This window comes from Exiguobacterium sp. SH5S13 (assembly GCF_004337085.1).
GTDB lineage: Bacteria > Bacillota > Bacilli > Exiguobacteriales > Exiguobacteriaceae > Exiguobacterium > Exiguobacterium aurantiacum_A.
This window is the reverse complement of sequence record NZ_SJUS01000023.1, coordinates 1-52,178: the sequence shown is the minus strand read 5'-3', so window position 1 is coordinate 52,178 and position 52,178 is coordinate 1. Positions and strand designations below refer to the sequence as shown.

Annotated in this window: 47 protein-coding genes and 1 riboswitch; of the genes, 30 read left to right on the top strand and 17 right to left on the bottom strand. The window is 55.3% G+C overall.

The window, feature by feature from the left end:
• Window positions 1–189 precede the first annotated feature (189 nt).
• Genes EVJ30_RS11850 through EVJ30_RS11840 form a run of 3 tightly spaced genes read right to left on the bottom strand, consistent with a single transcriptional unit; the run spans window position 190 to window position 3,354 of the window.
• Window positions 190–1,290 (bottom strand): ABC transporter permease, encoded by a 1,101-nt coding sequence (locus EVJ30_RS11850; protein WP_131469241.1) that lies wholly within the window; start codon window positions 1,288–1,290, stop codon window positions 190–192.
• A complete protein-coding gene (locus EVJ30_RS11845; protein ID WP_236634068.1) occupies window positions 1,277–2,416 on the bottom strand; it encodes an ABC transporter permease in 1,140 nt (379 codons plus the stop codon). Before EVJ30_RS11845 ends, EVJ30_RS11850 begins: the two co-directional genes overlap by 14 nt.
• 5 nt (window positions 2,417–2,421) lie before the next feature.
• Window positions 2,422–3,354: an ABC transporter ATP-binding protein gene (locus EVJ30_RS11840; protein WP_236636087.1), complete on the bottom strand. Its 933-nt coding sequence runs from the start codon at window positions 3,352–3,354 to the stop codon at window positions 2,422–2,424.
• 149 nt (window positions 3,355–3,503) lie between these two features.
• Here EVJ30_RS11840 and EVJ30_RS11835 point away from each other — a divergent pair, with 149 nt between their 5' ends.
• Window positions 3,504–3,902, top strand: a complete 399-nt coding sequence (locus EVJ30_RS11835; protein ID WP_070328546.1) for a hypothetical protein — start codon at window positions 3,504–3,506, stop codon at window positions 3,900–3,902.
• A gap of 55 nt (window positions 3,903–3,957) precedes the next feature.
• Window positions 3,958–4,155 (top strand): CsbD family protein, encoded by a 198-nt coding sequence (locus EVJ30_RS11830; RefSeq protein WP_131469237.1) that lies wholly within the window; start codon window positions 3,958–3,960, stop codon window positions 4,153–4,155.
• A 38-nt stretch (window positions 4,156–4,193) separates the two neighbouring features.
• Here EVJ30_RS11830 and EVJ30_RS11825 read toward each other — a convergent pair whose 3' ends face one another.
• The 7 genes from EVJ30_RS11825 to EVJ30_RS11795 form a co-directional block, all read right to left on the bottom strand.
• Window positions 4,194–5,117: a CAP domain-containing protein gene (locus EVJ30_RS11825; protein WP_131469235.1), complete on the bottom strand. Its 924-nt coding sequence runs from the start codon at window positions 5,115–5,117 to the stop codon at window positions 4,194–4,196.
• A gap of 247 nt (window positions 5,118–5,364) precedes the next feature.
• Window positions 5,365–6,123: an ABC transporter permease gene (locus EVJ30_RS11820; protein ID WP_131469233.1), complete on the bottom strand. Its 759-nt coding sequence runs from the start codon at window positions 6,121–6,123 to the stop codon at window positions 5,365–5,367.
• Window positions 6,123–6,971 (bottom strand): ABC transporter ATP-binding protein, encoded by an 849-nt coding sequence (locus tag EVJ30_RS11815; protein ID WP_131469231.1) that lies wholly within the window; start codon window positions 6,969–6,971, stop codon window positions 6,123–6,125. The genes EVJ30_RS11820 and EVJ30_RS11815 overlap by 1 nt, the downstream gene beginning before the upstream one ends.
• Window positions 6,968–7,174, bottom strand: coding sequence for a PLD nuclease N-terminal domain-containing protein (locus EVJ30_RS11810; RefSeq protein ID WP_131469229.1), 207 nt, complete (start codon window positions 7,172–7,174; stop codon window positions 6,968–6,970). The genes EVJ30_RS11815 and EVJ30_RS11810 overlap by 4 nt, the downstream gene beginning before the upstream one ends.
• Window positions 7,175–7,285: 111 nt before the next feature.
• Window positions 7,286–7,699 carry a universal stress protein gene (locus tag EVJ30_RS11805; RefSeq protein WP_131438831.1) on the bottom strand — a complete coding sequence of 138 codons (414 nt, stop codon included), beginning with the start codon at window positions 7,697–7,699 and terminating at the stop codon, window positions 7,286–7,288.
• A gap of 130 nt (window positions 7,700–7,829) precedes the next feature.
• A complete protein-coding gene (locus EVJ30_RS11800; RefSeq protein WP_131456510.1) occupies window positions 7,830–8,243 on the bottom strand; it encodes a universal stress protein in 414 nt (137 codons plus the stop codon).
• A 16-nt stretch (window positions 8,244–8,259) separates the two neighbouring features.
• On the bottom strand, window positions 8,260–9,741 hold the full coding sequence (locus EVJ30_RS11795; protein ID WP_131456512.1) for a SulP family inorganic anion transporter: 1,482 nt from the start codon (window positions 9,739–9,741) through the stop codon (window positions 8,260–8,262).
• A gap of 233 nt (window positions 9,742–9,974) precedes the next feature.
• Between EVJ30_RS11795 and EVJ30_RS11790 the strand changes: the two genes are divergently transcribed.
• Genes EVJ30_RS11790 through EVJ30_RS11765 form a run of 6 tightly spaced genes read left to right on the top strand, consistent with a single transcriptional unit; the run spans window position 9,975 to window position 15,702 of the window.
• Entirely contained in the window at window positions 9,975–10,292 is a 318-nt protein-coding gene (locus EVJ30_RS11790; RefSeq protein ID WP_070328555.1) for an ArsR/SmtB family transcription factor, read from the top strand.
• Window positions 10,293–10,305: 13 nt separating this feature from the next.
• Window positions 10,306–10,665, top strand: a complete 360-nt coding sequence (arsD, locus tag EVJ30_RS11785) for an arsenite efflux transporter metallochaperone ArsD (protein ID WP_131456514.1) — start codon at window positions 10,306–10,308, stop codon at window positions 10,663–10,665.
• A gap of 14 nt (window positions 10,666–10,679) precedes the next feature.
• Complete coding sequence (arsA, locus tag EVJ30_RS11780) at window positions 10,680–12,437, top strand: arsenical pump-driving ATPase (RefSeq protein ID WP_236636086.1); 1,758 nt, start codon at window positions 10,680–10,682, stop codon at window positions 12,435–12,437.
• Complete coding sequence (locus EVJ30_RS11775) at window positions 12,434–12,712, top strand: Fe-S cluster assembly protein HesB (protein WP_131456518.1); 279 nt, start codon at window positions 12,434–12,436, stop codon at window positions 12,710–12,712. The genes arsA and EVJ30_RS11775 overlap by 4 nt, the downstream gene beginning before the upstream one ends.
• Window positions 12,713–12,742: 30 nt before the next feature.
• Window positions 12,743–14,029 carry an arsenic transporter gene (locus EVJ30_RS11770; protein ID WP_131456519.1) on the top strand — a complete coding sequence of 429 codons (1,287 nt, stop codon included), beginning with the start codon at window positions 12,743–12,745 and terminating at the stop codon, window positions 14,027–14,029.
• Between the two features lie 14 nt (window positions 14,030–14,043).
• Window positions 14,044–15,702 (top strand): FAD-dependent oxidoreductase, encoded by a 1,659-nt coding sequence (locus EVJ30_RS11765; RefSeq protein ID WP_131469227.1) that lies wholly within the window; start codon window positions 14,044–14,046, stop codon window positions 15,700–15,702.
• 30 nt (window positions 15,703–15,732) lie between these two features.
• Here EVJ30_RS11765 and EVJ30_RS11760 read toward each other — a convergent pair whose 3' ends face one another.
• Window positions 15,733–16,863, bottom strand: coding sequence for a GGDEF domain-containing protein (locus tag EVJ30_RS11760; protein ID WP_131469225.1), 1,131 nt, complete (start codon window positions 16,861–16,863; stop codon window positions 15,733–15,735).
• A 209-nt stretch (window positions 16,864–17,072) separates the two neighbouring features.
• On the opposite strand from EVJ30_RS11760, the gene pulA reads away from it, so the two are divergent.
• From pulA to EVJ30_RS11730, 6 genes are all read left to right on the top strand, one after another.
• The gene (pulA, locus tag EVJ30_RS11755; protein ID WP_236635512.1) at window positions 17,073–19,991 is read left to right on the top strand and encodes a type I pullulanase; all 2,919 of its coding nucleotides are present in this window, start codon (window positions 17,073–17,075) and stop codon (window positions 19,989–19,991) included.
• A 229-nt stretch (window positions 19,992–20,220) separates the two neighbouring features.
• The gene (locus tag EVJ30_RS11750) at window positions 20,221–23,067 is read left to right on the top strand and encodes an EAL domain-containing protein (protein ID WP_131469223.1); all 2,847 of its coding nucleotides are present in this window, start codon (window positions 20,221–20,223) and stop codon (window positions 23,065–23,067) included.
• A 110-nt stretch (window positions 23,068–23,177) separates the two neighbouring features.
• The gene (locus tag EVJ30_RS11745) at window positions 23,178–24,254 is read left to right on the top strand and encodes a nitric oxide synthase oxygenase (protein ID WP_131456527.1); all 1,077 of its coding nucleotides are present in this window, start codon (window positions 23,178–23,180) and stop codon (window positions 24,252–24,254) included.
• 19 nt (window positions 24,255–24,273) lie between these two features.
• Window positions 24,274–24,690 carry an RDD family protein gene (locus tag EVJ30_RS11740; RefSeq protein ID WP_236634065.1) on the top strand — a complete coding sequence of 139 codons (417 nt, stop codon included), beginning with the start codon at window positions 24,274–24,276 and terminating at the stop codon, window positions 24,688–24,690.
• 114 nt (window positions 24,691–24,804) lie between these two features.
• Window positions 24,805–25,656, top strand: coding sequence for a DegV family protein (locus EVJ30_RS11735; protein ID WP_131456531.1), 852 nt, complete (start codon window positions 24,805–24,807; stop codon window positions 25,654–25,656).
• Between the two features lie 19 nt (window positions 25,657–25,675).
• Window positions 25,676–25,999, top strand: a complete 324-nt coding sequence (locus EVJ30_RS11730; RefSeq protein WP_070328566.1) for a thioredoxin family protein — start codon at window positions 25,676–25,678, stop codon at window positions 25,997–25,999.
• Window positions 26,000–26,363: 364 nt separating this feature from the next.
• On the opposite strand, the gene EVJ30_RS11725 is transcribed toward EVJ30_RS11730, so the two are convergent.
• The 3 genes from EVJ30_RS11725 to EVJ30_RS11715 form a co-directional block, all read right to left on the bottom strand.
• Window positions 26,364–27,089 (bottom strand): DUF4261 domain-containing protein, encoded by a 726-nt coding sequence (locus tag EVJ30_RS11725; RefSeq protein WP_233589709.1) that lies wholly within the window; start codon window positions 27,087–27,089, stop codon window positions 26,364–26,366.
• A gap of 85 nt (window positions 27,090–27,174) precedes the next feature.
• A complete protein-coding gene (locus EVJ30_RS11720) occupies window positions 27,175–29,499 on the bottom strand; it encodes an ABC transporter permease (RefSeq protein ID WP_131469221.1) in 2,325 nt (774 codons plus the stop codon).
• A 12-nt stretch (window positions 29,500–29,511) separates the two neighbouring features.
• Window positions 29,512–30,210 (bottom strand): ABC transporter ATP-binding protein, encoded by a 699-nt coding sequence (locus tag EVJ30_RS11715; protein WP_131469219.1) that lies wholly within the window; start codon window positions 30,208–30,210, stop codon window positions 29,512–29,514.
• Between the two features lie 177 nt (window positions 30,211–30,387).
• Here EVJ30_RS11715 and EVJ30_RS11710 point away from each other — a divergent pair, with 177 nt between their 5' ends.
• Together EVJ30_RS11710 and EVJ30_RS11705 are read left to right on the top strand one after the other, a co-directional pair.
• Entirely contained in the window at window positions 30,388–31,218 is an 831-nt protein-coding gene (locus tag EVJ30_RS11710; protein WP_131456537.1) for a DegV family protein, read from the top strand.
• Between the two features lie 121 nt (window positions 31,219–31,339).
• On the top strand, window positions 31,340–33,022 hold the full coding sequence (locus EVJ30_RS11705) for a GGDEF domain-containing protein (protein WP_131469217.1): 1,683 nt from the start codon (window positions 31,340–31,342) through the stop codon (window positions 33,020–33,022).
• Between the two features lie 43 nt (window positions 33,023–33,065).
• On the opposite strand, the gene EVJ30_RS11700 is transcribed toward EVJ30_RS11705, so the two are convergent.
• Window positions 33,066–33,707, bottom strand: coding sequence for a homing endonuclease associated repeat-containing protein (locus EVJ30_RS11700; protein ID WP_236634064.1), 642 nt, complete (start codon window positions 33,705–33,707; stop codon window positions 33,066–33,068).
• Window positions 33,708–34,158: 451 nt separating this feature from the next.
• Between EVJ30_RS11700 and EVJ30_RS11695 the strand changes: the two genes are divergently transcribed.
• From EVJ30_RS11695 to EVJ30_RS11670, 6 genes are all read left to right on the top strand, one after another.
• Window positions 34,159–34,971 (top strand): undecaprenyl-diphosphate phosphatase, encoded by an 813-nt coding sequence (locus EVJ30_RS11695; protein ID WP_131469215.1) that lies wholly within the window; start codon window positions 34,159–34,161, stop codon window positions 34,969–34,971.
• Between the two features lie 92 nt (window positions 34,972–35,063).
• Window positions 35,064–35,206: riboswitch (FMN riboswitch) on the top strand.
• Window positions 35,207–35,355: 149 nt separating this feature from the next.
• Window positions 35,356–36,438 (top strand): bifunctional diaminohydroxyphosphoribosylaminopyrimidine deaminase/5-amino-6-(5-phosphoribosylamino)uracil reductase RibD, encoded by a 1,083-nt coding sequence (gene ribD, locus EVJ30_RS11690; protein WP_131469213.1) that lies wholly within the window; start codon window positions 35,356–35,358, stop codon window positions 36,436–36,438.
• Window positions 36,419–37,060 carry a riboflavin synthase gene (ribE, locus tag EVJ30_RS11685; protein WP_070328588.1) on the top strand — a complete coding sequence of 214 codons (642 nt, stop codon included), beginning with the start codon at window positions 36,419–36,421 and terminating at the stop codon, window positions 37,058–37,060. Before ribD ends, ribE begins: the two co-directional genes overlap by 20 nt.
• Window positions 37,060–38,241, top strand: coding sequence for a bifunctional 3,4-dihydroxy-2-butanone-4-phosphate synthase/GTP cyclohydrolase II (locus EVJ30_RS11680; RefSeq protein ID WP_070328589.1), 1,182 nt, complete (start codon window positions 37,060–37,062; stop codon window positions 38,239–38,241). Before ribE ends, EVJ30_RS11680 begins: the two co-directional genes overlap by 1 nt.
• A complete protein-coding gene (gene ribH, locus EVJ30_RS11675) occupies window positions 38,241–38,705 on the top strand; it encodes a 6,7-dimethyl-8-ribityllumazine synthase (RefSeq protein WP_070328590.1) in 465 nt (154 codons plus the stop codon). Before EVJ30_RS11680 ends, ribH begins: the two co-directional genes overlap by 1 nt.
• A gap of 128 nt (window positions 38,706–38,833) precedes the next feature.
• Window positions 38,834–39,649: a ZIP family metal transporter gene (locus EVJ30_RS11670; RefSeq protein WP_131456547.1), complete on the top strand. Its 816-nt coding sequence runs from the start codon at window positions 38,834–38,836 to the stop codon at window positions 39,647–39,649.
• A gap of 51 nt (window positions 39,650–39,700) precedes the next feature.
• Here the strand turns inward: EVJ30_RS11670 and pruA are convergent, their stop codons facing one another.
• Window positions 39,701–41,245 carry an L-glutamate gamma-semialdehyde dehydrogenase gene (gene pruA, locus EVJ30_RS11665; RefSeq protein ID WP_131469211.1) on the bottom strand — a complete coding sequence of 515 codons (1,545 nt, stop codon included), beginning with the start codon at window positions 41,243–41,245 and terminating at the stop codon, window positions 39,701–39,703.
• 170 nt (window positions 41,246–41,415) lie between these two features.
• On the opposite strand from pruA, the gene EVJ30_RS11660 reads away from it, so the two are divergent.
• The 3 genes from EVJ30_RS11660 (at window position 41,416) to EVJ30_RS11650 (ending at window position 44,285) form a co-directional block, all read left to right on the top strand.
• Window positions 41,416–42,219: a hypothetical protein gene (locus EVJ30_RS11660; protein WP_131469209.1), complete on the top strand. Its 804-nt coding sequence runs from the start codon at window positions 41,416–41,418 to the stop codon at window positions 42,217–42,219.
• Window positions 42,220–42,231: 12 nt separating this feature from the next.
• On the top strand, window positions 42,232–42,669 hold the full coding sequence (gene bcp, locus EVJ30_RS11655) for a thioredoxin-dependent thiol peroxidase (RefSeq protein ID WP_071398073.1): 438 nt from the start codon (window positions 42,232–42,234) through the stop codon (window positions 42,667–42,669).
• A 239-nt stretch (window positions 42,670–42,908) separates the two neighbouring features.
• A complete protein-coding gene (locus tag EVJ30_RS11650; protein WP_131469207.1) occupies window positions 42,909–44,285 on the top strand; it encodes an alanine/glycine:cation symporter family protein in 1,377 nt (458 codons plus the stop codon).
• A 37-nt stretch (window positions 44,286–44,322) separates the two neighbouring features.
• Here EVJ30_RS11650 and EVJ30_RS11645 read toward each other — a convergent pair whose 3' ends face one another.
• A complete protein-coding gene (locus tag EVJ30_RS11645; RefSeq protein ID WP_131469205.1) occupies window positions 44,323–46,026 on the bottom strand; it encodes a methyl-accepting chemotaxis protein in 1,704 nt (567 codons plus the stop codon).
• Between the two features lie 215 nt (window positions 46,027–46,241).
• On the opposite strand from EVJ30_RS11645, the gene gatC reads away from it, so the two are divergent.
• From gatC to rlmD, 5 genes are all read left to right on the top strand, one after another.
• Window positions 46,242–46,532, top strand: a complete 291-nt coding sequence (gatC, locus tag EVJ30_RS11640; protein ID WP_016509877.1) for an Asp-tRNA(Asn)/Glu-tRNA(Gln) amidotransferase subunit GatC — start codon at window positions 46,242–46,244, stop codon at window positions 46,530–46,532.
• Window positions 46,533–46,543: 11 nt separating this feature from the next.
• Window positions 46,544–47,986 carry an Asp-tRNA(Asn)/Glu-tRNA(Gln) amidotransferase subunit GatA gene (gatA, locus tag EVJ30_RS11635; protein WP_131469203.1) on the top strand — a complete coding sequence of 481 codons (1,443 nt, stop codon included), beginning with the start codon at window positions 46,544–46,546 and terminating at the stop codon, window positions 47,984–47,986.
• 12 nt (window positions 47,987–47,998) lie between these two features.
• Entirely contained in the window at window positions 47,999–49,429 is a 1,431-nt protein-coding gene (gene gatB / locus EVJ30_RS11630) for an Asp-tRNA(Asn)/Glu-tRNA(Gln) amidotransferase subunit GatB (RefSeq protein WP_131456559.1), read from the top strand.
• A 62-nt stretch (window positions 49,430–49,491) separates the two neighbouring features.
• Entirely contained in the window at window positions 49,492–50,493 is a 1,002-nt protein-coding gene (locus EVJ30_RS11625; protein ID WP_070328599.1) for a diacylglycerol kinase, read from the top strand.
• A 95-nt stretch (window positions 50,494–50,588) separates the two neighbouring features.
• Complete coding sequence (gene rlmD / locus EVJ30_RS11620; protein ID WP_131469201.1) at window positions 50,589–51,953, top strand: 23S rRNA (uracil(1939)-C(5))-methyltransferase RlmD; 1,365 nt, start codon at window positions 50,589–50,591, stop codon at window positions 51,951–51,953.
• Window positions 51,954–52,178: the final 225 nt, after the last annotated feature.

Here is a 52,178-nt window from a genome sequence, read left to right as displayed (position 1 = left end):
AGGGGAAAACAGCGCGTGAAACGCGAGCTCGGCTTCGCCCTCATGGCGGTGAACCTACGGAAGTTCATCGCCGTGGGCATCGGGGGAAGTGCAAAGAAGGGGTCCGGCCACCGAAAATCGGTGACCGAACCCCTCTTTTTATTGAAAAGCTTTAAAACAGGCTAGTTATGTCCCAGCCTCTTTTTTGTGTCATGTGAGCGGTCGTTTTTTCAACGCGAAGACGGTCGCCGCGAACACGGCGAGCGCCATACCGACCATGACGAGGACAGACAGCGTCGGGAACCGATCGTCATACATGTCGGCGACCCCGCTGTTGAACCAATAGGTCGGCAAGAAGCGTCCGACGAGCTGGAGCGATTCCGGGAGCCACGTCAGGCTGATAAAAGCGCCCCCGGTGATGGCGGCGGCCATCGTGACCGACGTCTGCCAAATGTTCGCCTTGTCCCGATTCGTCGCGAGGACCGCGATGAGTGAACCGATCGCGAGACAGACGAACAAGTAGACGGTGAACAATAGCGTGAGCACGGGGAGATGAGCGATGATGTCCTGCCGATAGAGGACGGCGCTAAAGGCGATCAGCATGAGCACGTAGATGAGTCCGACGGCACAAAATGATAAAAACAGCGACCCGACGTAGCGGCGCGGCGTGACCGGTGCCGCGAACAAGCGCGAGTAGATCAATTCATCCCGGTCGTCGGCGACAAAAAGCGGAATGAATTGGAGGAACGCCGACATCATGACGAACGACAACAGCCCGAGGAACGCCTGTGTCCGCGCGGTCGTGCCGACGCTCTCTTGGAACGGCTCGCTCGAGAGCGTGTAACCGTTCATTGTCTCCGCTTCCGCCAACTCGAGGAATCGCCCTTCGTCAAACTCACTCGCGACGAGCAGTTGCCGCTCGCGGGAAAGATGGGAGTTGAGCGCCTGTTCGATCAAGGCGGCGTCACTCCCTTCGGTCGCGCTGAACGAGAGCCGCGGGATGTCGCCGGCGAACAAGTCTTCCGTAAAACCGTCCGGGATCGTTAAGACGATATCTTGTCCTTCGAGTAGCGCCTCGTCGGCCTCGTCCGTCTCAAGCGGTGTCACCGAACCGAACCGGCCCGCCTCTTCGATGACCCGGCCCGACAACGAGCCGCCGTCACGGTCGAGAATACCGATCGAGACGTTCAAAGCAGACGTCGAATTGAGGAACGACAGGACGAGGGCGAATCCGAAGACGGAAACGAACGTGAACACCCATAACCCTTTTCTTCGGAGCATCCGTTTGGCGACGTGCCTAAACAAGACCACGGCGGCTCACTCCTTTCCATAACAGCAGGCTGATCACGGTGAAGACGGCGACGTGCAGGGCGAGCCAACCGAGACCTTGCCAAAACAAGGTGACGTCCCCGCCCCGGAGCAGCACTTGGAGGATGCCATCGCGCATAAAGATCGGCATGAACACGTATTTCGCCCACGGTGCGACGCTCAGCGTCACTTGGTCGAATCCAGGCACGTAGCCCCCGGAGAGGATCATGATGATAGCGACGCTACCGTTGACGATCGCGTCTTTCGTGCCGCGCGTGACGCGGGGCAGACTGGCGATTATAAATCCGAACGTGGTGCCGTAAAGGGCGAGTGCGACCCAGGCGAGAAACAACAGTCCGAAGTGGACGTAGTCGAGCGAGAAGCTTCGGTAGACGAAGTGACTGAACCAAAAGACGAGCACGAGCTGTAGAAAGATGAGCACGTAACGGCTGACCGTGCGGGCGAGCCGGTAGTCGATTGTCTTGACCGGAGCGGCCTGGATCCGGAGATAGCTGCCTTTCATCGGCTGTTCCTCACTGAGCATGCCCGTGATATAGAAGGCGCCGAACAAGGCGGTCATGATCGAAATCGTGACCGTGAAGTATTCGAGCGAGGTCGGGGTGCGGCCCGACAAGTCGACGCTCTCGCTGTCGATGAACGTCTCCGGCTCGAACGGGACGGCGACGCCTGACTCGGCGAGCATGATCTGTTGATTGGCGACGTCGGTATATTGCCGGATGACCGCCTCGAGCACATCGAACTCGATCGTCGTCGGTTCTTCATACAAGAGACGTACGTTTGACCCGTCGAGGTGCAAGATGACGTCGGCATCGCCGTCGTTGACGCCACGTTCGGCAGCGGCGACGCTGTCGTACGGGACGAGGTTGACGAACGCCTTGATGTCATCGTCGGCGAGGAACGTCTCGAGCGGGACGCGATAGTCGTCGGTCGACTGCTCGACATAAGCGACGTCTGTGACCGGGAGTGAGAAGTCGTTACTGAAAATGGCAGACAGCATCGTGCCGAGACCGAAAATGAGGATGATCGGGAACAGCAACATCCAAAACAAGGTCGAGCGGTCGCGCAGTTGTTGTTTGACATCGTATTTGATAAACGTCCACGTCTTCATGACCGTCACTCCCTTAGCGTCTTGCCGGTCAAGGCCAGGAAGACGGTATTCAAGGACGGGCGGTCGACAGTGATCGACGTGAACCGGACCTTCGCGTCGTGGAGCACGTCGAGGAGCGGGGCGAGCGGCGTGTCTTTCTCGAGCGACACCTCGATGTACGGCTCATGATACTCGACTTTCTTTACTTGACTGAGTGCGCCGAGCCGTTCGATGAGCCCTGGCGTCAAGGAATCAACTTTGATGCGGGCCGTCTCGAGCGTCATGACTTGGTCTTTCAACTCGTCTTGCGTCCCTTCGGCGATGATCTTCCCTTCGTCGACGATGGCGACGCGGTCGCACAGCATCTCGACTTCCTCCATGTAGTGGGACGTATAGATGATCGTCGCCCCGCGCCGGTTCAACTCACGGATGTTCTCGAGGATCGTGTTCCGCGACTGCGGGTCGATGGCGACGGTCGGTTCGTCCATAAAGATGAGCTCCGGTTCATGGACGATGCCGCAGGCGATATTTAAACGACGCAGCAGCCCTCCGGACAGTTCCGGCGGACGTTTCTTTTGGTGAGCGGTCAGCTCGACGAAGTCGAGGGCGGCCTCGGTCTTTTGTTTCGCCTCGGCCGGCTTGAAGCCATAAAGTTCGGCAAAAAATTGGATGTTCTCGAACACGGTCAGCTGGTCATAGACGGAAACGTGCTGCGGGACGATGCCGACGCGTTGCTTGATCGCCTGTTCGTCTTTCGGCATGACGCGGTCAAAGATACGGATCGTACCACTGTCGGCAGGATATAGGTTGAGCATGACGGAGATGGCGGTCGTCTTGCCGGCCCCGTTCGGACCGAGCAGACCGAACAGTTCGCCTGCTTCGACGTGGAGCGAGAAGTCGTTCAAGGCGATTGTCTCCCCGAAACGCTTCGTGACATGGTCGAGTGCGATGATGGACACGTGGACGCAACCCCTTTCAGATGGACGGACAGAAAAAGAGCATACAGAGATTTGTTCCCGTTTGCAGGGATTTTGAACGTGTTGGCGAATCAATTTGTTATAGTCCGATTATTCAGACAATTATAAAAAGAGGGAAGTAGGGATTGAGTATGAAAGGGTGGCAGTTCAACAAAGGAGAAGCGGGTGAAAAATTTCCTGACGAGATGGCGTGGGCGTTATTTTGCACGGTCGAGCCGAAGCGGATGGATGCGACGCTCCCGTTTTATTATGACGAGTCGGTGTTCCGCTTCACGAATGGGAAAGAGTCGTTCTATTTTAAAGTCTCCCCGAGCTACCACGAGTTCGAGGTGAACGTCAAAGGCGAGACGGGCGAACTGCTCTACTATCAACTGCTCCGCACCGTCAGCAAAGTCGAAGTGCTCGAAGACCGGCGCGACCATGGGGAGCTTTTAATCGTCATGACCGAGGACCGGACCCGGACCGTGACGACGATCGAGCTGACCGTCCGGCCGCGGTTTCGTGTGCTCGTCAAAGAGCACTATGTTTGAGTTTTCTTCAGAGTGGTACATTGTTTAGACACGATACCACGAGGAGGAGATTCATATGAAAGACGGACTAAACAAAAAAGTCGACGGATTCATCGATAAAGCGGCCGGAAAAGTGAAAGAAGCAGTCGGCAAATCGTCGGACAACCAGTCGCTCAAACGTGAAGGTCAAAAGGATCAAGTCAAAGGTACGGCAAAAGAGAAGACGGGCCAAGCCCAGCAAGATCTCGAAAGCTTGAAAGACGAGCGCCGCTAATCAAAATGGAGGACCGCCATGGGGCGATCCTCCATTTTTCATTTCGTCAAAAACACTTGGACATGAATCGTCGAGCCTTGTGCGTTTTTCGCTGTGCCGACCCCGAGATGCGTGAAGCGGCCGTTCAAGATGTTGGCGCGGTGCCCGCTCGAGTTCATCCAAGCGTCGACCGCTTGGCCAGGGTCGCTCGACCCCATATAAATATTCTCGCCCCAGCCACGATAGCTGACGTTGTAGGCGTCGAGCGTGTCACCCGGGCTGCCGTTCTCACGGAGTTGGTGCGAGAATTGACCGGTCCGTGCCATCTCATCGGCCCGGACTTGGGCGACGCGGTTCGCTTCGCTCGAGGCGGCGAGCGTTGTCAGGCCAGCCGCTTGGCGCTCTTTGTTCGTCTCGCTCAAGACGCCGCTCGCGGGAGCGGTGAACGTGACGTGTTTCGCCATAATGTAACCGGTCTTCGTCCCACTCGTCACCTTGTACCAACGTGTCGAGCCAGTATAACGGTACGAGCTCGTCTCGAGCTTTACACCTTGGCGGAGGAAAGCGACGTTCGAAGACGTCGTGAGCGGCCGTGATTTCAAATAGACGCTCGACGGGGCGACGTAAGCCGTTTTCTTGAACGCGACTTCCGCCGTCGATAGTTTGACGTAAGCGGCCGGGACGTAGGCGACCCCAGCCCCCCATTTAATCTTGTACCACTTTGATCCGCCGACGGTGAACGACGTCCGAACGGTCATCGTGCCGTAACGCTTGATCGAGCCGAGTCGTGCTGCTGAAAGCGACGGGGTTTTGCGGACCGGGAGCTGGCTGATGCCCGTGACCGAACCTTTCGTGTTGATTGCTGTTTCTGTATACGCCGCTTGGACGGTGGCCTGTTCGAGCGGGAGTGAAGCCGTCGACGGGGTGAACGTGAGCGCCGCGGCGAGTGCGCTTGATACGAGGATGGTAGTTGGTTTTTTCAAGAGGGAAGTCTCCTTTTCCGATAATATAACCATATAATATATTGAATAGGGCAATAGTGGGTATTACCATTCGATTACAAATAAGGGCAGACTCAAAAGAGCCTGCCTTCGTTTCATTCATACAGAAGATAATCTTTGCGGATCGGCAAGATCGCGTCGGTTTTGTCCATGATCGATTCGAGCGAGACACCGTCGGAAATCAAAGACACACGCATCGATGAAAGACCTATCCATCAAAATTGAATAATCAGGACGTTCGACTCAAAAATAATAAACGCTTGGATGCCATAACCAACGCCAGTCCGATCAAGACAATGCTAGTGACGAGCGGCCACGTGACACTGACGTCTTCGATTAACGCTTGACCCGACAATCCGCCAAGGTTCCAAGGCAACCAGTCCCAATCGACCCAACTGAGCAGGAGCGATAAGACGAAGTGGACACCGAGTGTGATGACGAGGGCGACGAGCCCGCTCTCGAGCAGCGCGGCGAATAAGAAGAAGAGCGACAGCTGCACGACGAAATGGACGATCAATAGACCCGTGGAAATGACAAAGTCCGTCACATCGAACGAGTCGAACAAGATGACCGTATAATAGGCGGCTGTGCCTTGGGCGAGCAAGATGGAGACGGCGGAAAGTAACGTGTAGTGTGCCCATTTACTCATGACGATGCGAGAAGCCGGAATGTTGAGCGACTTGAGCCAAGCGAGCGTACCGAGTGTACGTTCTTGGCTGAACGTATGCATCGCCGACAGCAAGACGATGAGCAGGCCGATCTGCCGCAGCTGCTCACTGACCGATAAGAGTACTTCGGCCGGTGTCGGCGTCGGGATCTCGATGACGGTCCCGTCCGGCAAGTTACCGCCTGACGCTAAAATGTCTGGTAAGAAGTAGAGCGTGAGCGGCTGCATCGCCGCGAGCAGCATCAGGGCGACCGGGACCCAGACGAGCCGTTTATTGCGCCACGATTCTTTCCATTCTTGTTTAAAGATGGCTGTCCGCATTAAGCGTTCACCTCCAAAAACAGTGATTCGAGCGACGGATGACCGACGTGGAACGATTGGATCATCAGTCCTTGGGCGAGGACGCGTTGCAGAATCGCCCGCTCGGACATCGTTTTATCGGACGTCTCGAACGTCCATGTCGTCCCCGTCCGCGAGACACGGACGACACCCGCGAGCGCGTTCCAATCGTCTTCTGTCGTCGTGTCATCGAACAGGCGAAGTTGGATGGATGATTTGGCCCCGAGCAAATCGGTGACGGTGCCTTCCATGAGCAGGCGTCCTTGCCGAAGCAGGAGCACCCAGTCGCTCGCCTCCTCGGCGTCAGGGAGCACGTGCGTCGAATAGAGAATCATCCGCTCACGCTTCAAGTCACTCAAGAGATCGAGCACTTCCCGGCGGCCGCGCGGGTCGAGCGCCGACACCGGTTCATCGAGCAACAATAGTTCCGGGTCGTGGACGAGCGCTTGGGCGATGCCGAGCCGTTGCCGCATCCCGCCTGACAAGTGCGCCGCCGGGCGGTCGACCGGTTCTAAGCCGACGCGTTTTAAGAGGTTCAAGGCGTCGACGCCGGTCGTGCCCGTCAAGTCGGCCGCATATTTAATCGTCTCGACCGGTGTGAGGGAAGGGTAAAGCGCCGGACGTTGTGGTAAATAACCGACCCGGATCGTGTCGTGACCCTCGATCTGTCCGGACGTCGTCGTCGTCACACGGGCGATCATGTTGAGGAGCGTCGTCTTGCCGGCCCCGTTCTCGCCGAGGAGCGACGTGCAGCCCGGGCGCAGCGAGAAGCTGACGTCATCGAGCGCGGTGAACGTGCCGAATCGTTTTGTGAGATGGCTCGCGTTCACTGTTTTGTCCGTCCCCAGAGGAAATAGACGATCGGACCGAGGATGTTGATAAAGACGATGACGAGGAGCCACACCCATTTCGGTCCGTTCGTTTCAGACCGCTTGAATAAATCGATCATGGCGACGACGAGAAGAATCAGCTGAAGTAATAATAAAGGCAGTAAAATTAATAGTAACGTACCCGGGTCGTTCATAATTTCCATAAAATTTCCCTCCTTAGTTAGCTGTGCATACACTAGTTGATTCCACACATAGGACGTTGTTCCTGTATAAGACACAAAAAATCCCTTTCTCGAGTCGAGAAAGGGGATGGCTTATTTGACGATGATGACCGGTGCTTGCGCCCGTTTGGCGAGTTTATGGCTGACGCTGCCGAGGACGAACTCTTGGAACGTATTGAGGCCGCGCGAGCCGACGACGACGTATTCGAACGGATCGCGATTGGCGTATTTGACGAGCTCGACGTCCGGTTCGCCGCGGAGTTCGACATATTCATAGGCGATGCCTTCCGCTTCGATCGTATCGAACAACGGTTGCATCATGCGTTTTCGTTTCGTCTCGAGATCGATCTTGCCGGTCGAGTTGAGCGCGGCCTCTTTCGATTCTTTCGCACTGACGACGTGAACGATATCAATCGATGCGTCTGACGCTTTTGCGAGTTGGATTGCCTTTGTTAAAGCCCGTCTCGAGTGGTCCGAGCCATCTGCCGCTAAAAAGATTTTACCCATTCTTTCAACGCCTCCTCTTATACGCTTGCTACTACAAGTATATGCGATTTTTTATGAAAGCGCATTCGCAATTGTGTCGATTCGAGATACAGAAAAAGGAAGTGAACGCTGAGGTTCACTTCCTGTCTGATTATCGGACGATGACGACCGGCGCGAGCGCGCGTTTGGCGAGCTTATGGCTGACGCTGCCGAGCACGAACTCTTGGAACGTGTTCAAGCCGCGCGAGCCGACGACGACGTATTCGAACGGTTCATGGTTCGCATACTTGACGAGCTCGACGTCCGGTTCACCACGGAGCTCGATATATTCGTACTCGAGTCCGGCTGCTTCGATCGCTGTGAAGAAACGTTGCATCCGCTGCATCCGTTTCGCCTCAAGGTCGATCTTGCCTGTTGATTGCAGGGCACTTTCTTTCGACTCTTTCGAGCTGACGACGTGAACGACATCAATTTTGGCGCTCGAGACTTTCGCGAGCTCGATCGCTTTCGCGGTCGCACGCATCGAATGGTCCGATCCGTCAACGGCTAAGAAGATTTTTGTCATGTGAATCCCTCCCGAATTAATGTCCGATGCCCGCATCTTGTTGTTTCAAGTGAAGCGCGAGCGTATTGAGCAGCTTCTCTGAATCTTTGTTCAAGTTCAACAGTTCTGGCTCGATACCGTGCACACGGTATTTGAAGACGACTTTGTCGATGGCGCCGATGGCCGAATCGTCCCAAAGGTGTGTGTTCGAGAAGTTGATCGTCACATGTTTGATGTCTGCTTCGATATCTTCTTCGACATCGAATTGGTTGACGAACTCAGACGTTGATGCGAAGAACAATTGACCGTTCACGACGTAGTGGGCGTGGTCGGCTTCGACGTTGCGGTCGAGTTCGACTTTCGAGATTTTCGCGGCGAACAAAATCGCAGCTGTTAAAATCCCGGCGAACACACCGATTGACAAGTCGTGCGTGAGCACAGTGACGAACACGGTGACGAGCATGACGACCGTATCCGATTTTTGAGCCGTCCGGAGCGTCTTGAGCGAGCCCCAGTCAAACGTCGCATAGGCGACGAAGAACATGACACCGACGAGGGCGCCGACCGGAATGAGCATCAAGATGTCGCTCATCGTCATGATCATGATGAACAACGCGAGTCCAGCGACGAACGTCGATAGACGACCACGTGCTCCTGACGAGACGTTGATGACCGATTGGCCGATCATCGCACAACCTGGCATCGCGCCGAAGAAACCGGCGATGATGTTGGCGATCCCCTGACCTTTTGACTCACGATTCTTGTTCGAATCCGTTCCTGTCATGTCATCGACGATTTGAGCCGTGAGCAACGACTCGATCAAGCCGACGAAAGCGAGCGAGGCGGCATACGGCAAGATGATCATGAACGTCTCGAGCGTGAATGGAACGTCAGGGAATAAGAATTCCGGCAACGTTGCTGAGATCGTTCCCATGTCGCCGATGTTTTTCGTATCGAGCCCCATAAAGACAGCAGCGAGTGTCATCGCGACGATGGCGACGAGCGGTGCCGGGATCGCGCCCGTGATGCGTGGGAACAAGAAGATGATGACGAGTGATGCGGCGACAATCGCCCACATGATCCAGCTCTCGCCCTCAAATTGTGGAAGCTGGGCTTGGAAGATCAAAATAGCGAGGGCGTTAACGAAGCCGACCATGACCGCACGCGGGATGAACTTCATAAGACGCGCTATACCAAAGAACCCGAGCACGATTTGAATAATACCGGCTAAAATACCGGCCGCTAATAAATATTGGAGACCGTAATCTCGAACTAAATCGACAACGAGGAGCACCATGGCTCCGGTTGCAGCTGAAATCATTGCTGGTCGTCCACCCGCAATCGAGATGACCATTGCGATAATGAATGAAGCATATAGACCGACCATCGGGTTCAGTCCAGCGATGAGTGAGAATGCGATCGCCTCAGGGATGAGAGCGAGCGCGACGACGATCCCCGCAAGGACGTCAGCCCGGACGTTACCGAGCCATTCTTGTTTGACAGTATTCAATTTTTCCAAAAAGAACACACCTCTCTTTTATAGTAGTTTTAATTTTGACCTCCGAGTCTCACGAAGATCAAATGCGTCATTATATGAAGGAATAAGTTGAAACGATACATATTTGCACAACGTGTTTTATCATAGCGAACTTTTTCAGAAAAGACAATTGCAACTTGCAAAAAACTGTGGTAATTTCATAACGTAAAGGTTATATAACGGTTTTGTTATACATGGGGTAAAGGAGAATGACGATGCATACCGCAGAAGAACTGAGTAAAGTGCTCAAAGTGCTCGCCGACCCGACGCGGTTGACGATGTTAAAGCAAATGCAGGACGGGGAACAGTGTGCCTGTAGCTTCGTCGACTGCTTTGACATCTCGCAGCCGGCGATCAGCCGGCATTTGAAGATGATGCGGCAAGCGGGACTGCTGCTCGAGCGCCGGGACAAGCAATGGATCCATTATCGGTTGAACGAGGCGAGCCCGTTCTATTCGATCGTCGTCGATCTGCTCGGACAAGTCGAGATGATCGATGCGAGCTGTGACTGTGACGCCGAGTGTGCCATTTAAGGAGGAATAAACGATGAAACTTGAAGTATTCGAACCGGCCATGTGCTGTCCGACCGGACTATGCGGGCCGTCGATCGACCCGGAACTGACGCGGATCGCGACGATCCATTACGTGTTGAAACAACGCGGTTTCGACGTTGAGCGTTATAACCTCGCCTCGGAGCCGAACCGTTTCGTTGAAAACGCAAACGTGCAAGCCGAGATCACGAAAGGGCTCGACACGCTCCCGCTCACCGTCATCGATGGTGAGATCGTCAAACGCGGCGCCTACATGACGAATGAAGAGATTGCTGAACTGACCGGTCTCCCGGTCGCGGCGTTCGCGAAACAAGACGGCGAGAAACCGAAAGTCCGCATCACGCTTAAAAAATAAGGAGGCGCGTCATGATGAATCGCTTTGATTTTAATACGATTGAGCCGACCCGTTACATGTTTTTGACCGGGAAAGGCGGCGTCGGGAAGACGTCGACCGCCTCGAGCCTCGCCTTGACGCTCGCTGACCGTGGCAAGCGCGTCTTGCTCGTCTCGACCGACCCGGCAAGTAATTTGCAAGACGTGTTCGAGATGGAACTTGACGAGACACCGCGAGCAGTCCCGGGGACGGAGCTATTGATTGCGAACTTCGACCCGGAAGAAGCGGCAAAAGCGTATATGGAACGCATGGTCGGCCCGTATCGCGGAGTGCTCCCGGACGTCGCCATCCAGTCGATGGAAGAGCAACTGTCCGGTGCCTGTACGGTCGAGATCGCGGCGTTCGATCAGTTCACCGAGCTGTTGACGTCAGAGACGGCCCGTGACACGTACGACCATGTCATCTTCGACACGGCACCGACCGGGCATACGCTCCGGTTGCTCACGCTCCCGAGCGCATGGGACGAATTTTTAGAGACGAACACGACCGGCGTCTCGTGCCTCGGTCCGCTCGCTGGATTATCAGACAAGCAACATCAATATAAACGGGCGGTCGAGACGCTCTCGAACGGAGACGAGACGACACTGTTGCTCGTCGCCCGTCCTGAGACGTCGACGCTCGTCGAGGCGAGTCGTGCCGCGATGGAACTCCACGCCATCGGGATCGAGCGGATGCAGCTCGTCATCAACGGTGTCGTCGATCCGGCGGAAGGCACGGACCGTTATACGAGACGGTTCATCGAGCGCCAACAAGACGCGCTCGCCAACTTGCCACAAGGCGTCGACACGCTCGAGACGTTCACGCTCCCATACGCTTATGAGAACTTGGTCGGCGTCCCGGCGCTGCGCCGTTGGGTGAACGGGGAGGCGGTCGACGTACCGGATATGACATATGATGCGAGCCGTTACGGTTCGATCGATACGCTCGTCGATGAGATCGAAGCGGACGGTCCGAGCGTCATCATGACGATGGGCAAAGGTGGGGTCGGCAAGACGACGCTCGCCTCACTCCTCGCCGTCGCTTTAAGCGAACGAGGTCACGCCGTCCATTTGACGACGACCGACCCGGCGGCACACGTCGCTTTCACAATCGGTGAGGACGTGCCCGCCACGTTCACGGTCGACGCGATCGACCCGAAAGTCGAAATCGAAAACTATCGGGCCGACGTGTTCCATGAAGCAGGGGACATGACCGATGAACAGCGCGCGATGCTTGAAGAAGACTTGCGTTCGCCGTGTACGGAAGAGATCGCGGTGTTCCGCGCTTTCGCCGGTCAAGTCGCCAAAGCGAAAGACCGGTTCGTCGTCATCGACACGGCACCGACCGGACATACACTGCTCTTGCTCGACGCGACCGAGAGCTATCACCGTGAGCTCGAACGCTCGACCGGTGTCGTCCCGGAAGCGGTCCGCGAACTGTTGCCGAAGCTTCGTGACCCGAAACAGACGCACGTCGTCATCACGACGCTCCCTGAAGCGACACCGGTGTATGAAGCCGAGCGGCTCGTCACCGACTTGGAACGTGCCGGTATCAGTCCGTTCGCCTGGGTCGTCAACCAATCGTTCACACCGCTCGACGTCGAAAGCAAACTGCTCACGGCGAAAGTCGCGAGTGAGGCGATCTGGCTCGAACGGGTGAACGCGTATCCGCGCCCGACGCTATTGTCTTGGCAACAACACTTGCCGGTCGGCTATCCGGCGTTATCTCAACTATTGAAGGAGGAAGTCAAATGAACATCACGAATGAAGCAATCGATTTTATGAAAACAGCACTCGAGGATGAAGAAGTGAAATCAGTCCGGATTTGTACGGAAGCAGGGTGCTGCGGACCGACGCTCGGTCTCCACATCGCCGCCCCGGAAGCGACGGACGACGTGAAAGACTATGACGGCCTCACGTTCGCTGTCTCGAAAGACGCAGAAGCGATGGCCGAGAACGTCACGCTCGACGTCGAAATGACAGAAGACAGCGCAAGCCTGTTCTTACGCGGTCTTCAACAAACGTGCTAACAAAAATAGAGATTATTGGAGGAACTCATTGTGCAATGGATTGCTAGTATCATTTTCTTAGTGACGCTCTTCCTCATCATCAAGCAACCGAAAGGCCTCGGCATCGGTTACTCGGCGATGGGGATGGCGGCCATTGCCCTCATCACCGGGGTCGTCAATTTTGATGACGTCGGAACGGTGTGGGACATCATTTGGAACGCGACGTTTACGTTTATCGCCATCATTCTCATCTCGCTCATTTTGGATGAGATCGGATTCTTTGAGTGGGCCGCTTTACATATGGCTCGGATCGCCGGAGGCGGCGGTGTCAAACTGTTCGTCTACATCACGCTACTCGGTGCGCTTGTCGCCGCATTATTCGCGAACGACGGGGCGGCGCTCATCTTGACGCCGATCGTACTCGCGATGGTACGGGCGCTTAAATTACCGGACGCCGTCGTCTTGGCGTACGTCATCGCCTCGGGCTTCATCGCCGATACGGCAAGTTTGCCGTTCGTCGTCTCGAACCTCGTCAACATCGTCTCGGCCGACTTCTTCGGCATCGGTTTTGCTGAGTATGCAGCGCGGATGGTGTTCGTCAACGTGTTTGCCGTCGCCGGCAGTCTGCTCGTCTTGTACTTGTACTTTAAGAAAGACATCCCGAAGCAGTACGACTTGTCAAAACTCGTCGAGCCGAGCACGGTCATTAAAGACCATAAGATGTTCCGCTTGTCGTGGGTCGTCCTCGCGTTGCTCGTCATCGGCTACTTCACGAGCGACATCATCGGCATCCCGGTCTCGCTCGTCGCCGGTGTCATCGCCCTGTTCTTCCTGATCATGGCGAACCGTTCGCCTGCTGTGAAGACGGAGCAAGTCGTCAAAGGCGCGCCGTGGGCGATCGTCTTCTTCTCGCTCGGGATGTACATCGTCGTCTACGGTCTACAAAACGCGGGGCTGACACAAGTGCTCGCCAACTTCATCGATTGGTTCTCTGTCGATGTGTTCACGGCTACGTTCGGGATGGGCTTCTTGGCCGCGATCTTATCGTCGGTCATGAACAACATGCCGACCGTCATGATCGACGCGCTCGCCATCGATTTGACGAATACGTCGGGTCAGATTCGCGAAGCGCTCATCTATGCGAACGTCATCGGTTCCGACCTCGGACCGAAGATCACACCGATCGGGTCGCTCGCGACGCTGCTGTGGCTTCACGTGCTCCGGACGAAAGGACTTAAGATCGGTTGGGGGCAATACTTTAAAATCGGGATCGTCTTGACGATCCCAACGCTTGCCATCACGTTGCTCGGCCTGTATATCAGCTTACTACTATATTGAGGAGTGGATTTTCTATGAAGTTAGTCATCATCGGTTCAGTCGCTGCCGGCACATCAGTCGCGGCGAAAGCACGTCGTAACAACGAAGACGCACAAATTACGATTTACGACCGCGATTACGATATCTCCTACTCAGGTTGCGGGATCCCATATTACGTCGGAGGCGAAGTCGAGTCACGCGATGACTTGACGCCACGCGACGCCGCTTTCTTCAAAAAGCGTTACAACATCGATGTCATGACGCGTCATAACGTGACGGCAATCGACAAGGACGCGAAGACGGTCACGGTCGAAAACCTGGAGACGGGTGAGGCGTTCACGGACAGCTATGACGTCCTCGTCCTCGCGACCGGTGCCTCGAGCATCGTCCCGCCGATCCCGGGCGTGAAGTCAGATAACGTCTTCCCGATCCGCAACATCCAGAACGCGGAAGCGACACGCAACTTCGTCGACGCGACGAACCCGAAACATGCGACGGTCATCGGGGCCGGCTTCATCGGTCTTGAGATGGCCGAGCAGCTCAAACTTCGTGGCATCGACGTCACGATCATCGAGCGCATCCCGCAAGTGATGCCGCCGCTCGACAAAGACATGGCGTGCCGCGTCGAGGACCACCTCGAGAAGAACGGCATCGAGCTGTTGCTCGGTGAGACCGTGACAGAGCTCGTCGGCGACGGTCATGTCGAACGCGTCGTCACGGAAAGCGGGAAGACGATTGACACAGACCTCGTCATCCTATCGGTCGGTGTCCGTCCGAACACGGAACTCGCCAAGTCGATCGGTGTCACGATCGGTGAGACGGGTGCGATCGCCATCAACGAACGGATGGAGACGAACGTGGACAGCGTCTATGCTGCCGGCGACGTCGCTGAAAGCGTCTCGCTCGTCACGGGTAAACCGATTTGGCGCCCACTCGGCTCGACAGCGAACAAGATGGGACGTTCACTTGGTGATCTCCTCACGGGCGGGGAACTCGAACACCGCGGCATCCTCGGGACGGGCATCTTCAAAGTGTTCGGCCTCGCAGTCGCGCAGACGGGTCTCTCGGAGCGTGAAGCGCGTGACCTCGGCTACGACGTCGAAGTGCTCCACAACACGAAACCGGACAAGCCGGCCTACATGGGCGGGAAAGACATGACGATCAAAGCGGTCGGCGACCGGGCGACACGTCAACTGCTCGGCGTCCAAATCGTCGGCTTCGAAGGCGTCGACAAGCGTATCGACGTGTTCGTCACGGCGATCACGTTCAAAGCGAAAGTTGATGATTTGTTCCACCTCGACCTCGCGTACGCACCGCCGTTTTCGACGACGAAAGACCCGGTCATGTACACGGGGATGGCACTGGCGAACAGCATGAACAAGTCGGCCCGTCTCATCACGCCGGCTGAGCTACAGCAGCGAATCGACGCGAACGAGGACATCCAGGTCATCGATACACGGAAAGCGGCGCAGTTTGAGAAGGCGTGCGTCGACTGTGCGGTCAACATCCCGCTCGGCAAGCTCCGCGAGGCGTCAAAAGACCTCGCGAAAGACAAGCCGACGGTCGTCTACTGCAACGGCGGCGTCACGGGGAACGCGGCGCAAAACGTGCTCCGTAACCTCGGTTTCACCGACGTCTACAACTTGTCAGGTGGCAACAAGAATTATCAGTTGTTTAAAAAATACGGTAACTAATCAATTAGACCCGACTCACATGAGTCGGGTCTAATTTGCATGTTGCTGATTCCATTTACTGACCCGGTTGCGACCGCTACGTTTGGCGACGTACAGACCGAGGTCGGACTTTTTGATGAGTTGTTCGGACGTGACGATCTTTGGTTCGGACGTACTTGTGACGCCGATCGAGACGGTGATGTTGAGCTGTTTGCCGTCCGGCAGCAAAAATGGACTTTCCGCGATTTGACGCAAGTAGCGGTTGGCGATGACGAACCCTTGCGACAAGTTGCAGTCCGACAACAGCACCGAGAACTCTTCGCCACCGTGGCGACACACCATGTCATCGGTACGGGCCGTCTCTGTGAGCCGTTTGCCAAGCTCGATCAAGATGGCGTCGCCGGCATCATGGCCATACGTATCGTTCACCGATTTAAAATGATCGATATCGAGTAAGAGCAGCGTGATGTCGTAAGGACTCGAGAACACTTCCTCGTCGACGCGCTTCATCTCTTCCTCGAAGCGACGACGGTTGCCAAGACCCGTCAAGGCGTCGGTGTAGGCGGCTTCTCGATATTTTGTGATCTGCCGTTCCGAGCGCTGCATTTTGCGGATGCCCCCATAGACGATATGAAGGACGAACCCGGTTGAATATCCAATTATGATGAAAGCGACCAACGTATAGACGTACATCCTTGGAGCGGCATAGTTACTAAAATTTAAGAGCGAGAATAAAATGATAAATCCGAGGGTGATGGCGTTGACGATGCGGATGTCCCGTGTCGGTTTGATCCGCTCCCGGAGTTTCATATAGACGACTGCGGTTGTGGCCGCGACCGTATAGTCGAGAAAAACGATTAACAGCAACGTATCCGATATGATGAACGGGAGCAGCAGTATGCTCGAGACGTACGTGATCCGGACGCCTTGGAGGCCAAAGTAAAGGCCGGCAATGATGATGGGGACAAACCCGTACTGAAAGTCGGCTTGGGCGTTCCAGAGCACACCATGCAACGTAATCACGATCGTCAGGCCGGCGAGGAGTAGTGAAATCGTGATTTGCCGTCTTAACGGGAGCTTGCTCGTGAACCCGAGCTTCGTGAGGCGCGAGATCATATAAAGGCCGATCAGCAGTAAGCTGGCGTTGGCAATCAAGTTATTGATTAAATTGGTCATCGACATTTTAAAAATCCCTCCCCTATTTTCTATATTCGGCAGATGAGGATAAAAAAGCAATCATTTTGTGATGGGAAAATGAGTTCGAACCAACAAGTGGCTTGATATGGGAAACGTTAGTCGTTTATTTAGAAAAGAATTGAAATTAAGGAAGCAAACGTTTACAATTTTTGTGTAAGCGTTTTCCTAAATTCATGCTACAAGGAGGGACCCACATGGTCAACAAACAATGGAAACCAGTATGGGCAGTTGTGCTAACGTTTGCACTGATTCTGTCGATGTTTCCGATGTCAGCGTCTGCCCTTGATAAAGAGTCGACACTAGTCGTCGTCCACTATCAAGAGGCGCCAGACAATCAAATGGATTGGAACTTATGGCTTTGGGCGAATGGCCCAGATTACTTCCCGAACAAAGGCTTCGCCTTTAACGGCGAGGACGATTACGGCAAGGTGGCGGCCTACGAATTCCCGGTCGACTCACCTGAACAGATCGGTCTCATCGTCCGAACGGACAATTGGGACAAGGATAAAGGGTCGGAAAACGACCGCCTGATCACGAAAGACATGATCAAGGACGGTGTCGCCGAAGTGTGGATCAAGTCGGGCGACTCGAAAATCTACACGTCGAACCCGGACGGGGAGACGGCGAAGACGGAAGTCGACATGAAAGTCCACTACTTCCGCTATGACAATACATACACCGACTGGGGTGTTTGGACGTGGCCGGACGGTGGCGACGGTCAAAGCATCAACTTTGATGAGACGGACGCCTACGGCGGTGTCGCGAACGTGAAGTTTGCGAATCCGGATGCGAAACAACTCATCGGTCTGATCACGAAAAAAGGCGAATGGTCCGACAAGGACGGCGAAGACCGCTTCGCGCTCAGCACGGCGAAAGAGATTTGGCTCGTCGAAGGTGATTCGACGATTTACTATTCAGAGCCAGAAATCGACCGCTCACCAAAAATCGTCTCGTTCGAGGCAAACACGTTCCGTCAGGCGGAACTAACGCTCAACCGCGCGATCGATGAGCAGTTCCTTAGTGAATTGAAGGTCGATGGCGCGGCAGTCGAGTCGGTCGAGAAGACTGGCGACAAATCGGTCACGGTAAACTTCAGCGCTGACCTCGACTTGGCGCAAGTCATCACGGCGTCGCACCCGACGTTCGGTGACAAAGTGCTGCAAGCGGGCGACGTACTTCGGTCACCAGAATTCGATGCGAAGTATGCGTATAACGGCAAGCTCGGCATCACGTATCAAAAGTCGAAAACAAATTTCGTCTTGTGGGCACCGACGGCTCAAGACGTTTCACTCGAACTGTGGAACATGCCGAAAGACCGTCCGGCGAACGACAAGGATATCAAGAAAACGATTGCGATGAAACGCGGCGAGCGCGGCACGTGGACTGCTGAAGTCCGTGGCGACCTCGACGGCATCGGCTACACGTACAACGTCAAGCATGCGTCAGGCAGCGTCCGTGCGGTCGATCCGTATGCGACGGCGGTCGGCGTCAACGGGGACCAAGGGGTCATCGTCGACTTGAACGAGACGAAACCGAAACGTTGGAACTCGATGAAACCGAAGCTTCAAAACGCGACGGACGCGATCATCTACGAGACACACGTCCGTGACTTCTCAATCTTTGACGTCACATCGAACACGTACGATTCAGGAATTCGCTATAAAGGCAAATACCTTGGTGTCGTTCAACCGGGTACTCGTTTGATTGAAAACGGGAAGAAGACGGCGACGAAGACAGGCCTTGACCACGTCAAAGACCTCGGCGTGACGCACGTCCAGTTCATCCCGGTGTATGACTACAACACGGCCTCGGTCGACGAGACGAAACCGAACGCGACATACAACTGGGGCTATGACCCGAAAAACTATAACGCGCCGGAAGGCTCATACTCGACGAACCCTTATGACGCAAAAGTTCGAATCATGCAAATGAAAGAAATGATTCAAGGTCTCCACGACCACAACTTGCGTGCTGTCATGGACGTCGTCTACAACCACATGTTCGATGCGCAAGCCTCGAACCTTCATAAGATCGTACCAGGCTACTACTACCGTTACACGGCAGGCGGCGACTTCGCGAACGGGACGGGCGTCGGCAACGACACCGCGTCTGAGCGCAAGATGATGCAAAAACTCATCGTCGATTCAGTCGTCTACTGGGCGCAAGAATATCATTGGGACGGGTTCCGCTTCGACCTCATGGGCATCCACGACGTCGAGACGATGAACCAAGTCCGTCAAGCGCTCGACAAAGTCGATAAATCGATCCTCGTCTTCGGCGAAGGTTGGGACCTCAACACACCACTCGACCCGGCACTGAAAGCGAACCAAAAGAACGCCTACAAGATGCCCCGCGTCGCTCACTTTAACGACAACATCCGTGACGGCTTGAAAGGCAGCGTCTTTATCGACACGGACAACGGCTTCATCAACGGCAAAGACGGTCTTGAGAACCGCATCAAGACGGGAATCGTCGGTGAGATCGACTACAATGCCGAGATCAAAGGCTTCACGAAAGAGCCGACGCAAGCAATCACGTACGTCGAAGCGCACGACAACCACACGCTTTGGGACAAGCTCGAACTCACGAATAAAGAGACGGCGGAAGCGGACCGGACGAAGATGCATCGTCTCGCGTCAAGCATCCTCTTGACGAGCCAGGGGACGACATTCCTCCACGCCGGGCAAGAGTTCATGCGGACGAAAGAAGGCGACCACAACTCGTACAAATCACCAGACCGCATCAACCAAATGGATTGGAAACGCGCCGCTGACCGTAAGGCGGACGTCCAGTACATGAAAGGCTTGATCGAGATGCGTAAACAAAACCCAGGGCTTCGCATGACGAAAGCGACTGACGTCAAGAAGAACGTCAAGTTCTATCGTTCTGCGCCAAACGTCATCACGTATTTGATCGATGACAAAGCGCCTGGCCAGAAGAAAGACTTGTTCATCACACATAACGCCAACGCAGAAACGGTCAAAGTGAAACTTCCGACAGGACAGTGGAACGTGATTGTCGACGGCAGTCAGGCAGGAACGAAGACGATCAAACGCGTCTCGGGCTATGTCGACGTGCCATCGTATGCGACGGTCGTCGTAAAACAACCATAATGCGCGAGACCACGGAGCCAACATCCGTGGTCTTTTTTACGTCGTCATCGTGTGGGAGAGGAGTAGGTTAACAGCACATTAAGGCATGACATTTTTTTGAATATATGTGTGTAAATCGGTACATTTCCCTTATTTGCAAAATGCAGAAGCGTTTTCAACTAATCAATCTTGTATAATCAAGTTAACACGTATCGAAACGTGACATTTGTCACACGAAGGAGTGGTACACATGGGCTTCTTTCGTAATTGGAAGCATGTATTGGAATCAAACGTTGAGCAGGCCGAGCATGAGGGGCAAATCAATATCGATCCGTTATTGCTCGATCAATATCCGGACGCGGTGTACGTCCTTGATCGAGATTTGAACTTCATCGACTCGAACGAAAAGTTGTCGCTTCTCTTCAACAGGGAAGAGGAACGTTTCGTCGATCCTGCCTCCTGGCTTCCAAAACTAGAAAGCGAACGTGTTCACGCCTTTCATCAGCGGGCGCTCCATGGGGAGACGGTCCATTATGAACTGAAAGCGCTGAATGCGGACAAGCGACGCATTCATCTGTCGGTCACGAATACGCCGCTCTATACCGGCCGGGTCATCACCGGCCTGTACGGCGTCGTCAAAGACTTGACGACCCAGACGGAACTGCGCGAACGATACAATCGGATGAAAGTGGGACGGACGCTGTTCGAGCGCATCCCGGGTCTCATCCTGATCGAACTTGACCTCGAGTCTGGCGAATTTTATCATTCACCGCAGACGGGTGAACTGCTCGGGCTGTCTAAACGTCAGTTAGGGGGAATGGAGCGCGAGCATTTCCGTAATATGATTCATGAGAATGAACGTGAAGCGTTTGCGGCGGCCGTCGAGTCGCTTATCAATGACCCCGAACAGCACGATTATGAGACTCAAGTCAAAGCGTTCAATCCGAAGCAACAAAAATATTTGGACTTGATTGTCCACGTCGGGATATCGAAAGATCGGAAATCGGTGACGTGGGCGATGTTTGACCTCACGAACTTGGTCGATGCCGAATCGGCGCTCACGAAAGAACGGTTAAAAGTGAAACAACTGTGCGAAATCGTCGACTCGGTCATTTTTGAACGTTACTTCGAGACGAAACAGTTCAAATTTTTGACACCGGGCTTCTCGCTCATCTTCGGTTATACGGAAGACCAATTCAATACGCACCCGGACTATTGGCAGCGTATCGTCGTGCCGGATGACCTTCCGAAAATCAAACAGGCACGCGAAATGACGCTCAGCGGAAAACCGGTGACGTTTTCCTACAGAATCTTCGCCAAAGGGAACGTCAAGTGGGTCGAAGAGAACCGGGAACCGATTTTCTCTGAAGGTGGAATCGTCATCGGTTTTCGGACGCTCGTCAAAGACATCACCCAACTGAAAGAACAGCAACAAGAGATCTGGCGCCTCGCCTCGCTCGACCCGATCACGAACATGCCGAACCGTGAATCGATCACAGGATCGGTCTATCAACTCACGCGCAAACGCGACCCGTTCACGTTGTTCTCGCTTTCGTTCAACCGCATCACTGAAATCAACAATACGTTCGGCTACGAGCTCGGTGACGAGTGGCGTGTCGCGACGGTGAACCAATTGATTCGTCTGTTGCCACAAGACGCCTTGCTAGGTCATCTCGATGCGGATAACGTCTTGATCGTGTTGCCACGCCGGATGGAAGACCCGGAAGTGCTCGCGCTCGGGAAAGAGTTTGGGACGCTGTCGAAGCACCGGTTCCGTATTGACGCGTATGACTTGTTCGCGCGCATCTCGATCGGCGTCAGCCGTTATCCTGAAGACGGGGCACAGGCGAGCGAACTGATCAAGCACGCGTGCGTCGCCATGAACCGGGCCGATAAAAAGTTCGGGACGAAACTCGAACTGTATTCGTCGCAAATGGACATCGAGTCACTTAAACGCTACGAGCTGTTGCGCGATATGCGAGGTGCGCTGCAAAACAACGAGTTCTATTTGATGTATCAACCGAAAGTGAACGCCTGGACCGGTCAAATCGTCGGAGCCGAGGCGCTCATGCGCTGGACGCACCCGACGTGGGGCTCGATCTCGCCGACTGAATTTATTCCGCTCGCCGAGGAGAGCAACCTCCATCTCGACTTGACGAACTGGTTGATCGAGGAGGTGTGCCGCTATATCACGTCGCTCAAACATCGAGTCCCGATCTCGATCAATGTCTCGGCCAAATACTTGTATCAAGAACGGTTTGAACGCGTGTTTGAAGAGATGTTAGACCGCTTCCACGTCCCGGCGTCGTATCTCGAAGTCGAGATCTCGGAGACGTCACTGTTAGACGACGCCCAGCAGATCACACAGGCGTTCGAGCGGTTGAACAACCTCGGTATCCCGATCGCGTTTGACGACTTCGGGAAAGGGTATTCGTCGCTTGCTTACTTGCAGGCGTACAGTGCCCAGACGATCAAGATCGACCGCATCTTCGCCCATAACGTCAATCAAAGCCGAAAAGCCCAAGGCATCATCCGGAGTCTGCTCCTCATCGCCGAAGAGTTCGGGATGAACGTCGTCGTCGAGGGTGTCGAGATGATGGATGACCTGCTTCGGCTCCGTGAGTTCGGTTGTCACGTCATTCAAGGTTTCATTTTCAGCCGACCGTTGCGAGAATCCGATTTTGAACAAGCGCTTGAAGCGGGAACGCTCATCCCGATCGAAGAGTACGTCGAGACGATCCAACCGTCGAACCGGTTGATCCACGCCGGCATCACGATCACACGCCTGCGCAATCAAGCGGTCGCGGTCGGGACATCGCCGATCGTCATTATGAAGCGCGGTTTTAAAGCGATCGCCTTTTATAGCTCGATTCGGTTACCGGTCGACAGTGATATCAATCTCGTCATCTTGCTTGACGACGGGCAGCCGTCACTGCCGATTCAAGTGACGCGATTGACCGAGCTCGCGAACGGATTGTATCAATATGAAGCGACGTACGAACAGACCGTCGAACTCGAGAAACGGTTGACCGCGCTTGAGAGTGACAAACCGCGCGGCTTCACGATTCAACAAGCGAAAGATTTAGTCGAAGAATGAGACACAGCGAGCCGGATTTGCCGGCTCGCTTTTTGTGCGCCCTAAAACTAGAAACGGGACGTGATTTTCTCTAAGATGGAAGGGACAGATTAGAAGAGGAGACAGAAACGATGGATCGACTACAGGCAGCCCGCCACTTTTTCTCACAACTTGATGGGGAGCATACCGAACGGTTACGGGAGATCGAAGCCGAAATCGAGCGGACCGGGACGTACACGCTCACGACGGACGAATTGGCGTCCGGGGCACAACTCGCATGGCGCAACTCGAACCGCTGCATCGGCCGCTTGTTTTGGCAGACGCTCACCGTCCATGACGCGCGTGACGCGGAAACGTTCGATGACGTGTTTGAAGCAATCGTCGCCCATCTTCGCTACGCGACGAACGGCGGAAAGATCCGCTCGACGATGACCGTCCTCCCGAACCATTTTCGGATTTTGAACACGCAACTCATCCGTTATGCGGCGTACGAGACGACAGACGGCATCGTCGGTGACCCGCTATCGCTGTCGATGACGAGACAAGCGATGCGTTTTGGGTGGGTCGGGGCCGGTACTGCTTTCGATCTGTTACCGCTCTTGCTTACAGACGGGAACGAGATCCGCATGTATGAACTGCCGGCCGACGCCGTGCTCGAGGTCGACATTCGCCATGACGACGTCGATTTGTTCGGGGGACGTGACGTCAAGTGGCACGCCGTCCCGGCCATCGCTGACATGGAGCTTGAGATCGGTGGACACCGCTTCACATCGGTCCCGTTCAACGGATGGTACATGGAGACAGAGATCGGGGCGCGCAACCTCGCCGACGTCGAGCGCTATAACCTGCTCCCGCTCGTCGGGGTATCACTCGGTCTCGATACGTCAAAAGAGCGGACGCTCTGGCGTGACCGCGCCCTCGTCGAGCTGAACGTCGCCGTCTTGCAATCGTTCGAGCGCGCCGGCGTGACGATTGTCGACCATCATACAGCGGCGAAACAATTTAAACGGTTCGAGAAAAATGAGACGGACGCCGGTCGTGACGTGACCGGACAGTGGAGTTGGCTCATCCCGCCGCTGTCACCGGCCTCGACCCACGTCTTTCATCGCCACTATGATGACAAGATTGTGACGCCGAACTTGTTCGCGCGGTCAGGTTGTCCGTTTTCAGCGTTTCAAGCCAAGCCAAAAGAGGAATCTAAAGGCTAGGAAACGAAACGAAAGGATGATGAACGTGGCAGTCCCAATCTGGAAACGCGCTGTAGCTAGTCGAATCGATAAAATCCTATTAGAAGCACCCGCGAAACTCGTCGAGAAGACGATCCGTAAAAGAATTTGGCCGGATAAAGAAGTGAAGCATTATTACTTACCGACAATCGTCTCCATCGCAGGAGAAGCCTACTTCTTGCTCAACCGGGACGGGCAGACGATCGGCGACAAAATCGTCGGGATTAAAGTCGTGAGCCAAGACGGCCGGCCGCTAACGCTCGAACAAGTCATGAAACGGACGCTCTACAAGGACGTCGTCTATCCGGCGACGCTCGGTCTACCACTTCTTCGTGCACTTCAACAGATGAAGTCGAATAAAGACCTCGAACTGCCGCACGATGAGTTCGCCCATACAAAGCTGATTTCGACAAAATGAACGGGAGCAGGGCGATTCCGCAATCGTTCTGCTTTTTTCTTCGGGGAAGTGGCGGGGAAAATGGGTTATAATAAAAGAGGAAAAAATTGAACGACTACTGGAGGACTATTTGTTATGACAAAAATTGCATGGATTACCGATAGTATGGCTAACTTCTCGAAAGAGGAGGCCGCCCAGCTCGGCGTTGAGATCGTCCCGATCCAATTGATCGTCGATGGGAGCGGCTACAGTGAAGTCGACCTCTCGATTGAGGACTTGCACCGCTACATGATTGACCAAAAGAAAGAAGCGAAGACGTCGCAACCGATTTTTGGTGACTTCATCTCGCGTTATGAGCGCTTAAAAGAAGAAGGGTACGATTGCGCCATCGCCGTCCACTGTTCGAACGGATTGAGCAGCACCGTCAAAAACTCGAGTGCTGCGGCCGAAGCGGCTGGATTTGAAGTGCATACGGTCGACTCGCACGCGGCGCTCGAGGCGCAGCAAGAGCTCGTCCGTCTCGGTCTCGCTGCCGAGAAGGAAGGCAAGTCGGTCGAGGAGATCGTTGCTCTTCTCGAAGCATGGCGTGACAAGAAAAACTTCTTCATGATCATCGGGAACATGGAGACGATGCGCCGAGGCGGACGTGTGTCATCAGGTGAGATGTTCCTCGCGAACATCTTGAACATCAAACCGATCATCACGCTCGACGAATCCGGGAAAGTCATCCCGTTCAAGAAAGTGCGTTCGATCAAAAAAGCGTACGCTGAGATGGTCACCGAACTCGAACGTCTTCATGCGGCGAACGGGATCTATAACAACCGCGTCTTCGTCCAGACGGCGCTCGCGCCAGAGATGCAAGACAACCTCGTCGCCCTCATCCAAGCGAAATTGCCGGAGGTTGAGGTCGTGAAGACACGTTTCTGTCCGTCGATTGCGGTCCATGCCGGCTTTGAGACGGTCGGTGTGCTTTGGCTCGACGCTTAAGTTGAAAGGGGGAGACAGCATGGAGGCAGTGAAGGCACTGACGACATTGAAAGAGCGGGTCGCGGATGCCGAGCAGTTGCTCGTCTATGTCTCGCACCCGGGATGCAGCGTCTGTCACTCGCTCAAGCCGCAAGTCGAGGAGATGCTCGTTGATTTTCCCGACATCGAGGCGGTCGCGGTCGATTCGGACGAAGTGCCGGATATCGCTGGCGCCTATTCGATTTTCACCGTACCGGTCGTCTTGTTCTTCATCGACGGCAAAGAGATGCTCCGCCGGGCCCGGTTCGTGCCAATCGGTGAGTTGACCCACCAACTCGAACGGCTCCAAGAGATGAGAAAGTAAATCCACAGACGTGTGTCTGTGGATTTTTTTGATTGTCGTGATGATTTAGGTAAAATTAGTGAGGTTAGGAAGGGTGCGACCATTACTTTTTGCCGCTCGACATGCCGAAACAACAAGAGCTCACAGACGAATGATCTGTGAGCTCTTGTTTACTTTAGGGGCTGGTAGCGAGTGGATGGACCGTTTCCGACACGGATGATTTTCCGTTCGGCTATTAGCTGTTCGATTAGTTTTCGAACAGTACCTTTTTGTTGCTCGTCCGATGGCGCCCCGACTCCTGCAGGAAAGCGTGGGCGCCGGAAGGACGAGCGATATCAAAAAATCGATCAATCTGGATGTGGGTCCAAATTAATCGATTGACATGTTATTCTGCAATTTGTGGTACGAGATAGATCAAGCCGAACGGGTTATGGAGCAAGTTGTCGATTGATGTGCGCTCGTCTTCGCCCATCTCGACCGTGAACGTCTTGCCGTCCTCGAACGTGAAGCTATCGCCATCACCGAACATCGATCCGCCTGCGATCAAATGGAAGTTGAACGAATGGATGACGTGGATCGCGTCTTCGATCTCGAGCGTTTCTGGTACGGCGACGTCGGCATGGCCGAACGCTTTCATGCCCCACGATACGTACGCCGTCTCTTCTTCCGTGATGGCGGTGAGGAGCGAGTAGTCGAGGGCGAGGTCTTCTTCTTTCGACGCTTGCCATTCGTCTTTCGAATAAGCGACGCCTGCCGTCTCGACCATGACACCGAGTCCGCCGGCGTTCAACAGGGCGTTCGCCCCGCGACGGGCCGCGGCGATGTCTGTCACATCATTGACGTCGCCGATCAAATAGACGATATGCGTGTGGCGCGTGAGTCCTTTGGCGATTTTCGGTGTGAAGCCGCTCGTGCTGGCGTGAATCATCGCCTCGGCGAGCGCCGGGTCGCGTTCGACGACTTCGACGGTGAACGCTTTTCCGGTCTCGTCTTCTAACAGCAACAGACCGGCCATCGTATAGCCTTCGCTATGTAAACTGATTTTTTCGCTCACGGCCTCGGCCGATGGCCAGTTTCCTGGGATGGCGAGCAATACTTGTGTACGGTTCATTAGAATCATCCTCTTCTGCAAATAGTTAGGCCCCTCAAGCGAGAGGCCTAGTCTCTTCTCTTATTATGCCCTATTTCGAGCAAAATTATTCTTGATACGTCTTCAACACTTCTTGGAGCGGGATTTGATCGATCTTGCGCCGGCTGATGAACGTGCTGACGAAGAACAAGAGCGTGACGGCCCCGACCGTATAGAGCACGTATATCCATTCAAACTCGAGCGGCAAGACGAGCCCGTAGTCCTCGGCGAAGACGACGATGATTATCCGGAGGACGACGAGGGCGATCGGGATGCTCAGGAGTGCCGAGATGAGTGCGTAGACGAAGTAGCTGTCAAGAATCATCGAGCGGACCTCACGTCGATTATACCCCATCACTTTGAGGAGCGAGATGACGTAATAGTTCTTCTCGACCGTGAGCGCGGTCAAGACGAACAAGATGCTGAAGGCGATCAAGGCGGAGCCGCCGATCATGACGTTCATCATCAAATTCATATATTCGTTGATCGACTCGGACTGTTCGATCAAACCGTCGCGCGACAGAATCGTCGGATACACCGACTCGTCCGGCCGTTCACTGGCGTAGACGCCGTTGAACAAGTCGCTCGAGGCGCCGTCTGTCAGCTCGTTGCTGAGCATTTCAATTGGTAAATAGACGACGTCACCCGTGAAGTCGTCGGCGATGCCGAGGATCGGGTACGATAACGTCTCCCCGTCGAGCTCGACATCGATCGTGTCGCCGACGTCAAAACTCTGTTTTAAGGCGAGCGGTTCGGTGACGATGACGCCATCGGTTGCAGGGGTCAATTCGTTCCCGTCCCGGTCTTGCAACCGGTAGAGCGTGTTGTCGTCGCTCAAGCCTTTAAGGGTGACGAGTTGATCATCGACGAACGCGAACGGATAGGCGAGGAACGGTTCCTGACCGTCGGCGAGCATTGGCGGCGATTCCGTGTTCGCGTACGCCTCATACGCATAGTCGACGTCGTTCAATCCGCCGACCGTCATCCGGTCGACGGCCCCGTTCATCATGAGTGCGAACACGATCAACAATGTCGAGAACAAGATACCGAGGAAGAAGATGATGAAGCTGCCCGTGCTTTTGACGGCGTATAAATATTTGAACTTCGTTTTCCCGCTGGCCTGGCTTAGCATTCGGCTGACGAGCCGGCTGAGCCGATTGAGCGATATGTTGTCGCGCGGTGATAACAGTGCGAGCGCGCTCTCGCCCATGAGCTTGTAGATGACGGCACCGGCGACGATGCCGAAGAAGACGAGCGGGACGAAGACGGCGGTCAAAAAGACGAGCGGGTTTTGAGCGATCGTGATCGATGGCAACAGATAGAAGTCGAGATACAGGTTTTTGAGCGGGTCGGCGAAGTAGAGGCCGAGGAAGTACCCGATGACGAGCATGAGCGTCGCGAACACCAAGATGAGCACCAAGTAGGGGGCTGAAATCTGGCGCCGGTTGTAGCCGATCGCTTTCAACAGCCCGATCTGACCACGTTCGGTCTCGAGCATGTTCGAGATGAGAATGGCGACGATGATGACGGCGATCGAGACGATGAATAGGCTAAGTCCGAGCGCCATCGCTTTCCCGGACGAGATCTCACTATAGATGGCCCCGCTGCGCATAATATTCTCCGTCTCCATGACCGAGACGACGAACGGGAGCTCGACGGTGTTGATCGCGCCGTCCGTGACGCCTGCGAGCCGGAACGATTCCGTGCCGACGACCGCTTCATACGCCTCGTCCGTCATGAGCAGGAGCGTCTGCGTCCCGGCGTCGAGATTGAAGAAGTTCTCATCGAACAGCGGGAGCGTATAGTCCGGGAACAAGACGAAACCGCTCACCGTGAACGGCGTGCCGAGGTCGATCATGTCACCGACCTCGATCCCGTTCTTCTCGGCGTATTTGGCGTTGAGCGCGACCTCGTCGTCCGTCGTCGGACGCGAGCCCGCTTCGAGGTAAGACTGATTGATCGTCATTGTTTCTTTTAAGACGAGCCCCCGATGTTCACTGCCCGCGAATGGATAAGTGATCAGTTTGGATTCGCGAAGTTCGATTGTCGCCTCGGGCATGACGGATTCGACCGCGTCGATCCGGGCGCCGATCAAGTCGTCGAAGCGTTTCGGGTCGACCTGTTTCAAGTCGGCGAGCGTATATGTGCCCGAGGCGACGTGGGAGGCGATTTCGGGGTCGTTCGCTTCGTCCTCGGTGACGCGGTTGAGCATCTCGACGGCGAAATCCTCTTGGTTCGACGACGCCAAATAGTCCTCGGTCGGGACCTCGATCCCGCTGATGCCGTAGAACATCATCGTATAGGTGAGCGAACTCATGACGATGATGATGGCGATGGCGACGAGCTGCATCCATTTGCCGACGAGCGTCTTCAAGACGTTTTTATACAGCATGGTCGAAACCTCCTAACCCCAAGCGATGTCTTGCGCGGCTTGTCGGACCGGGTTGTGCGTCAGTTCGACGATGCGTCCCGAGTTCATCTTGATGACGTCGTCGGCCATGGCGCTGATGCCGGTGTTGTGGGTGATGACGACGACGGTCTTGCCGTACGTCGTGTTCAATCGTTCGAGCAGCTCGAGCACTTTCTTCGAGTTGTCCTCGTCGAGCGAGCCGGTCGGTTCATCGCAAAAGATGATCGACGGGTTTTTGGCGAGACTCCGGGCGACCGAGACGCGCTGCTGCTCACCGCCGGACAGTTGGTACGGGTACTTGTCGCGCGAAGGCGACAGCCCGACCTGCTCTAACAGCTCGTCGATACCGAGCGGTTGCGTCGACAGGTCGGCCCCGATCTGGATATTTTCGTAGACGGTCAAGTTTTGGAGCAAATTGTATTGTTGGAAGATGAAGCCGAGATGGTCGCGCCGAAACGCCGTCATCTGTTCCGGGGACAGGTCGGTCAAGACGGTGTCATCGAACGTGATGTTCCCGGACGTGACCGTATCGAGCCCGCTGATGACGTTCAAGAGTGTACTCTTGCCGCTGCCGCTCGGTCCGAGGATGACGACGAACGCCCCATCGCTGATCGTCAAGTCGACGTCTTTCAAGGCGGCCGTCTCGATGTCACCGGTCTTATAAATCTTATTGACGTTCTCGATTCGAATCATAAAAAAACGCCTCCTTTGTCCATGTTATCTTTTACCCGTTTCGGGTGGATTGTGGACCTGGGAGGTTTGAACGTTTGACGAAGACGGGTACATTTTTTGAAAAATTAGTGAAACCGTTTCACCTGTGATAAAATCATACTACCAGGTACTAATCACGATTTTAAAGGAGAGGCTCACATGAAAATTGCCTACATCACGGACAGCACGGTCGTCTTGCCAGATTCGATCAAACACCACCCAGACATCCATATCGTCCCGCTTTACGTCGTCAAGGGCGATCAACCTTATAAAGACGGCATCGAAGTCGACGCCGAGACGGTGTACGACTGGATCGATGCCGGCGAGCGCGTCTCGACGAGCCAACCGGCAATCGGGGATTTCGCCACGCTGTATGAAGAGTTGAAGCCGAAGTATGACATGGGCATCGCCGTCCACCTGTCGTCTGACTTGAGCGGCACGTACTCGGCGTCGATCCAAGGGGCCGAGATCGCCGAGTTCAAGCTGCTCGCCATCGATTCACGGTCGGGTATTTATACGATGGGTCTGTTGCTCGAAGAACTGATCGAGCGCGTCGAGCGCGGAGACGCCCTTGATGACGTCGAGGCGTACATGAAACAGCGCGTCGAGGACGTCCGGATCGAACTGACGATTCAAAATTTGACGCAAATGCAAAAAGGTGGGCGCATCTCGAAATCAAAAGCGCTCATCGGCAACATGCTGCAGCTGAAGCCGGTACTCCGCTTCGAGGACGGGCTCATCGTCCCGTATCAGACCGTAAGGACGTATAAAAAGGCGCAAGCCCACTTGTTCGAGGTCATCCGGGCGGCGATCGAGTCGGGCGAATGCACGGACGTCTCGATTTTCCACGGGAACGTGCCGGAGCTTGCGGAGTCGTGGAAACAGGAGCTCGGCGACAAGGTGCCGATCCGCGTCGACACGCTCGCGCCGCTACTCGGGGCCCACACCGGGTCCGGCTCGATCGGCATTTCTTATTTGAAAGCGAAATAACGGACAGACCGTGGCGTGCGCCACGGTTTTTTTCATTGTCACAACTTTCAAACAACGACTGGAATGTTTCCCCGAAACCCTTCATACTGTTAAGGAATGTTACAAGAAAAGGGGGGAGACGATGCGGTTTCGGAAGTATCTCATAAGGAGCTGGCTTTCGTGGTCGCTCGTCTTCATCGGGATCGTCTATTACACGTGGACCGATATGGAAACGTTCGATTGGACGTTCTTCTGGTTCATCTACACGCTCGGTGCCTTGTTCGTCATGAACCCGTTAAAGCGGCGGCATCTGCACTTCACATTCCACGAGCTGTTCGTCTTCATGACGTTCTTCTTGTACGGGCTCGTCCCGGCACTTTTAATGGGGCAATTGCTGTTGTTGACGTTCCAGGCACGGGCGTTCAACAGGAAAGTCGGCCGCCGGCGTTTCTTACACTTTTATCCGCTCAACACGCTGATCGAGGCGATGATTCTCGTCATCCCGGGTCTCGTCTACTTTTCGCTCGGCGGTGAGATCGGGTCGACCGTCCACTTGCTTGAGCAGGGAGCGGCACTGATTGGTTTCTTCGGAGTGCTTTATCTCGTCCTCGGCTTTAGCTTCGTCATGTCCCGGTTCTTGATCGGGGAGCGGATCCCGCTACCGATTATGTGGCGTCTGTTACGGTTCGATTGGCTCGTTATCTCGCTCGAGCTGTTGTTCACGATGGTCGCGCTCGAGGCGTTCCAACTGTTCGGTTATGTCGGGTTGATGGCGACGTTCCTGCTCTTGTCGATCTTGAAGATGGGGTTGTCGAAAGCGACACAGACAGAAGAGACGCAATCGAAGATCGATCAAGTCGAGCGGTTGAAAGAACAGCTCTATCGCGTCGACAGCGAAGTGTTGTTAATTGAAAAGTTTTGGAACGGCTTACGGGAAGTCGTCGAGGTCGAGCGTGGTTGGCTTCAAATCAATCGAGACGGGGACCAGACGTTTTATGATGTACGGGGGCGGAAAACGGAAGCGGTCGCTGATGCGTATACGCTCGAACGGCACCGTGACGCGAGTGAGCCGTACTTTCTGTACGATTCGCTCCACGAGTGGCATCCCGAGCTTCAGGCGAACCAAAGCGAACTGCATCATTCCGCGCTCGTCATTCAACCGGTGACGAGTACGACGAACGCGGTCAGCTGTATGATTTCGACGACGGCGAACGGGGCTTATGATGAGGCGCTCGCGGTCGAGATTCACCGCTTGCTCAAGACGCTATCGTGGTCACTCGAGCGGATCGATGAACGGGATCGGCTCCAGCACGAGAGTCTGACCGATCCGTTGACCGGGTTGCCGAACCAACGGGCGTTGAAACGTTGGACGAAAGAGCGATTGAACGACGTCGCGTCGTATCCGTTGTCGGTCTTCTTGGTTGACCTCGACCATTTTAAATCGATTAACGATACGTACGGCCATGCGTTCGGTGACGAAGTGTTGATTGAAGCGGGGGTCCTGTTCAACCGGCTCGTCCGGAGCAGTGACCTCGTCACGCGTTACGGCGGCGAAGAGTTCGTCTTCGTGTTCCCGAGGACGAACGAGGCGGCGGGGATTGTGACCGGTGAGAAGATTCGGCAAGCGCTCCGGTCACACCCGTTCGGGACGGAAGGAATCCGGGTCCAAGTGACGGCGAGCATCGGCATCGAGACGATTCATGAATACGAAGAGCTCGATACGGTGTTGCGGCATGCCGACCGGGCGATGTACGTCGGGGCGAAGTTTAACGGGCGCGACCGTGTCGCCCATTACCGGGACACATCGACCGAACGAATTCAATGAAAAAAGGAGGACCGTTAAACGGTTCTCCTTTTTGAATGAATGATTATGATTTCTGGCTGAATATATCGGACTCGACCGCATGGATGGCAGCGGACCAAGACCCGTAACGATGCAAGATCGCTTTCGTAGATGGCTTGTTGTTGCGTTTTGCCCATTCTCGGTACGCCTCGAATGAAAGAGAGAAGCCCATCTCATGAATCGCTTCTCGAAGAGCGTTCGACAACTCTGACTTCGAGTAAGTCACGCTCGCCTCAAGACCGGCTTCGGCGCAGGCATCATGCCACGAACCGAACGTCTTGACGATGTGGTAATGGCTCGGTGCTTTCGGGTGTAGTTTCCGCCATTCTTGATACTTCTTCAGCGTGATGATCGAACCCATGTCCCGTGAATAGAGGGCAAGCGTCTCGACGATATCGTCGCGTGTATATTTTGGCATTTTATCGGGTAAATCAACGGCGATTTCCCCATGCCATTCATAGCCGGCGATGGCAAGTGCCTCGGCCCATGATCCGAACTGTCGAATGATCGATTCGGGAGACGGCCAGTTTTGCTCCATCGCGAAGCGACGATAGACAGAGCGACGAGGACGTTCCTTTAATAAATCCCCGAGCAAACGAATACAGTGAATCATGCGTTGCTGTTCGGTTGATAAATGATGAGTATTAGTGGATAGCGTTTGACTCAATGATGGTTCCTCCTTCCATGGACTCATATCTGAACCGACAATGATGACGAAAGTGCTTCTACAATCATACTATCGGATAGTTTTTACGATTTATAAGCGCTTTTGTAAGTTTTTTATGTTAAAAATGGGACTCGGTAGGTATAAAGTTGGATAAAAGATTTAAAAAAAAGGTAACAGGCATATTACAAATTTAATATTATATGGATTCATTTGTAAACAAAAAGTTTTATTTTTGGTAAATTATATGAGTTCCATACGAAAATGTACCCAACTGGACAATGGGGTCATCGCCGTTGTCCAGTTGAGTACCCTTCTATAATAAATTTAATTTTCAGACTAATCAATAAAAGTTTTCAAAATATACGAAAAAATTTTAAATGGTGGTCAATGAAACCGTGGTTCTGCTAAAATATCCGCATTGAGCGAATTTGAGAAAAGAGGATATTATGATATGACAATATGGTTATTTTACTTGCTGCTTGGTCTCGTCCAAGGGTTCACGGAACCGATCCCGATCTCGTCGAGCGGTCATTTGGTCATCTTCCAAGAGTTATTCAATATCGAATTACCGGGGCTGTCGTTCGAGATTTTCGTCAACTTTGCGTCGCTCCTCGCCGTCTTGACGATTTATCGCCAAGACGTCGTCCGGCTCGTCGTCAGTCTGTGGACGTTCTTATTTAAGAAAGACCGCAGCGAGGATACGATGATCGACGTCAAGTTCATCGGTCTCTTGCTCGTCGCGACCTTACCGGCCGGCGTGCTCGGCGTGTTATTCGGCGATTGGATCGGTGAGACGCTCAGCGGCGTCGCGACGGTCGGCTATACGTTGATCTTGACCGGGGTCGCACTTTGGTTCATCCGCAACATGCGCGGGAGTAAAGGTGACGGCGGTATCACGTTACGTGACGCCATCTTGATCGGTCTCGCCCAAGCGGTCGCGCTTATCCCAGGGATCAGCCGCTCGGGTGCCACGATCGTCATGGCGATGTTGCTCGGCATTAAACAAGAGTCGGCGCTCCGATTCTCGTTCTTCTTGTTCATCCCGGTCAGTCTCGGGACGATGATCTTGGACGGGCCGGTATTGTTCACCGATCCGACGACGCGCGATCTGTTCGGTCCGCTCGTCTTGGCGTTCATCGCCTCGTACGCGCTGACGGCCATCTCGCTCAAATGGTTCCAGCACATCATGGCGAAGGGTGAGCTCAAGTACTTCTCGTTCTATTGTTGGATCGTCGGTTTGCTCGTCGTCTTATTCTTGGCTTGATTGGAAGCGCTGCTCATCGGAGTGGCGCTTTTTTTGCGCTTTTATTTTTGCCTTCGATTCTTTTTTGCGCTAAAGTAAAGGAGTACAAACAAATATTCCTTCGGGGTCGGGTGCAATTCCCAACCGGCGGTGATGGGCGCAAGCCTTAAGTCCGTGACCCGGGCGCACGTGTGCGAACGGTGGATCTAGTGCGATTCTAGAGCCGACAGTATAGTCTGGATGGGAGAAGGAAAAAGACAGGTCCTCGTGACCTGCGCTTCGTCGTACGTTTTTCTGTAAAGAAAACGTTTATTTGGCTCGACCAATGACGACTGAGACCTCCCGCCGAGACCCTAAGGACATCCTTAGGGTCTTTTTGTCTGTACGAAACAAGGAGGGAGAACGATGCAACAGTACATGCAACAAGCAATCCAATTGGCCAAGTCCGCTGCCGGACAGACCGGTGTGAACCCGCTCGTCGGGGCCGTCGTCGTCAAAGATGGTCGCGTCGTCGGATTCGGTGCCCATTTGAAGGCCGGTGAACCGCACGCCGAAGTGCACGCCATTCGCATGGCCGGTGCGTCCGCATACGGTGCGACGATTTACGTCACGCTCGAGCCGTGCTCGCACTACGGGAAAACGCCGCCGTGTGCCGACTTGATCGTCGAGTCGGGCATCAAGCGCGCCGTCATCGCGATGAACGATCCGAACCCGCTCGTCGCAGGGAAAGGTGTCGCCCGTTTGAAGGCGGCCGGGATCGACGTCGAAGTCGGTCTGCTCGAAGCCGAGGCCCGTGCGCTCAATCCGGCGTTCCTACGTTCGCTTGAGACGAAACGGCCGTACGTCGTATTGAAGACGGCGACGAGCCTAGACGGGAAAGTCGCACTCGACACGGGTGAGAGCCAGTGGGTGACCGGGACTGAAGCGAGGCGTGACGTCCACGAACTACGGGCGACGGTCGATGCCGTCTTGACTGGAATCGGGACCGTGCTCGCCGACGACCCGGCCTTGACCGTCCGGCTCGACACGCCGACACGTCAGCCGCTTCGGGTCGTCCTCGACCGCGAGCTCCGCTTACCGCTCTCGAGTCAGCTCGTTCGGAGCGCGAAAGACGTGCCGGTGCTCGTCTATACGCTGTCTGGAGATGAAGTGAAACGGACCGAGCTCGCTCAAAACGGTGTCGAGCTTGCCGACTATTCGACACTCGACAACGTCCTTCGTGACTTGCATGGTCGCGGCGTCGGCCGTTTGCTCATCGAGGCGGGACCGACGCTCGTGACGTCACTCTTTGACGGACGATACGTCGACGAATGGGTCATGTATCAGTCACCGCGCGTGTTCGGTGGGAACCGAGGCATCTATCGCTCGAGCCAAGCCGGACCGTTAGATGCGATCGAGCGCTTCGCGATCGGCTCGGTCGAGACGGTCGGTACCGACATCAAGCTCGTCATGAGAAAGGGGGAGTCCGATGTTCACGGGAATCGTTGAAGAAATCGGCAGTGTGAAAGCCGTGAAGCGGAACGGGCCGTCGCTACGGCTCACGCTCGCGGGCAAGATCGTGTTAGAAGACGTGAAGCTCGGCGACAGCATCTCGGTGAACGGGATTTGCCTGACCGTGACGGCGTTTGATCAAACGAGTTTTGCCGTCGACGTCATGCCGGAGACGCTCAAAGCGTCCAGTCTAGATGGGGTCCGCCCTGGAACGGACGTCAACCTCGAGCGGGCGATGCCGGCGAACGGTCGCTTCGGCGGTCACTTCGTCTCGGGACACGTCGACGGGGTCGGTCGCATCGTCAAGAAACGTCCGCTCGCGAACGCGGTCTATATCGATATTAGTTGCGAGCCGTCGTTGCTCCGTTTCATCGTCCCTAAAGGTTCGATCTCGGTCGACGGGACGAGCTTGACGGTGTATGAGGTCACTGAACGCGGCTTCACGCTGTCGCTCATCCCGCACACGTACAGTGAGACGGTGCTCGGGATGAAGCAGGCTGGGGATAAGGTCAATTTGGAATGCGATATGTTGGCTAAATATATGGAAAAGCTAGTGAATCAAAAAGACATGACGCTCGAATCACTTGCGTCGATGGGATACGGAAAGGCGGGATGGTGATGTTTCACACAATCGAACAAGCAATCGAAGATTTGAAAATGGGGCGTCCGATCATCGTCGTCGATGACGAGGACCGGGAGAACGAAGGTGACTTCGTCGTCCTCGCCGATAAGATGACGGCCGAGACGATGAACTTCCTCATCACGGAAGGGAAAGGGCTCGTCTGTGCCGCCCTGGCGGAAGAAGTCGCCGTCCGGCTCGACTTGTCGCCGATGGTCGACAACAGCACCGATCCACACGGGACGGCGTTCACCGTCAGTGTCGACCATGTCGACTCGACGACGGGCATCTCGGCGAGCGAACGGGCCCACACGGTCCGCGAGCTGGCCAATGCGAACGCGCGTCCGGCCGATTTTCAACGGCCGGGACACATCTTCCCGCTCATCGCGAAAAAAGGCGGCGTCTCGGTGCGGCGCGGCCACACCGAAGCGTCGGTCGATTTGGCCCGACTGTCAGGGAGTGAGCCGGTCGCCGTCATTTGCGAAATCATCCGTGAAGACGGCGAGATGGCTCGAGTACCGGACCTGGTCCACGTCGCGGAACGGCACGATTTGAAATTCATCACGATCGAGGAGCTCGTCCGCTATATGGAGACGGACCTCGTCGAACGAGAGGCGGACGTCAATCTCCCCTCGGCAAAAGGGACGTTTCGCCTGATCGGTTATCGAAACGTCCTTGACCGCGAAGAGCACGTCGCGCTCATCAAAGGCGAACTTGAACATGCGCCGCTCGTCCGCATCCATTCGGAATGTCTGACCGGTGACGTGTTCGGCTCTTACCGCTGCGACTGCGGTCCGCAACTTGATGCGTCACTCGCTAAAATTGAAGAAGAGGGCGGCGTCGTGCTCTACATGCGCCAAGAAGGGCGCGGCATCGGCTTACTGAATAAATTGAAGGCGTATGAACTGCAGGAGCAAGGGCTCGACACGGTCGAGGCGAACGTCGCGCTCGGGTTGCATACCGACTTGCGTGACTACCGGGTGAGCGCGGGCATGCTGCGTGACCTCGGCGTCACGAACGTGCGGCTCATGACGAACAACCCAGAGAAAGTCGATGCCTTGGAGGCGTGCGGCATCACCGTCGTCGAACGCGTCCCGATCATCGTCGGGGAGCACGCCGAGAATGAACGCTATCGCTTGACGAAACAACAAAAAATGAATCATTTTGGAGGAGAAGAATAATGTTGCATACATTTGAAGGTAACTTGGTTGGTAAAGGCTTGAAAATCGGGATCGTCGTCGGACGGTTCAACGATTTGATCACGATGCGCTTGCTCGACGGGGCGAAGGATGCGTTGAAGCGCCACGGCATCGAGCAAGACGACGTCGAGATCGCGTTCGTCCCGGGCGCGTTCGAACTCCCACTCGTCGCTAAAAAAATGGCGATGAGCAAGAAGTATGACGCCGTCATCACGCTCGGCGCAGTCATCCGTGGGGCGACGCCGCACTTCGACTACGTCTGCAGCGAAGCGGCAAAAGGTGTCGCCCAAGCGAGCTACCAGTCGGAAGTGCCGGTCATCTTCGGTGTCTTGACGACCGAGACGATCGAACAAGCGATCGAGCGGGCCGGCACGAAAGCCGGGAACAAAGGCTGGGAAGCAGCGACGGCGGCGATCGAGATGGCGAACTTGATGCGCACATTTTAAGTAGGACTATAACGGAGGAGAGCGACGTCGCTCTCCTCTTTTTTGATTGTGCAAATTGAGATTAGCGACGCGGGGACGACGGGAAAAGAATAGGGTGCGCATACAAAGCTTAAGGGGAGGCGATGGCGATGTGGGACGGGGTGGCTCAACTGAGTCCGGCCATGCAAGCCTTGCTCGGGACGTTGTTCACATGGGGCATGACGGCGCTCGGGGCGGCTGTCGTGTTCACGACGAAATCGATCAATCAACGGCTGATGGACGGGATGCTCGGATTTGCCGGCGGGGTGATGATTGCCGCCAGTTTTTGGTCGTTGCTCGCGCCGGCGATCGAGATGGCAGGACAGGACGCTTGGCCGGCCTGGTTGCCGGCCACAGTCGGCTTTTTATTGGGCGGATTCTTTTTATGGGGCATCGATCAACTGATTCCGCACTTGCACCCGACTTCCCCGCTCAGTGAGGCGGAAGGAATCGGCCCGTTCAAACGAAAGCGCAGCACGTTGCTCGTCTTAGCGATCACGTTGCACAACATACCGGAAGGGCTAGCGATCGGGGTCGCGTTCGGGGCGGTCGCGGCTGACTTTCCATCGGCCTCGTTGACGGGTGCCATCGCCCTCGCGATCGGGATCGGGATTCAAAACTTTCCAGAAGGCGTGGCGGTGGCGCTGCCGTTAAGGCGGGACGGGATGTCACGACGAAAGAGTTTTTTCTACGGACAGCTGTCGGCCGTCGTCGAGCCGGTCGCCGCCTTATTCGGCGTTTGGGCGGTGTTTGTCATGGAGCCGCTACTGCCGTTCGCATTGAGCTTTGCCGCCGGGGCCATGATTTTTGTCGTCGTCGAAGAAGTCATCCCGGGGTCGCAAGAGAATGGCCATAAGGACTTGGCATCGATCGCCTTGATGCTTGGATTTACCGTCATGATGATTTTAGACGTGGCGTTAGGGTGAGGCCGACACAGAAAAAAGGCACGACGGGCTGTCCCGTCGTGCCTCCCTGGATTAAAACGTCTCTGACGTCGTTTTCGCTTGCATGTGGAGCTGGATGTAATCCGGCCCGCCTGCTTTTGAATCGGTCCCTGACATGTTGAAGCCGCCGAACGGCTGATAGCCGACGATGGCGCCTGTGCAACCACGGTTGAAGTACAAGTTGCCGACATGGAAGTTTTGGCGTGCGTATTCTTGGTTCGAGCGGTCACGCGTCAGCACCGCGCCCGTCAAGCCGTACTCGGTGTTGTTGGCGATGTCGATCGCTTCTTTGAAGTCTTTCGCTTTCGTGAAGGCGACGATCGGCCCGAAGATCTCTTCTTGCATGAGACGTGCTTTCGGTGCCACGTCGGCGACGACCGTCGGCTCGATGAAGTAGCCGGTCGAGTCGTCCGCTTTACCGCCCGTGACGATGCGTCCTTCTTCTTTCGCGACGTCGAAGTACGACGTGATCTTCTTGAACGCGGCCGCATCGATGACCGGTCCCATGAAGTGTTCGTTCTGCTCGGTGTTTCCGACTGACAGTTCGTTCGTCAATTCGACGACGCGGTCGAGCACCGTGTCATACACGCTGTCGACGATGACGGCGCGTGAACAAGCTGAACATTTTTGTCCCGAGAAGCCGAACGACGATTTGACGATCGACTGGGCCGCGAGTTCGAGGTCCGCTGATTCGTCGACGACGATCGTGTCTTTTCCGCCCATCTCGGCGATGACACGTTTGAGCCAGATTTGGCCGTCGTTCAACTTCGAGGCGCGCTCGTTGATGCGCAGACCCACGTCGCGTGAACCAGTGAAGCTGATGAAGCGCGTCTTCGGATGGTCGACGAGGTAGTCGCCGACTTCAGCGCCCGGTCCCGGGATGAAGTTGAGGACGCCTTTCGGGAGACCCGCTTCTTCCATGACCTCAACGAATTTCGCCGCGACGATCGGTGTCGTCGAAGCTGGCTTCAAGAGGATCGTGTTACCGGCGACGATGGCCGCGACGGCCGTCCCTGCCATGATCGCGAACGGGAAGTTCCATGGGCTGATAATGATCCCGACCCCGAGTGGGATGTAGTCATAGCGGTTGTACTCGCCCGGGCGACTCTCGACTTTCTTACCAGGTTTGAGTTCGAGCATTTGACGCGCATAGTACTCCATGAAGTCGATCGCTTCCGCCGTGTCCGCGTCCGCTTCGTTCCAAGGCTTGCCCGCTTCTTTGACGAGGTAGGCCGAGAACTCGTGCTTCCGTTTACGGACGATGTTCGCCGCTTTGAACAAGACGTCGGCACGGACAGACGGGTCGACGTGACGCCACGTGTCGAACGCTTTGAGCGCTTCTTGCATCGCACGTTCCGCGAGTTCTTGGTTCGCTTTCGAGACGTGTCCGATGACTTCGTCTTTATTGGCCGGGTTGTAAGACGTGATCTTACCTTCCGTCGTCACTTTTTCCCCACCGATCACGAGCGGATAGTCCTGACCAAGCTCCCCGTTCACTTTCTCGATCGCCGCTTGAATCAAGGCAGCGTTCTCTTTGTTTGTAAAGTCTGTGAATGGTTCATGTTTGTATGGAATCATTCTCGTTCCCCCTTAAAGTGATTATGCAGTTAAGCGCTTACGTCTGTATTGTATCGGAATTCTTCATGAAATCCTAGTGAAACAATTTTCCGGAAAAGCGTGTCGTTTCCGCTCTAAATTCAGTCGTGGTAGGATGGTGAAAAGAGATCGATCGAGGAAGGAATGATTGGATGAGAAAATGGATGTTGCCGCTGGCGCTCACACTCATGCTCGGCGCTTGCGGGAATGAAGAGGCAGCACCGGTCGAAGAGACGAAACGACCGCTCCCGGACGAGGTCGAGACAGTGTATGAATCGTATCAACAAGCGCTCCGTGACGGAGACGCCGAGGCGCTCGCGGACATCGACTACGCTGCTGCCCGGACCGACATCCCGGCGACAGGTGCCGTGACGCGTGACCTGACGCCAGGTGACATCGTCGAGAGTTGGGTGAACGAGGACGAGGACGTCGCCTATATCGTCCATGAGATGGAGGATGGTGACGGGAACGAACTGCCGAACCGGCTCGCCAAAGTCGCGATCAAGGAAGGCGACGATTGGTCGCTCGTCGTCACACCAGCCTTGGTCCCGGCTGACGTGATCGGTGAGGTCGGGGAGTTGTTGACGGGGATTGAAGCGAGCGAGTACGGGGTGAACGCTGAAGCGAACGCCCGTCTCGCCGACGTGCCGGAAGATGAGGCCGGACCGATTTACGACCGGGTCAACGCCCAGACGGACTATGTCGCGCTCGAGGCGGACAATAACGTTTTCCTGCTCATGTCAGAGACGCTCACCGTCCCGGAAAACCAAGCGATCATGACCGATTACTTTAAAGCGTACCAGACGTGGTATATCGATAACGAGGCCGCGCTCCGCGATGCGGCCGCGACGGAAGACCCGGTCGACTATCTCGAAGTGCTCGACCCGCTCAAACAAAAACTAGAACAAGCGATCGACGGATATGACGAACAGCTCGTCGACCCGTCGTTCGGATAAGGAGGAAATCAGATGCTAGCACCAACATTTACACTACCGAACCAAAACGGGGACATGGTCGCACTCGAAGACTATCGCGGCCAGAAAGTCGTCCTCTATTTTTACCCGAGAGACGCGACGCCGGGCTGTACGACCGAGGCGTGCGATTTCCGTGACGCCGCACCGAAGATGAGCGGGGCCGTCGTCATCGGCATCTCGGCCGACAGCCAGAAGAAGCATCAAAACTTTATCGAGAAGAACGATTTGCCGTTCGACTTGCTCGTCGACGACACGCATGAAGTGTCAGAGCTATACGGCGTCTGGCAGCTGAAGAAGAATTACGGCAAGGAGTATTACGGCATCGTCCGCTCGACGTTCCTCATCAACGAGGACGGCTATATCGAAGAGGAGTGGCGCAGTGTCAAAGTGAACGGTCACGTCGACGAAGTCGTCGCGGCGCTCGCCAAATAAGCAAGACCCAGCCGATTTCCTGATAGAGGAAGTCGGTTTTTTGCTGAATTGAATCGTTACATTTTTATTTCAAATACTAAAGTCGGAAACAGGATAAAACCGAGTGTTGAACAGATATATTACAAAAACATTACGCGGAATCGGTATGATTTCACCCCGCGTCAACTTGACGAAGTTGAGAATGTTCTGAAAAATATAAACCAGTAGTCAAGCGAATACATACATAGGGGGAACATCACGTGAAGCAGTTTGAAAGTTGGGTGACGAGTCTATCGAACCTCGTCTGGGGACCACACTTGCTCATACTATTGATCGGGACGGGCATCTTCTTGACGTTCCGGCTCGGATTCATCCAAGTGACACGGCTCGGGTTCGGCTTGAAAGAAGCGTTCATCCCGAAAAAGCAGAGTGGGGCGGAAGCCGAAAAACGAAAACGGCAACGTGGGGACATCTCCCACTTCCAAGCGCTCATGACGGCGCTCGCGGCGACGGTCGGTACCGGCAACATGGTCGGGGTCGCGACCGCGATCGTCCTCGGAGGACCGGGTGCGATCGTCTGGATGTGGCTGAGTGGCTTCATCGGCATGGCGACAAAATACGCCGAGGCGATCCTTGCCGTCAAGTATCGTACCGTCGATGAACGGGGCGAGGTTGCCGGCGGCCCGATGTACTATTTAGAACACGGGCTTAAAAAACGTTGGCTCGGCATGACGTTCGCCTTGTTCGCCTCGATCGCCGCGTTCGGCATCGGCAATGGCGTCCAGACGAACTCGATCAGTTTAGCGCTGAACACGTCGTTCGGTGTCCCGATGGTCGCGACCGGTATCATCATGATGGTCCTGACGGGGTTCGTCATCCTCGGTGGCGTCAAATCGATCGGGAAAGTCGTCGGGATTTTCGTCCCGGTCATGATTTTCGCTTACGTCGGGGCCGGGCTCGCCATTTTAGTCATAAACTTCGACTTGATCCCGTCCGCACTCGCGACGATCTTCTCGAGTACGTTCAGTGCCGAAGCAATCGGCGGCGGGGCGCTCGGTGCCGCGATCCGTTACGGGGTCGCGCGCGGCGTATTCTCGAACGAGGCTGGTCTCGGCTCAGCACCAATTGCGGCCGCGGCCGCGAAGACAGATTTCCCGGGACGGCAAGCGCTCATCTCGATGACACAAGTGTTGATCGACACGCTCATCGTCTGTTCGATCACCGGGCTGACGATCGTCATGGGCGGTCAGTATACGGAAGGGCTGCAAGGCATCGAGCTGACGCAAGCGTCGTTTGCTTACTTCCTCGGCCCGATCGGTGAACTCATCGTCACGATCTCGCTCGTCTTCTTCGCCTTCTCGACCGTGATCGGCTGGTGTTATTACGGGGAACGATCGGTCCATTACCTGCTCGGGGAGCGGGCGATCGTCCCGTACCGGATGGTGTACATTGTCGTCGCCGGACTCGGTGCGATGACGACGAACTTGAACTTGATTTGGGCCGTCTCCGACGTCTTCAACGGTCTGATGGCGATTCCGAACTTGATTGGGCTCTTGTTCTTGTCGGGTGTTGTCGTCGCCGAGACGAAGCGGTTCGAACTTGAGATACGGAAAGAGCGGCAACAGTCGGCCGCATGACAAAAGGACGCATTCCCGAGGGAGTGCGTCCTTTTGTTTACACTTTGAACTGGCCGATCAACTCGCTCAACTCGTCCATCTTCCGTTGCGACGCTTCGGTGACACGGTTCAACTCACTGAACCGGTCGACCGACAGCGTCACTTTCTCGGCGATGTCTTGCGTACCGAGCGCCCCGTTATTGACCGTCACGGCGACGTCTTGAATGACGCCGATCATACCGGACGTCAATTGTTCGAGTTCGATGGCCGCTTCGGCGAATTCAGAGGCTGTCGCCTCAAAGCGCCCGGCGTCTTCGCTGTAGCGTTCGGCCGCGTCTTCGAGCTGGTCGTAATCTTTCAATACGTTCGTATCGAGGAAACCGAGCATCTCGCTCGACGTCTCGTTCAAATGGTCGACCGAATGGAGCACGGTCGTCGAGATCGCTTGGATCCGTTCGACGGTCGTCCGGCTCGTCTCGGCGAGTTTACGGATCTCGTCGGCGACGACGGCGAACCCGCGTCCCGCCTCACCGGCCCGTGCCGCTTCGATCGAGGCGTTGAGCGATAACAGGTTCGTCTGCGCCGCGATGTCTAAAATATCGTTCGTGAGCGTCGCGATCTCGCGAACGGCTTTGGCGTCATGCATGGCCCGTTCGAGATTGTGCCGTGTCGAGGACAAGACGTCGATCGCTGACGCCTTCGCTTCGATGGCGTGGCTGCGGAGCGCCATGGCCCGGGCATCGACTTGCTCCGCCTCGACTTTTCGTTCGGCCGCCATCGTTACAATCTGATGGAGCGTCCGTTCCATATCCGACGCGGAGGCGTTCATTTCCTGGGCGCTCGCCGCGGTCTGTTGCATGCCGGCCGTCAAGTCCTCGGTCGTTGCGGCGGTCGTCGTCATATACGTATTAAGCGCTTTCAATTCGTCGTACATGCGAGTGGATTGCTCGGTCACCCCGCGTGAGACGCCGTTCACTTGCAAAATGAGCTGGCGCAGGTTGGCGATGAATTGGTTGAAGTCGCGCGCGAGCCCGGAGAACTCATCACGTCGCTTCACCGGGATCGACGTCGTCAAATCGCCTTGGCTCGTGGCGAGTTCGCGCATTTTCACTTTGAACTCGTTCAATGGTTCGAAAATCGAGCGGAAGATGAACACCATCATGAGTACGGTGAAGACGATGGCGGCGATCATGATGACGATGAGCGTGAGTTGGACTTGTGCAAACAACGCTTCACCAGCCTCGGTGTCAGAACGAATCCCATCACGGTTCAAGTTGACGAGGAGGCCGAGCGTATTCGATAACGCGTCGACGCTCGGCGTGGCCGTGTCTCGGATGTAGGCGTCGGCCGCGGCTTGTCCTTCTTCATTCGAGATACGAATCAATTCCTCAATGTTTGACTGGAACGTCGTCCATTGTGCCGTCGCCTGATCGAACAGTTCACGGTCGGTCTTGTTGATGATCGTCGACTCATAGCCGGTCATCTGTTGTTTTAAAATCGTGACGCCCGTCTCAATGCTGAGCTCGACATTTTGCTTTGTCACCTCGTCCTCGACTAGAGCGTGGCGCATCATATGCTGACGAATCTCGAGCAACTGCTTGTCGATTTGATGAATTTGGTCCATGCCGGGCACCCAAGAGACGTTCATGTCTTGTTGGGCTGCCTTCGAGGCGTTCAACGCATAGAATGAATAGCCGCTCACACCGAGTAATAAGACTAACAGGACGGTGAAGGCGACGATCAATTTGTTACGGATTGACATAGTGATCCCCCTCAGAAAATGTTTGCTACTCTCTTAGCATAATGAGAATTGCCCGTGTACCGTATAGCTGTTTTTTGAAACGAGTCAATATTCTAGCGCGATTCCCTAACTTTCAAAAAATGGTCATCTTTGACCGGATTGGATTTTCTTTTTTGTCTTATGGAAAAGTGGTATGATAATGAACGATGTATTGAAAACTGTTGGAGGTGGAACCTTTGGCTCGAATCACTGAAGCTGAAGTTCGGCACGTTGCCGGACTCGCCCGACTTGCGATCACGGAAGATGAAGTGACGCACTTCACGGAGCAATTGACAAAAATCCTCGAGTTCGCCGAGCAACTCGATGAACTCGATACAACGGGCGTCATCCCGACGACCCATGCCCTAGATTTGAAAAACGTAATGCGCAAAGATGAGGTCCGCCCGTCACTTCCTCGCGAGGAAGTCGAACGGATGGCGCCTGATTGGGAGAACGGTCAAGTCCGCGTCCCAGCCGTCTTTGAGTAAGGAGGCCCTTCATGACACTATTCGATCACGGTGTAGCCAAGCTACATACCTTATTAAAAGAAGGTGAGGTCACGGTAACGGACCTCGTCAAAGAATCATTTGACCGCATCGAGGCGACCGATGACAAAATCGGTGCTTTTCTCACGTTGAACGAGGACGCGTTCGAGCAAGCGAAACGGATGGACGACCTCGCCAAGACAGCGGACAACCCGCTCTTCGGGTTGCCGATCGGCGTCAAAGACAACATCGTCACGAAAGGGACACGCACGACGTGTGCCTCGAAGTTCCTTGAGAACTTCGTCCCGGCCCATGACGCGACGGTCGTCGAGCGTCTTCACGACGCCGGTGCCGTCACGATCGGGAAGTTGAACATGGACGAGTTCGCGATGGGTTCATCGAACGAGAACTCGGCGTTCAAAGTCGTCCGTAACCCGTGGGACACGACGCGCGTACCAGGCGGCTCGTCAGGCGGTTCGGCCGCGACGGTCGCAGCCGGACAAGTACTGTTCAGCCTCGGTTCGGATACGGGTGGCTCGATTCGCCAACCGGCGGCCTACTGTGGCGTCGTCGGGATGAAACCGACGTACGGCCTCGTCTCACGTTACGGCCTCGTCGCCTTCGCCTCGTCACTCGACCAGATCGGTCCGCTCACGCGCTCGGTCGAAGACAACGCCTATTTGTTGAACGTCATCTCAGGTCATTGCGACATGGACTCGACATCGGCGACAGTCGACCTTCCGGACTATACGACATCACTTCATGGCGACATTAAAGGCATGAAGTTCGCCCTGCCGCAAGAGTTCATGGCAGAAGGTGTATCAGACGGTGTCCGCAAACAGATCGAACAAGCGGTCGAGACGCTCAAGTCGCTCGGTGCGACCGTTGAGACGGTATCGCTCCCGACCGTGAAATACGCGCTCCCGACTTACTACTTACTCGCTTCATCTGAGGCGTCTTCGAACCTCGCCCGTTTCGACGGCATCCGTTATGGACGTCGCGCCGAGGCCGATGCGCTCGAAGAAGTGTTCACGTATTCACGCGAGCAAGGGTTCGGCGAAGAAGTGAAACGCCGCATCATGCTCGGGACGTACGCGTTAAGCTCAGGTTATTACGATGCGTTCTACAAGAAGTCACAACAGGTGCGTACACTCATGAAGCAAGACTTCGCGCGCGTGTTCGAGAACTATGACGCGATCATCGGACCGACGGCGCCGACGACGGCGTTCAAGCTCGGCGAACAACTCGAAGATCCGCTCACAATGTACGCCAACGACATTATGACAATCCCGGTCAACTTGGCTGGCGTACCAGCCATCTCGGTGCCGGCCGGTCTCTCAGACGGCCTCCCGGTCGGTCTGCAGATCATCGGGAACCACTTCAGCGAACCAACACTCTACCGCGTGGCCCATGCTTTTGAACAAGCAAACGGCGGTTTCAAAATGCCACAGCTCTAAGGAGGACGTACGATGAACTTTGAAACGATCATCGGGATCGAGGTGCACGCCGAGCTGAGCACGAAGTCGAAGATTTGGTGTGGCTGCTCGCGCACGTACGGTGCCGAAACGAATACGCAAACGTGTCCGATCTGTCTCGGACACCCGGGCGTTTTGCCGAAATTGAACGAAGAGGCGGTCAACCTCGCCATCAAGGCCGCGATGGCACTCAACTGTGAAATCGCGACCGATACGAAGTTCGACCGCAAAAACTATTTCTATCCGGATACGCCGAAAGCGTACCAGATCTCGCAGTTCGACCAACCGATCGGCTTTAACGGCCACGTCGACGTCGAAGTCGATGGCGAGATGAAACGGTTCCGCATCGAGCGGGTCCATCTCGAGGAAGATGCTGGGAAGATGAACCATACGGGCGAGAAACATTCGGTCGTCGACTTCAACCGGACCGGCTCACCACTCATCGAGATCGTCAGTGAGGCCGACATGCGGTCACCGAAAGACGCGGTCGCTTACCTCGAACGCTTGAAAGAAGTGCTCTCGTTCGCGGGTGTCTCGGACGTCAAGATGGAAGAAGGGTCGCTCCGTTGCGACTGTAACATCTCGGTCCGTCCGTTCGGTCAAGAGCCGTTCGGCACGAAGACGGAGCTCAAAAACTTGAACTCGTTCTCGAACGTCTTGAAGGCGCTCGATTATGAGGAAGAGCGTCATCGTAAACTCCTCATCATGGGCGGCGTCATGCGTCAAGAGACGCTCCGTTTCGATGAGGCGGCGAAGAAGACGATCCTCATGCGTGTCAAGGAAGGGGCGGCCGATTACCGCTACTTCCCAGAGCCGGACCTCGTCCGTCTCGAGATCGACGAGGAATGGAAGGAACGCATTCGCAAGACGCTTCCGGAACTTCCGGTCGAACGTCGCGAACGTTACATGAACAACTATGGCCTGTCGGCTTATGACGCCAAGGCGCTCACGTCGACGCGCGAGTTCTCGGACTTCTTTGAAGCGACGACAGCGGCCGGTGCCGAACCGAAAGCTGCCGCGAACTGGCTCATGGGCGAAGTGCTCGGCCACTTGAACAAGTCGAACGAGACGGTCGAAACGATGAAGTTGACGCCGAGCTCGCTCGCGGAGTTGATTCGTTTGATCGGAGAAGGTACAATTTCTTCGAAGATCGCGAAACGCGTGTTCACGGCCATGATCGAGGAAGGCGCCGAACCGAAGGCGTACGTCGAAGCGAACGGTCTCGCCCAAATTTCGGACGAGAACTTACTGCGCGGCTACATCCTCGACTTATTCGAAGCGCATCCGCAGATGATCGAAGACTTTAAAAACGGGAAAGACCGTGCCAAAGGCTTCATCATCGGGCAAATCATGAAGCAGACGAAAGGGATGGCGAACCCGGCGCTCCTCGATGGCTTGTTCCACGAAGAGATCGCGAAACGTTAAGCAGCAGCGAGGCACTTGTGTCTCGCTTTTCGCTCGAAATGAGCATAGGGGAGAGAAACGATATGCAACGAAAACGCGCACGGGTCATCTATAACCCGACATCTGGAAAAGAAGTGATCAAACGGGAGCTCCCGTATATCTTGAACCGCCTCGAGGATGCGGGTTATGAGACGTCGACGTACGCGACGAAAGCGATCGGTGACGCGACACTCGAAGCCGAGCGGGCCGCAGCGGCCGAGTTCGACTTGATCGTCGCGGCCGGCGGGGACGGGACGTTGAACGAGGTCATCTCGGGACTCGCTCCGCTCGATGAACGTCCGACGATCGGGCTCATCCCGGTCGGAACGACGAACGATTTCGCCCGGGCGATGCGGATCCCTTTGAGCGTCGTCGGCGCCCTCGACGTCATCTGTGACGGCTTCGAGATGCCGGTCGACCTCGGGGAGATCGAAGGCGAGGCGGGAGATATCCACTACTTCATCAATATCGCCGGCGGCGGCATCATGACCGAGCTGTCGTACGAAGTGCCGTCGAAGTTGAAGACGGCGCTCGGCCAGCTCGCCTATTACGTCAAAGGAATGGAGAAGCTGCCGCTCATCAAACCGACGTATATCGAGCTCGAACATGACGAAGGGACGTTCAGCGGGGAAGTGATGATCTTCCTCACGTCGAACTCGAACTCGGTCGGCGGCTTCGAGAAGATCTCGCCACACGCGTCACTCAATGACGGCTTGTTCGACTTGTTCATCTTACGGAAATGTAACTTGTTCGAGTTCATCCACGTCGTCCGCTTGTTGCTCCGGGGTGAGCACTTGTCGAGCCCGCTCGTCGAACACGTCAAGACGGGACACGTCAAGATGAAGACGACGACGGAACGGATGAGTCTCAACATCGACGGCGAGTACGGCGGCGAATGCACGGGTGAGATGCGGAACTTGTTCCGCCACTTGACGGTGCTCGCACCGAACGCGCGCATCCGCGAGATGGAAGAGTTGAACGCACAATATGAACGCGAACAGATGATCAAGCAATTGTTCAACGTGTCGAATGAGAAAGCAGAATAAGTCGGCTCGGCGTGGCGCTCACGCCGAGCTTTTCATTGGCCTCTGAACGGGTAATGAACCAATACGTACTTCTCGAATCGGGAAAGGAGAGACTCATGCTACCAGTAACTAAAAACGACCGTCTCGACGTCCACATCCATGACCTCACACACGAGGGGGCAGGCGTGGCACGCGTCGACGGTTATACGTTGTTCGTGCCGAACGCGCTCCCGGGTGAGACGGTCGAGATCGTCGTGACGAAGACGAACAAACAGTACGGCTTCGCCCGGCTGATCGAAGTGAAACAAGCGAGCGCGGACCGGGTTGAACCGCCGTGCCCGATCTTTTATCAATGTGGGGGCTGTCAGCTCCAACACTTCAGCTATGAGGGACAACTTCGCCAAAAACGGGACCGCGTCGTCGAGGCGCTCCAGCGGCTCGGCCAGTTTGACGTCCCGGTCCACGAGACGATCGGGATGCCGGAACCGTGGCGTTACCGCAACAAGGCGCAAGTGCCGTTCAAGCAAGAAGGAGATCGTCTCGTCGCCGGGTTCTATCGCCCACGCTCGCACGACATCGTTGAGATGAAGGAATGTCTCATCCAAGACGAGCGGAACGATGAGGCCGTCCAAGTCGTCCGCGACGTGCTCGCGGCGCACGGTGTGCCGGCCTATGACGAGAAGACAGGACGCGGCGTCATCCGCCACGTTATGGCCCGTTACGGCTACCACTCGGGTGAACTGATGATCGTCCTCATCACGAAGACGACAAAAATCAAAGGGGTCAACGAGATCGTCGCCGACATTTTGAAACGTCTGCCGGACGTGACGTCGATCATGCAAAACGTCAACCCGGACAAGACGAACGTCATCTTAGGGGCGACGAACAAACTCTTATACGGGCACGAGACGATCGAGGACAAGATCGGTGGACTGACGTTCACGATTTCCCCGCACTCGTTCTTCCAAGTCAACCCGGTCCAGACGGAGAAGCTGTACGGCAAGGCGCTCGAATACGCGCAGTTGACCGGCACGGAACAAGTCGTCGACGCCTATTGCGGCATCGGTACGATCAGTCTGTTCCTCGCCCGGAAAGCGGCGCACGTGTATGGCGTCGAAGTCGTGCCGGAAGCGATCGAGGACGCGAAACAGAACGCGCTCGTCAACGAGATCGATAACGTGACGTACGCCTGTGGCGCGGCCGAAGACGTCCTTCCGAAGTGGAAGCAAGACGGCATCGATCCGGACGTCATCGTCGTCGACCCACCGCGCAAAGGCTGCGCCGAGTCGTTCCTCGAGACGATGGTCGAGATGAGTCCGAAACGGATCGTCTACGTATCGTGTAACGTTGCGACACAAGCGCGCGATATGCGTTACCTCGCCGACCGCGGCTACGAATTAGTCGAAGTGACACCGGTCGACATGTTCCCGCATACGGCGCATGTCGAGACGGTGGCGTGGATGGAGAAAATTTCGGAATAAGTGACTCAATCAAAGGATAGATGCCAAGGGCGTCTATCCTTTTTTACGTGCGCATCCGTTCACCTACAACGAAAAAGAACATAGGCCGGCCACTCATTTTGAACTGAACCCCGAATGAAGGACACTTGAAATAAGTGACCCATTCGGGGTTTTTCGTATGCGCACGAATCGCTATAATGAACCTATTCATTCAGACGGGAGAAACAACCATGAGTAAAATCATTT

Coding starts and splice junctions, on each gene's coding strand:
- EVJ30_RS11845 (WP_236634068.1), bottom strand. CDS start 2,416: ATGAAGACGTGGACGTTTATCAAATACGATGTCAAACAACAACTGCGC.
- EVJ30_RS11835 (WP_070328546.1), top strand. CDS start 3,504: ATGAAAGGGTGGCAGTTCAACAAAGGAGAAGCGGGTGAAAAATTTCCT.
- EVJ30_RS11830 (WP_131469237.1), top strand. CDS start 3,958: ATGAAAGACGGACTAAACAAAAAAGTCGACGGATTCATCGATAAAGCG.
- EVJ30_RS11820 (WP_131469233.1), bottom strand. CDS start 6,123: ATGCGGACAGCCATCTTTAAACAAGAATGGAAAGAATCGTGGCGCAAT.
- EVJ30_RS11810 (WP_131469229.1), bottom strand. CDS start 7,174: ATGGAAATTATGAACGACCCGGGTACGTTACTATTAATTTTACTGCCT.
- EVJ30_RS11805 (WP_131438831.1), bottom strand. CDS start 7,699: ATGGGTAAAATCTTTTTAGCGGCAGATGGCTCGGACCACTCGAGACGG.
- EVJ30_RS11800 (WP_131456510.1), bottom strand. CDS start 8,243: ATGACAAAAATCTTCTTAGCCGTTGACGGATCGGACCATTCGATGCGT.
- EVJ30_RS11790 (WP_070328555.1), top strand. CDS start 9,975: ATGCATACCGCAGAAGAACTGAGTAAAGTGCTCAAAGTGCTCGCCGAC.
- arsD (WP_131456514.1), top strand. CDS start 10,306: ATGAAACTTGAAGTATTCGAACCGGCCATGTGCTGTCCGACCGGACTA.
- arsA (WP_236636086.1), top strand. CDS start 10,680: ATGAATCGCTTTGATTTTAATACGATTGAGCCGACCCGTTACATGTTT.
- EVJ30_RS11775 (WP_131456518.1), top strand. CDS start 12,434: ATGAACATCACGAATGAAGCAATCGATTTTATGAAAACAGCACTCGAG.
- EVJ30_RS11765 (WP_131469227.1), top strand. CDS start 14,044: ATGAAGTTAGTCATCATCGGTTCAGTCGCTGCCGGCACATCAGTCGCG.
- EVJ30_RS11760 (WP_131469225.1), bottom strand. CDS start 16,863: ATGTCGATGACCAATTTAATCAATAACTTGATTGCCAACGCCAGCTTA.
- pulA (WP_236635512.1), top strand. CDS start 17,073: ATGGTCAACAAACAATGGAAACCAGTATGGGCAGTTGTGCTAACGTTT.
- EVJ30_RS11750 (WP_131469223.1), top strand. CDS start 20,221: ATGGGCTTCTTTCGTAATTGGAAGCATGTATTGGAATCAAACGTTGAG.
- EVJ30_RS11745 (WP_131456527.1), top strand. CDS start 23,178: ATGGATCGACTACAGGCAGCCCGCCACTTTTTCTCACAACTTGATGGG.
- EVJ30_RS11740 (WP_236634065.1), top strand. CDS start 24,274: ATGAACGTGGCAGTCCCAATCTGGAAACGCGCTGTAGCTAGTCGAATC.
- EVJ30_RS11735 (WP_131456531.1), top strand. CDS start 24,805: ATGACAAAAATTGCATGGATTACCGATAGTATGGCTAACTTCTCGAAA.
- EVJ30_RS11730 (WP_070328566.1), top strand. CDS start 25,676: ATGGAGGCAGTGAAGGCACTGACGACATTGAAAGAGCGGGTCGCGGAT.
- EVJ30_RS11725 (WP_233589709.1), bottom strand. CDS start 27,089: ATGAACCGTACACAAGTATTGCTCGCCATCCCAGGAAACTGGCCATCG.
- EVJ30_RS11720 (WP_131469221.1), bottom strand. CDS start 29,499: ATGCTGTATAAAAACGTCTTGAAGACGCTCGTCGGCAAATGGATGCAG.
- EVJ30_RS11715 (WP_131469219.1), bottom strand. CDS start 30,210: ATGATTCGAATCGAGAACGTCAATAAGATTTATAAGACCGGTGACATC.
- EVJ30_RS11710 (WP_131456537.1), top strand. CDS start 30,388: ATGAAAATTGCCTACATCACGGACAGCACGGTCGTCTTGCCAGATTCG.
- EVJ30_RS11705 (WP_131469217.1), top strand. CDS start 31,340: ATGCGGTTTCGGAAGTATCTCATAAGGAGCTGGCTTTCGTGGTCGCTC.
- EVJ30_RS11695 (WP_131469215.1), top strand. CDS start 34,159: ATGACAATATGGTTATTTTACTTGCTGCTTGGTCTCGTCCAAGGGTTC.
- ribD (WP_131469213.1), top strand. CDS start 35,356: ATGCAACAGTACATGCAACAAGCAATCCAATTGGCCAAGTCCGCTGCC.
- ribE (WP_070328588.1), top strand. CDS start 36,419: ATGTTCACGGGAATCGTTGAAGAAATCGGCAGTGTGAAAGCCGTGAAG.
- EVJ30_RS11680 (WP_070328589.1), top strand. CDS start 37,060: ATGTTTCACACAATCGAACAAGCAATCGAAGATTTGAAAATGGGGCGT.
- ribH (WP_070328590.1), top strand. CDS start 38,241: ATGTTGCATACATTTGAAGGTAACTTGGTTGGTAAAGGCTTGAAAATC.
- EVJ30_RS11670 (WP_131456547.1), top strand. CDS start 38,834: ATGTGGGACGGGGTGGCTCAACTGAGTCCGGCCATGCAAGCCTTGCTC.
- pruA (WP_131469211.1), bottom strand. CDS start 41,245: ATGATTCCATACAAACATGAACCATTCACAGACTTTACAAACAAAGAG.
- EVJ30_RS11660 (WP_131469209.1), top strand. CDS start 41,416: ATGAGAAAATGGATGTTGCCGCTGGCGCTCACACTCATGCTCGGCGCT.
- bcp (WP_071398073.1), top strand. CDS start 42,232: ATGCTAGCACCAACATTTACACTACCGAACCAAAACGGGGACATGGTC.
- EVJ30_RS11645 (WP_131469205.1), bottom strand. CDS start 46,026: ATGTCAATCCGTAACAAATTGATCGTCGCCTTCACCGTCCTGTTAGTC.
- gatA (WP_131469203.1), top strand. CDS start 46,544: ATGACACTATTCGATCACGGTGTAGCCAAGCTACATACCTTATTAAAA.
- gatB (WP_131456559.1), top strand. CDS start 47,999: ATGAACTTTGAAACGATCATCGGGATCGAGGTGCACGCCGAGCTGAGC.
- EVJ30_RS11625 (WP_070328599.1), top strand. CDS start 49,492: ATGCAACGAAAACGCGCACGGGTCATCTATAACCCGACATCTGGAAAA.
- rlmD (WP_131469201.1), top strand. CDS start 50,589: ATGCTACCAGTAACTAAAAACGACCGTCTCGACGTCCACATCCATGAC.